This is a genomic window from Pseudomarimonas salicorniae, assembly GCF_023156535.1.
Taxonomy (GTDB): Bacteria; Pseudomonadota; Gammaproteobacteria; order Xanthomonadales; family Xanthomonadaceae; genus Pseudomarimonas; species Pseudomarimonas salicorniae.
Map to the genome: position 1 here is coordinate 1 of NZ_JALNMH010000007.1, position 56,024 is coordinate 56,024.

The window sequence follows — 56,024 nt, forward strand, 5'->3', positions numbered from 1 at the left end:
ACGGATAGAAGGTGGTCTCGACGCACACGGTCGAACGCCCGAACAGCAACCGCCACGCCAGACATCAGGAAAGCAAAGAAGCAAGCAACCAGAGGTTGACAGTGGACGGCACATAGAAGGAGCACACATGGGCGCGACCGCGGCGCGGCGTATTCACCACAGACGGCGGCCAGAGCGAATCTCCGCGGTCGCGGCCATGTCCGCTCCTACGAAGAGCCCGCCCGATCGGGGTCGGTGGCGAATGTCCGGTTTGCGCCCGAACCTGCCTCCCGCCCGGGCCCCTGCAAGCTGGGCGGAGCGCTAGCCTCGCTCCTTGCCGTCGACGATCACCACATCAGCCGCCCGGGCGGCGAAAAGGCCGACGGTGACCACGCCGACAATCTGGTTGATCGCCTTCTCCAGCGCCACCGGGTCGACGATGCGCAGGTTGTGGACATCGAGTATCGCGTTGCCGTTGTCCGTGGTGACGCCATCGCGCCAGACCGGCTGCCCGCCCAGCGCCACCAGCTGCCGGGCAACATAGGAACGGGCCATGGGAATGACCTCGACCGGCAGCGGGAATCCCCCGAGGATATCCACCTGCTTGGCGCCGTCGATCACGCAGACGAAGCGCTGGCTGCAGGCGGCAATGATCTTCTCGCGGGTCAGGGCCGCACCGCCGCCCTTGATCAGCCGGCGGTGCGGGTCGCACTCGTCGGCGCCGTCGACGTAGAGCGGCAGGGTGCCGGTGGCGTTGAGGTCGAGCACGGGGATGCCGATCTGCTTGAGCAGGGCGGTGCTCTGCTCGGAGCTGGACACGGCGCCTTCGATGCGGTCGCGAAAATCGGCCAGGCCCTCGATGAAGTACTTCACCGTCGAGCCGGTTCCGACGCCGACCACCGTGCCCTCTTCCACATAGCGCAGGGCGCGCTCGGCCGATTGCTTCTTGAGTGCTTCGCGGGCATCCATCATGCGTTCTCCATCTTGAGGATCGTCTTCCACTGCGCGGCGCTCACCGGCAGCACCGACAGCCGGTTGCCGCGATTGAGGAGGGCGAAGTCGCCCAGCCGGCCGGCAGCGGCCTTCAGCTCGTCCAGCGTGATGCAGCGCGCGAACCTGCGCTCGAAGGCGATGTCGCGCAGCAGCCATCGCGGCGCGTCGGGGCTGCTCTTGGGATCATGGTAGTCACTCTCCGGATCGAACTGGGTCGGGTCCGGATAGGCTTCGCCCTTGACCCGGGCGATGCCGACGATGCCCGGCGGCTGGGTGTTGGAGTGGTAGAAGAGCACGCCATCGCCATCGCGCATGCCATCACGCATGAAGTTGCGCGCCTGGTAATTGCGCACGCCGGTCCAGGGCTCGACGCCAACCCGGGCCAGATCGTCGATCGAGAACTCCTCGGGCTCCGACTTCATCAACCAGTAGTTCAAGCGACCTCCTTTTCAGTCCTGAGCGGGCTCGACCAGCCCTTTTTCCGTGGCAACAAGATCCAGTGGCACGTCCCAGTCGGCGGCCGGCAGCCGCTCCACCCGCTGGCAGGCGTAGCCGATGCCCACCAGGCGGGGCGCCCCGCGGTGCTGATGGCGGAATGCAAAGCTGCGATCGTAGTAGCCGCCGCCGGTACCCAGGCGATGCCCGCGGCCATCGAAGCCGAGCAGGGGCACCAGAACGTGGTCGAGCGCCTCGGGCTCGAGCAGGGACGAGGGCTGCAGGTCGGGCTCGGGAATGCCGAATCGATTCTGGACCAGCGCATCACCGGCGCGCCACGGCGCGAAACGCAGGCGCTTGCCGGGTTGCAGAACGGGCAGGCAATAAACGAAATCCTGCGGGCCGCTTAGCAGCCCAAGCAGGGGCACCTCGCCGTCCACCGCCCAGTAGCCGGCGACATAGCCGCCGAGGCTGGGGCGGAGCGCATCGGCGATCGCCTGCCCCGCGGCCATGCGGGCGCGGGCATCCAGCGCGTGACGGCGCGCGCGCAGCTCGGCGCGCAGCCCCTGTCGGGGATCGGTGGCCATGGCGTCCCGCTCGGGGAAAAAGGAAACGTCCTCCGCCGTGTCGTCGCCTGCGCTAACGACCTTGATCCCGAGGATCAGGTGGGAGAGCTCAACCGGCTTCGGGCTTCCCGCTCGTGGCGGACATGCACTCCGGCCGGGTTGTTGCGCCCCCGGGGTCGTTATTTAGGGTCAAGGCAAATGAAAGCGCAGGCTGTCGAACACGGCAGAAGACGCGCCTGAAGTGTAGCAAGGCTGGGCCCGGACTGGCTGAACTGCGAGCGGGAATCGGGGCTCGGTTCACTGCCTGCGGAGGGCCTCGTCCGGCACGCCATCCTCACCGATTCGAGAGCGCCTCGGAACGGGGAGCCCGGCAGCCTCCGGCCTTCGCAGCGCCTCGGCAGGCCCGTTCCGCCCGGGCAGCGCCGGGTTCGCCGCAGCCCCGTTCTGGTTCAGCCCGCCGCGTAGCTCTCCGTCGCCCGCACCAGCGCATCCACATTGCCAGGCTCGAAGGCCGAGTGGCCGGCGTCGGCAATGATCTCGAGCCGTGCCTCGGGCCAGGCCTGATGCAGCTCCCAGGCGCTCTGCAGCGGACAGACGACGTCGTAACGGCCGTGCACGATGGTGGCCGGGATCCTGCGGATCTTCCCGACGTCCCGCAGCAGCTGGTCCTCGACCTCGAAGAAGCCGCCGTTGACGAAGTAGTGGCATTCGATGCGGGCGAAGGCCAGGGCGAAATCGTCGGCCTCGTGCGCCGACATGAAGTTGGGATCCTGGTGCAGGAAGCTGGTCGCCGCCTCCCAGACCGACCAGGCCCGGGCGGCGCGCACGCGCACGTCGCGGTCTTCCGAGGTCAGTCGCCGGTGGAAGGCCGAGATCAGATCGCCACGCTCGACCTCCGGAATGGGCGCGAGATAGCGCTGCCAGGCGTCGGGGAACAGGCGAGATGCGCCTTCCTGGTAGAACCATTCGAGCTCCCAGCGGCGCAGCATGAAGATACCGCGAAGCACCAGCTCGGTGGCGCGGTCGGGATGGGTCTGCGCGTAGGCCAGGGCCAGCGTCGATCCCCAGGAGCCGCCGAACACCTGCCAGCGCTCGATGCCGAGGTGCTGGCGCAGCCGTTCCATGTCGGCCACGAGATCCCAAGTGGTGTTGTCGACCAGGTCCGCGTGCGGCGTGGACCGTCCCGCGCCACGCTGATCGAACAGGATGATGCGGTAGCGAGCCGGGTCGTGGAAGCGACGCATGCCCGCGCTGCAGCCGCCGCCGGGGCCACCGTGAACCATCACGACCGGCTTGCCGCGCGGGTTTCCGCACTGTTCGTAATAGAGCGAGTGGCGCTCCGAGACCTGCAGCCGTCCGTGGTCGTAGGGCTCGATCTCGGGGAACAGCGTGCGGCGGGGGGCGTCGGCCATGCGGGGGCTCCTCGGTCTGGGGCGACCACTTTAGCCGCAGCCGGCGCGTCGGTCAGCCGGAGTCGGGCGCGGCGTACGGCGGAATGCGGGCTCGGGCAACCCCGCATAAGAGAAGGGGCGCCAAAGCGCCCCTTCCGGATCACACTACGGGTTCAGCGATCAGCCGTTGCGGCGGACCACCAGAACCAGGCCGCCCAGACCCAGGAACAGGCCGATCAGGGCGAGCTGCGACCACAGCGACGAGGCCGGGATCACCGCAGGCGGAGTGAAGGTCGAGCCAGCCGGGGCCGAGGCGGTGAAGTTCAGCGTCTCGGAGCCGCCCGCGTCGGTGATGACGCAGGAGAACGCGCCCACGCTCGGCTGAGCCGCATCGGTCAGGGTGGCGAAGAAGCTCAGGTCAAGCGGGTCGGCCGAGCCGGTGACCGTCTGGTTCGCCGTGGTGCCCGGCGTGCCGCCCGTGAAGGCCAGGGTCAGGGTGCCGCTGGTCCGGGTGCAGGAGATGGTCGCCGAGCCGGAGCCCGCACCGCCGGTCGCGGTGAAGACCACCGAACCGCTGGCCGTCGAGCCGACCGAACCGCCGCCCACCGACACCGCACCGCCGGCCGGGCTGGCCGAGACGTCCGGAGTGGCCGGGGCCGGGGCGCAGGTCAGCGGCCACTGACGCTGAGTCGGTGTGCCGCCCGCATCGGTCTGGGTGCAGGTCAAGGTGCCCGACGCATCCGAAGCCGGGATGGTGCAGGTCACGTTGAGGTTCTGCGTGGTCGGGTTGGAGCCGTTGAAGGTCAGGCTGGTCGGAGTGACCGAGTAGGACGAAGCACCCGGGCCGCTGATTCCGCAGCCGGTGACGGTGGCGGTGCCCTGGTTGCCCGAGGAAGTCACGGCAATCACCTCGGTGTCGGTCGAACCCACCGCACCGGGACCGAAGGCGATCGTGGTGCCGGCAGGAGGGGCGAACGACAGGGTGCGGTTGGCGGAGACCGTCACGGTCACGGTGCCATCGTTGGCCACCGGCGTGGCCGGGCTGTCATCACGCTGGGTATCGCTGGTGCGGTTGTAGGCCACGCAGCCATTCGCAGCCGGCGTCTGGGTGCCAGTGCAGTACGCGCCGAAAGCGAAAGTCGCGGTCTGCCCGTCAGTCGCGGTCGGGCTGATGCTGTAGACCACGCGCATGTTGTTCGACAGGGACGGCACGTCCGTCGCACTGGTGCGCGAAATGGCATAGGTTGCAGACTGACCGGACTGCGAGCAGGCGATGTTGGTGCCCGCGGCAGTGCTGTAGTTGGTACCGTCGCAGTTGACGAAGGCACCGGTGCCGCCCGATGCATCGCGATCAAAGACCTGGAACTGCACCGTCGCGTCGACGATGACGTCATTGGGATCGGTGATGCTGATGCCGAAGCCGACCGCGCCGATACCGGCGCGAGTCTCGTAGGTGATCAGAGTTGACTGGTTGGTGGCACCGGGAGACGGATTGGAACTGCCGGCATTGAGGGTTGCCGACGCGGCGCCGGCGAAACCCATCAGCCCCAGGAAGCACAGGGCGAGCGCATTGTGTTTCATTCTATAGACCCCTTTTCTGATGTCAGGCTGTTAAGCGAGAGGACGCGACCGCCTCAACGCTCCTGCTGAGAGCGCCGGGCCGAGTCGGCACCCTTGGGCGCGGAGAGTACCTCGGAAGGCACCGACTTTGCCATACCATCGTAGGCCTTCAACACAAGCCCTTCCACTTCACCCGACTTGGCCACGCTCAGCGCGCCCGCGGGAAGCTGGATCCGCCCGAGCTTGGTCGAGGGCAGCGCGGCGTCCGGGTTAGTCGAGTAGACGACCGCCTTGAAGGTCAGGCCGTCGATATTGCACAGCGCTGCAAACCCGCGCGGCGCCTGGAGGCATTCCTCGGGCACCTTGGCTCCCTTGGCCGCTTCGCGGAGGGGCAGTTCGATCTGCAGGGACGACACCGCGCTGCTCGCATCGGAGACAAACTCGAAGTTCACACCGCCCTTGGCGTCGTACTCAGCGAGCAGGGAGGACTGCGCCATAGCGCCAGCGGAGAAGGCCGACAGAGCGGCAAGAGCGAGGAAACGGGACTTCTGGATACGCATGTTCGTTTCTCCTTACAGACCGACCGCAATGCGGGCAGTACAGCCAATGTCACCGGCGTCCACGCCGCCGCTTTCGTTGCAGTCGGCCGCGCCAAGGAACGACCCGGGAGACACTGCCTCGCGAGCCACCGCCGAGATGTCACCAGCGTCCACGCCGCCGGAGGTATTGGCGTCGGCGCGCAGGCGGAATCCGATGGCGCTGCTACCGCGGGAGGCTTCGAACTCGTCCACTGCGATGGTGCCGGTGGTGGGACCGACTGCACCCAGACGGGTGACGCGCACCCCGTTGCCGGTGGCATTGCCAGTACCGGTGCTGGTCGCGTTCACCAGAGGAATCGACTGACGCGCCTGGGACGGGCTGCCGCCGACACCGCCGCCGCCGCCGCCGCGCACCGCCAGAACTGCCGGCTGACCGACGATTCGCGTGACTTCAACGCCATACCAGCGATTCGCCACGATGCCGGTGATCGGGGCGATCGTCGACCCCGGAACCGTGGCCGAGATGGAGCCGGACGGATCGTAGGTCACCGTAATCACGGCCGTGCTGGCGCCGACGTCGGAATAGGACTGCATGACCGTCGCCGGGGCCGTCGACGAGGCATAGAAGTAGAAACGGGCGCGGTAGGTGGTCTCCGCCTGACCGTGGTCGACGGCGACATAGCTGTTACCACCCGCTGCTGCCTGCAGGCCGCAGAGGCCCATGTAGCGCGGCACGTTCCGTGTAGCGCTTCCCAGAGCGCCCTCAAGCGGGCCACCGGCCAGCGGCGAGCCGCTGCTGGTCGTCCAGGCGTCGATGGAGCAGGCCTGCGCGGAGCCGGCGCTCAGGCCGAGGGCCAGGGCCAGCGCGCCCAGCGACGCGATCTGTCGAAAACCGACGTTGTTCATGGTGTCACTCCCAATGAGATCCGGATGCTCGCGCCTGCCGCCCGGGGAAACCTGCCTCGCAGGCGACGGGAAACGGCGCTCACCGGTACTATACGCAGGACATGAGCAGATCGTCCCACTCGCATTCCCGTCGCCGGCTCAGGGTTCTTCCCGGCGGCCGCTCGGTTGCGCGCACCCTCTTCGTCATCCCAGCGCGCGACGAGGAAGCCTCGATCGGCGCCCTGCTCGACCAGCTGGTCCCCCGCGTGGGCCCGCATGTGCTGGTGATCTCGGATGCCAGCACCGACGATACCGCCACCGTCGCCCGCCGTCACGGCGCGCGGGTGCTGGAACTGCCGCTGCAGCTGGGCGCCTGGGGCGCGACGCAGGCCGGCCTGCGCTTTGCCCGCCGCCAGGGCTACCGGCAGGTGATCACCCTGGATGCCGACGGCCAGCACGAGCCGCTGTGCATCCCCGACCTGCAGCGGGCGCACCGCGAGCTGGGCGCCGATATCGTGATCGGCACCTTCCCGAACCGCCTGAGCCCGGCCCGCAAGCTCGCCTGGCGCTGGTTCCGCATGCTCTCAGGCCTGCGCGTGGAGGACCTGACCTCGGGCTTCCGCTGCTATGGATCGGAGGCGATCGACATCCTGTCCTCCAGCGAAGCCACCCTGCTCGACTACCAGGACGTCGGCGTCCTGCTGCTGGCCCGCCGGCACGGCCTGCGGGTGGCGGAAACACCTGTTAAGATGTATCCGCGGCGTGCTGGGCATTCCAGGGTGTTCGCATCCTGGATCACGGTCGGCTACTACATGGTCCAGACCACCCTGCTCTGCATCGCCCGGGTCGGCCGCTTCGGCGGCAGGCCCCTGCGCCATTACGAGGCCCGGATTTGACCCTGCCGCTGACCGCCGCCCTGCTGGGCACCCTGTTCGCCGGAAGCATCCTGCTGCTGGTCCGCCTCGGGCATCTGCACGGCGGCCAGGCGGCCTGGTGGCTGTTCGCGGCCTCGGTCGCCCTGCTGCTCGGCATCTTCCCGCAGTGGGTCGACCGGGTGGGCGCCGCCCTGGGCGTGTCCTACCCGCCGATCCTGCTGCTGGTGCTCGCCGTCCTGGCCACCCTGATCAAGCTGCTGGTCACCGATATCGAGCTGGCACGCAAGGAGCGCAGGCTGCGCAGGCTGACCCAGAAACTGGCGCTGATGGAGTACGAATTCGGCCATTCGCAGCAGGCCGACAGCCAGGAGCCCCCCCTCGAAGGGCGCCCGCGCCAGCCCCGGACCCCTCCGGCCCGCCGTGAGGCCGGCTGACGCCACGACGGACGCGACCCCCGCTGCGCTCCGGGTCCTCCATGTCGGCAAGTACTTCCCGCCCGAACCGGGCGGCATCGAACGCTTTCTCGACGCGCTGAGCGCGGCGCAGGTCCGGCAAGGGCTGGACCCCGCGGTCATTGCCCATGATCGCCGCGAATCGTCGCGCCGGATCCTCGACGGGCGCACGGTCTTCCTCTGCCGCAGCTACGGCCAGTGGCTGTTCACGCCGCTGGCGCCGGCCTGGCCATGGCACCTTGCCAAGGCCATCGCCGAACACCGGCCGCAGGTGCTGCATTTCCATCTGCCCAATCCGGCCGCCTTCCATGCGCTCTGGCTGCCTGCCGCGCGTCGCCTGCCCTGGGTGCTCCACTGGCACGCCGACATTCCGCTCGACACCGGCCATGGAGGCCTGCGGCTGGCCTACCCCGCCTATGCAGTGTTCGAACGCCTGCTGCTGCGCAAGGCGGGACGGGTCATCGCCACCTCCGCGACCTATCTCGAGGCAAGCGCAGCCCTGCGGGCCCACCGCGATCGCTGCCGGGTCGTGCCGCTGGCCCTTGGCGACGCAACGGCGCCGGGCACGCCGCACCCCTGGCCGGCGCCGGGCCTGCGCGTGCTCGCGGTGGGACGACTCAGCTACTACAAGGGCTTCGAGCACCTGTTGCAGGGGCTGTCGCGCGTCCACGGCGCCAGCCTGGTGATAGCCGGGCGCGGTGAGCAGGAACCCGCGCTGCGCGCGCTCGCCGATCGCCTGGGCATCGCCCCGCGGGTCAGCTTCCTGACCGACCTCGACGATGCCCAGGTCGAGGCCTGCTATCGCGACTGCGACGTGGTCTGCCTGCCCTCCACGGACCGCGCCGAAGCCTTCGGACTGGTCCTGCTCGAGGCCATGCGCGCGGCCAAGCCGGTGCTGGCCTCGCGCCTGGCCGGCAGCGGCATGCTGGAGGTGGTGATCGACGGCGAGACCGGCCTTCAGGTGGCGCCCGGCGACCCGGGCCAGATCGCCGACGCCCTGGCCCGTCTCCGCGACGATCCCATCTTGCGGGCCCGGCTGGGCACGGCCGGACGCGCCCGGTTCGACGCGCACTTCGCGATGGACGAGGTCTGCAGGGCGACTACGCGTATCTACCGCGAGGCGCTTGCGGCCGGGTAAGCGCCGCCGCCAGCAGCCAGACCCAGACCGGGGCCACGTGCAGCACCAACCGGTTGAGGCTGGTCAGGTCATCCGCCCATGCCGAGGCCGGGGTCAGGAAGAACAGGACGAAGTGGAACGCGGCAACGGCCGTCAGGAAGGCGACCGGCGCTGCGAGGCTGCCGCGACGCCAGGTACGGTGGAGGCCAAGCAAGGCCAGCGGCGCCACATACCAGAGCAGGGACCAGTTCGGCAGCAGGAACAGCGACTCCAGCACCTTGTCGGTGACCGGCCGCCACTCCAGCGTCAGCGTCCCGAGCAGGGGCATGCGGATCTCTTCGGGCGAGAGGCGCGCCCAGCCCAGCCCCGGCAGGGGAACGGACAGCCCCCAGAGCCACCAGACAGGCAGAACGACCGCGACCAGGACCACGACCGCGGCGAGCCGCCAGCCGCTGGGCAGCCACCACGCGAGAAACGCCGCGATCAGCAGCAGGGCGTAGACCGCGCCCTCGAGCTTGATCGCCGGCAGCAGCAGGACCGCCAGCAGCCAGCCAAGGGCGGGGCCGGCCCGGCGTTCCCGCAGCCAGCGATCGCCAAGCACGACGGCAAGCAGGACGGTCAGCGCCAGCCACAGGTCCATGTAACCGGCCAGCGTGCCGTGGGCGGCGACCATGGGCAGGGTGAGGAGAAGCGCGGCGGCCGCAAGCGAGGCCGGCCAGGTCGCCCCGCGGCTGCGCAGGGCGCCGGCGAGCAGGCCACCGCCGGCCAGCCAGATCAGCGGCCAGACCAGCGCGGCCCACGGGTCGGACCAGCCGCCGCGCAGCCACATGAGCGCCGCCAGCCAGCGCGGGATGGCCTCGGGATAACGCGGGGCCACATTGGCCAAGGCGCTGCCCGCAGGCGCGGCAAGCCAGTCCTCGACGCCCAGCACCGGCAGGAAGGCGCCGACCTCGGTCCAGGCCCGGGCCTTGGCCAGCCAGGCGTTCCAGGCATCCCAGGTCAGGATCGGCAGGGACCAGGCCTGCACCAGGCACAGGGTGAATCCGACCGCGAGCAGGGCCAGCGAGACCGGGCCCAGCCAGCGCGCCGGAGCGTCCCCGGCTCGCGGCGCCGGGCTTGCGGGCCCTCCCTGCCCTGCCGGCAGCCGGCGCCGCAGCAGCCAGGCGATCGGCGCCAACAGGCCGATTCCCGCCAGCGCGGTCAGCACGGCCTGTGCGATGGGGGCGGCACCCTGCGCCCAGAGCAGGCACCCCAACAGAAGAGGGCCCAGAAGGAAGCCCCCACAAGCGCAGAGCAGCAGGTCGCCGCGCTGCGCGCCGCCCTTCCTGACCGCGCTCGACCAGAGCACAGCGGCTCCGGCGAGTCCGCTCACAGTCAGCGCCAGCAGGTAGCCTGTTGCGCTCATGGCGTGGCGCTCCCCCCGAGCACGAAGGTATGCACCCAGCTGCCGCGAAACTCTGGACGGGCGGGCCGGGAGATCTTCCCGAGATGGAGGCGTCCCGAGAGCGGATCGAAGCGCCAGCCGGCCTGACCCGCAAGCAGCAGGATGGCCGGCTCGTCGGCCGGCAACCGATCGAGCTGTTCAGGGCGCTGCAGCCCGCCCACGTTGTGCGCGCGGAGCAGCCAGACCGGGTACTCGCGGAGAAAGCCGTTGCCGCCCCAGACCACCACCTTGCGCCGGTCCGAGGCATCCCAACCGGCCGAGGCCTCGGCAACCTCACGCTCCAGAGCCGGCAGGGCCGACTGCGGCAGCCCACCGGCGTGCCGGGCGGCCGAGGCCGACAGCTGCGCCACCTCCGCACGCAGCAGCTGCCCCTGCAGTTGCACTACCCCCAGCAGGAGTGCAGCGAAGAGGACGAGGGCACCGAACCGGCGCATCGGCTGCCTGGCGCGTGTCAGCCAGATGATCGCGGCCGACCACAGCAGCCACAGCGAAAGACCGACCGCCAGGCCCGGCAGCGGCTGGCCGCCGTGCTCGAATCCGGCCGTATGGTTCGAGCGGCCGATCCAGGGGCGGTAGCCGAACCAGGCCCGCAACAGCGCCTCGGCCTGCGCCGGCAGGCTGGGCGATTCCAGGCGAACGGAATGGATCCGGATGTCCACGGCGTCCGCGGCGGCGGCGGGCAGGGTGTCGGGAGGCGAGATCAGCAGCCCGACGTGATCCTGCACCTCTGCCTTGAAGCCTGCCCGGCGCAGGTTGCGCACGACCTCACCTTCGGGATGCCCGGGATAGGGCGCCACGGCAAGCGCCTCTCCCCGTCCCGCCACCAGCCTCGCGGCATGCAGGGGCGTGGTGCCGGAAAGTCGGACCCGCAGCATCGGCAGCTCGTCGAGGGAGAAAGTGGCGGTCGGGAACAGCACCAGGGCGCGGCCCTCGGCATCCATGCCGCGTACGAGCAGCCCTGCGTCCGTCGCCTCCAGGGCGGAGGTCCGTGACTGGGCGCTGGCCAGCGGAATCTCGCGCACCTGCTCCGGCTGCCAGCGCGCGCCCCCGAGGAAGGCCGCCATCGCCAGCCACACCAGCGGCAGGCCCAAGGCGCAGAGCGCCATGCACAGCCATCGACGCCGCGTCGCGTTCACCGGGCCGGCGCCCCTGCGAGGACCTCAAGCTGGTCCAGCTCGTCGTCGTCGAAGCCGGCATCGCGCCGGGCGGGACGATTGAACGGACCACGCAGCGCGCCGCGCGCGTGCTCGCGGACCAGGCCGATGAAGGTGCGCCGCGGTGGCACCCCCTGCTGCGCGCACAGCCAGCCGAACCAGCGACTGCCAACCGCGACGTGGCCGATCTCCTCGGCCAGGATCACCTCGAGGATGCTGGCGCTGGCCTCGTCGCCGAGGCCACGCAGCCGCTCGATCATGCCCGGCGTGACGTCCAGCCCCCTCGCTTCGAGGACGCGAGGCACCAGGGCCATGCGGGCCAGGCAGGAATGCGCGGTCTTGGCAGCCATGTCCCAGAGCCCGTTGTGGGCAACAAAGTCGCCGTAAGCGTAGCCCAACTCAGCCAGCCGTTTCACCAGCATCGTGAAATGCCGCGCCTCGTCGCCGGCGACGCTCAACCAATCGGTGTAGTAATCCTCGGGCATGCCGGGAAAGCGGGCCATCGCGTCGGTGGCCAGGTTGATGGCGTTGAACTCGATATGGGCAATGGCGTGGAGGAAGGCGGCGCGACCCTCGGCGCTGCCGAGCCCACGGTGCGGCACCTGGCGCACCGGCACCAGCTCGGGGCGTGCCGGCCGACCTGGCGCATCAACGGGCTCGAGCGCCCGCTGCGCATCCAGCGACAGCCGGCCGGCCTGCCAGTCGGAGACCAGGGCGCCAGCCGCGGCGGACTTTTCCAGCGGATCGCCGGCCAGCAGGACGGCGAGCGCGGCGCGGCGCAGCTCGCCTGCGCTGAAGGTGGCCTCAGGAGGCACGCCGCAGCTGCTTGGCCTTGTCCGACCGCGCCTGCTGCAGCCGCTCGAAGTAGTCGTGGTCGACCCCGGTCACGTACTCGCCGGAGAAGCACGAGGTGTCGAAGCGCATGCCGGCGCGCTTGGGGCCGGCGATCGCCGCCTCGAGGTCCTCGAGGTCCTGGTAGATCAGCCAGTCGCAGCCCAGCACCTTCTCGATCTCCTCGACGCTGCGGCCGTGCGCCACCAGCTCGTCGGCGGCCGGCATGTCGATGCCGTAGATGTTCGGATAGCGCACCGGCGGCGCGGCGGAAGCCAGGTACACCTTGCGCGCGCCTGCCTCGCGGGCCATCTGCACGATCTGCTGGCTGGTCGTGCCGCGGACAATGGAGTCGTCGACCAGCAGGACCACCCGGCCGCGGAACTCCAGCGGAATCGGATTGAGCTTGCGGCGCACGGACTTCGCCCGCTGGTGCTGCCCCGGCATGATGAAGGTGCGGCCGACGTAGCGGTTCTTGATGAAGCCCTCGCGGTACTTCACGCCGATGACGTTGGCGACCTCCAGCGCGGCATCGCGCGAGGAGTCGGGGATCGGGATCACCGTGTCGATGTCATGGTCCGGGCGCAGGCGCAGGATCTTCTCGCCGAGGGTCACGCCCATCCGCATCCGCGCCTTGTGCACGTTGACGTCGTCCATCATCGAGTCGGGGCGCGCGAAGTACACGTATTCGAATGCGCAGGGACGATGGACGACGTCGCCGGGCCAGGGGGCGCTGTGCAGCTCGCCCTTCAGGGTGACGACGATGGCCTCGCCGGGCGCCACATCGCGCAGCCGGGCAAAGCCCATCAGATCGAGGGCGACGGATTCCGAGGCCACTGCGTACTCGGTCATGCCGGCTACCTCGCGCTTGCCCAGCACCAGCGGGCGCACACCGTGAGGATCGCGGAAGGCCACCAGACCCAGCCCCAGCACCTGGGCCACCGCGGCGTAACCGCCCTTGCAGCGGCGATGCACGTTGGTCACCGCGTCCATGGCCGCCTGCGGGGTCAGTACGCGCTGCGCATCGAGCTCGTGGGCGAAGATGTTCAGCAGCACCTCGGAGTCGGACTCGGTATTGATGTTGCGCCGGTCCTGCTCCCAGACCTCGTGGCGCAGCGCGTCGGTATTGATCAGGTTGCCGTTGTGCGCCAGCGCGATGCCGTAGGGCGAGTTGACGTAGAAGGGTTGGGCCTCGTCGGAGCCCTCGGAGCCGGCGGTCGGATAGCGACAGTGGGCGATGCCCACCCGACCGCGCAGCAGGGCCATGGCCGCCTCGTCGAACACATCCTTGACCAGTCCGTTCCCCTTGTGGACGCGCAGCCGGCCACCCTCGCTGGTGGCGATGCCCGCCGCGTCCTGGCCGCGGTGCTGGAGCACGGTCAGGCCGTCGTACAACGCGCCGGCGACGTCGGTCGAAGCGACGATTCCAAGGATTCCGCACATGATCTTTGCCTTGCCTTGGCCCTGTGAACGAAAGGCCTGTTAAGTGGGGGGAAGCGCATCCGGCAGCGGCTGCGTCGGAGGGCCGAACGGGGGAAACTGGACGCGGGCGGCGACCGGCTCGGGCAGCCAGGCTCGCAGCCACTCGGCGCCGGGCTGGAGCACGGCGACCAGCGGCGAGGCGCTCCATTCCGCGCGCTGCGGCAGCGCGGTGAAGCCCATCAGCAGGACGCCGACCACGCAGACCGCGGCGCCGCGCAGGACACCGAAACCGAAGCCCAGCACACGGTCGGTGCCGGACAGGCCGGTGCCCTCGACCAGCCGGGTCAGCAGCCAGGTCATGAGGCCGCCTACGATCAGGACCAGGATGAAGGTACCGACGTAGCCCGCCGCGTTGCGAGCGGCGTCCGAATCGATCCAGCCACCGAGCCAGGCCGCGGCATGGTCGCCGAAGGCGAAGGCCGCCCAGAAGGCCAGGATCCAGGTGGTCAGCGACATCACCTCGGCGACGAAGCCACGCCACAGGCCAAGCAGGCCCGAGACCAGCAGCACGCCAAGCAGGACGATGTCGAAAGCGCTCATTGACCGGTCAGGGGTGGCGGACCACGATGCCGTCGAGCTTCAGGGCTTCCTTGATCCGGTTGCGCACCTGCTCGGCGCGATCGCGCTGCAGCTCCGGGCCGGCACGGACCCGCCACAGGCTGCCGGCGTCGGTCGAGGCGCGCTCGGTGTAGGCGGTGAAGCCGGCCTTGCGCAGGCGGTCGCGCAGCGCGCTGGCCTCGGACTCGTCCTTGAAGGCGCCGAGCTGCACGGCAAAGCCCTGGGCCACGGCCGGCTTGGCGGTCGCGGCCACCGGCTCGGCATCTTCAAGCTCGCCCACGCTGAACCGCGCGCCGGGCTCGGCCTGGCCGAGCTTCAGCGCCGCGGCCTCGGCCTCGGCACGGGTGCGGAAGGGGCCGGCGCGCAGACGCTGGGCCGGCTTGCCGTCGATCTCGATGCGCTCACTGCGGATCGGAAAGCCCCTCTGGGCCAGGCGGCGGTTAAGCGCCTTGGCGTTGGCGATATTGCCGTAGCTGCCGAGATTGACGATGAAGCGGCCGGTAGCCGGTGCGCTGGTAGACGGCGGGGGCGGCGCGGCCACCGGGGCGGCGGGCGGGGGCTCGACGGCGGCCACCGGAGACGGTGCGGCAGCGGGCTGGGTCGCGCTGGAGGTCGGCAAGGCCGGCGCAGTCGGGCTCGGCGCAGTCGGCTGCGGCGCGACCGGCTGGGCCGCTGCCGCAGCGTCGGCGCCTTCGAGCGCGTCCACCCTCGGCGCGCTGTCGACGTCCACCGTCGCCACCGCATTGGGATCGGCCGGCGTCGGCTGGGCGGCGGGCTGCGGCAGGGTCAGCGGCACATCCCGGGTCTGCAGGCTGGGCGTTGGCCGATCCGGCATGTCCAGCGGAAGCTGTCCGGCGGGAGTCGCCTCCGGTTCCGGTGCCTCGAGCAGCATCGGCACGAAGATCACGGCCAGCGCCACCAGCACGGCCGCGCCGACCAGCCGCTGTTTCAGTGCAGGGTCCATACCGCTCGCAGGGTCATCGGGGAAGCGGTGATTATAGCGAGCGTGCCGCGCTTGCCCGCGGCGATTGCATCACGCCGCGCATGCTGCGTTCACGCAGTACCGTCGCCAAGATGTCGCAATGCCTCGGCGACGGTGTGGAAGGATCCATAGACGACCACCCGATCACCCGGACCCGACTGGGCGCGGGCCGCGTCCAGCGCCTGCGCCACCGACTCGTGGCGGTCATGCAGGCTGCGCGAGAGCAGCCCGGCGACCTTGGGCCAGAGAATGGCGACCGGATGGGCCCGGGCGCCCACCTCGGGCAGCCCGGAGATATGCCAGGAATCGACCACCGACATCAGCGGCGCAACCAGGCCCGGCGCGTCCTTGTCGGCGAGCGCCGCGAACACCGCGTGGGTGGCGCCGGACGGGCGGTTCAGACCCAGCCACTGGGCCAGCGGCTGCACGGCGTGAGGATTGTGGGCAACGTCGAGCAGGAACTCGGGCGAGCCGGGGATTCGCTGCATCCGCCCCGGCAGCGCGGCGCGCCCCAGTCCGGCGACCAGCACTTCCTCGCCCAGCGGAAACAGGGCGCGCATCGCCACGATGGCGCAGGCGGCGTTGTACTGCTGGCAAGGGGCCGCCAGCGGTAGCGCAGGCACCTCGATCTCGCCCTGGGCATCGGCGTAGCGCCAGTGCCCGCCGAGCCGGGTTTCCGTGCGGAACTCGCGGCCCCGGCGCAGGACGATCGCGCCCGCCCGCTCGGCCATGCCGAGAACGCTGTCGGGCGGATCGAGCTCACCGAGCACCAGGGGTCGGCGCGGACGCAGGATGCCGGCCTTCTCCCGGCCGATCGCCTCTCGGTCCTCTCCGAGGTGCTCCATATGGTCGAGTGCGACGCTGGTGATCACCGCGCAGTCGGCGTCGACCGCGTTCACCGCATCGAGCCGTCCGCCCAGCCCGACCTCGAGGATGGCCAGGTCCAGACCTGCCCTCGCGAACATCACGAAGGCTGCCAGCGTGCCCCATTCGAAGAAGGTGAGCGGCAGCTCGCCGCGCGCTGCCTCGATCAATTCGAATACCTCGCAGAGCGCTGCGTCGCCGGCCAGCTGCCCGTCGATGCGGATGCGCTCGTTGTAGCGCAGCAGGTGGGGCGAGGTGTAACAGCCCACCTTCAGCCCGGCCTGCCTGGCGATGCCCTCGGCGAAGGCCACGGTCGAGCCCTTTCCGTTGGTGCCCCCGATGGTCAGCACCTTGCGCGCCGGTCGCCCGCAGTCCAGCCGCACCAGCATGGCGCGAACCCGGTCGAGCCCCAGAGCCATGGCGTCCGGATGGGTCTTCTGCTGGTATTGCAGCCAGTCCGCCAGACTGCGGGCGGAGGCCGGCCGGGGCGACTCGCTCATCGGGTTGGCTCGGTGGTGGACGCGGCGAGTATAGGCAAGCTTGCCGGCCGGTAACCGAACGCGTCGGACCACTCGCCAAGCCCCCGGGCACCCGATACAATTGCGAAACGTTCTCATTTAAGGACACGGAATGCGAAGCCTGCTCGTTTCCCTGCTCGGCCTGTGCCTGGCCCTGCCCGCCCAAGCCGAATCACTGGTGGTCTACAGCGCGCGCATCGAGCCGCTGATCAAGCCTGTGTTCGACCGCTACACGGAAGAGACCGGCGTCCGCATCGAGTTCCTTACCGACAAGGAGGCCCCGCTGCTCGCACGCCTGCAGGCCGAGGGGGAGCGCACGCCAGCCGACATCTTGATGACCGTGGACGCCGGCAATCTCTGGCAGGCGGCCGAGCGCGGAGTGCTGGCCCCGCTCGACTCCAAGGTTCTGGAGGCGAACATCCCCGCCCATCTGCGTGACGCTCAGGGCCGCTGGTTCGCCCTGTCTCTGCGCGCGCGGACGATCCTCTACAACACCGACCAGGTGAACCCCGACACCCTGTCGACCTACGCCGACCTTGCCGAGCCGCGCTGGAAGGGCAAGCTTTGCCTGCGCACCTCGAAAAAGGTCTACAACCAGTCCCTGGTCGCTGCCAGCATCGCCGAGCGCGGCGTCGAGGCGACCGAGAAGATGCTCCGCGGCTGGGTCGAGAACCTCGCCGCCGCGCCCTTCGCCAGCGACGACGAGGTGATCAATGCGGTGGCCAGCGGCCGCTGCGCGGTCGGCATCGTCAACAGCTACTACTTCGGCCGCCAGCAGCGCGACAACCCGGATATCCAGGCCGCGCTGTACTGGCCTGACCAGGCCGAGGGCCAGCATGGCGTGCACGTCAATGCCTCGGGCGCGGGCGTGACCCGCCACGCGAAGAACCCGGAACAGGCCAAGCGCTTCCTCGAGTGGCTGTCCAGCGGCGAGGCGCAATCCATGTTTGCTTCCCTCAACATGGAGTTTCCGGCCAACCCGGCGGTGGCTGCAGCGCCCGAGGTCAAGGCCTGGGGCGACTTCCGCGCCAGCGATTTCCCGATCGCCGACAGCGGCCGGCTGCAGGCCGAGGCCGTGGCGTTGATGGACCGTGTCGGCTACCGCTGAACCTGTTGTTTCCCTGAAACTGCCGACCCGCTGGCCGCAGGCCGGTCGGGTCGGCTGGATCGGGCTGGCCTGGCTGCTCTGCCTGCCGACCCTGATTCCACTGATGGCCACCCTGTTCGGCGCGCTCCAGGCCGAGCCCGATGTGCTGGAGCACCTGACCTCGGTCGTCTTGCCGCGGGTGGCGGTCAACAGCTTCTGGCTGGTGCTGGGCGTCGCCGCGGGCAGCGCCCTGCTCGGCACCGCGCTCGCGGCCCTGGTGGCCCTGACCGAATTCCCCGGGCGGCGCTGGTTCGCCTGGCTTCTGATGCTGCCGCTGGCGATGCCGGCCTATGTCGCCGCCGTGGCCCTGATCGGGCTCTTCGATTACGCCGGCCCCATCGCCACCGTGCTTCGCGGCTGGGGTCTCGAAACCTGGCCCGAGTTCCGCTCGCGCTGGGGCGTCACCCTCACCCTGATCCTGACCCTGTATCCCTACGTCTACCTGATTGCGCGTGGCGCCTTCGCCAGTCAGGGCGCTCGCGCGCTGGAGGCCGCGCGGGCGCTGGGCATGGGCCCGCTGCGCGCATTCCTGCGCGCGGCCCTGCCGATGGCCCGGCCGTTCATCGCCGCCGGCACCCTGCTGGTGGCCATGGAAACGCTGGCCGATTTCGGCACCGTCGCCGCCTTCAACTACGACACCTTCACCAGCGCGATCTACAAGGCCTGGTTCGCGATGTTCTCGATCGAGGCCGCGCTGGCCGTCGCCGGCTTCATGCTGCTCGGCGTGCTGGCCCTGATCGCACTCGAGACCTGGAGCCGCCGCGCCCAGCGCTTCCACCAGGTGGGCCACCGTGGCCCGGTCTCGCGCGCCGGGCTCGGCCGCTGGCGCTGGGCGGCCTCGGCCTTTTGTGCCGGCGTGCTGGGGCTGGCCTTCGTGGTGCCGATGGCGCGACTTGCCTGGCTGGCCTGGCCCAGGCTGGACACCCTGGGCAGCCGCGATCTCGGCATCGCCGGCAACTCGGTTCTGCTCGCGCTGCTGGCCGCCGCGCTCACGGTCGGCGTGGCGATGGCCCTGTCCCTGCTCTGCCGCAAGGCGCCGGGCACCGCGACACGAAGCGCGACCCGCATCGCCACGCTCGGCTACGGGCTGCCCGGCGCCCTGCTGGCGGTGGGGCTCTACGTGCCGGTGACCCTGATGCTCAATCGGCTGGCCGACTGGGCCGGCTGGCAGGGCGTCGCCCAGGGGGGCCTGGGTCTGCTGCTGGTCGCCTACGCCGTGCGTTTCACCGCTGTTGCCCACGCCCCGGTCGAATCGGCCTGGCTGCGCATCCGCCCCAGCCTGCTGGAGTCAGCCCGCGGCATGGGGGTATCCGGCTGGCGCCTGCTGCGCGGCGTGCATCTTCCGCTGCTGCGCAGCGGCCTGCTAACCGCCGCCCTGCTGGTGGTGGTCGACGTGATGAAGGAGATGCCGATCACCCTGATGACGCGGCCCTTCGGCTGGGACACGCTGGCCACCCGCGTGTTCGAATTCAGCAACGAGGGTCAATGGGCCGAAGCTGCGCTGCCTTCGATTGCCATCGTGGTGGTCGGGCTGCTGCCGGTGTTGTGGCTGGAAAGAAGGATGCAGGATGCGCCTTGAGTTGGATCAGGTGGCGGTGGGCTATGAGGGCCGCGAAGTCGCCGGCGAGGTCACCCTGGCAGTGGAGCCGGGGCAGATCGCCTGCCTACTGGGCCCATCGGGCTCGGGCAAGACCACGGTGCTGCGCGCCATCGCCGGTTTCGAACCGCTGCTGCGGGGGCGCATCCTCGGCGATGGCGAGCTGCTGAGCGGCCAGGGCCGACAGGTACCGCCGGAACGCCGTGGCATCGGCCTCGTGTTCCAGGACTTCGCCCTGCTGCCGCACCTGAGCTGTCGCGACAATGTCGGCTTCGGCCTTTTCGCGCTGCCGAGGGCGCAGCGGCGCCAGCGGGTCGATGAGCTGCTCGAGGTGGTCGGGCTGACCGCGCATGCCGGGCGCTATCCGCACGAGCTGTCCGGAGGCATGCAGCAGCGCGTGGCCCTGGCCCGCGCACTGGCCCCCCAGCCGCGCCTGCTCCTGCTGGACGAACCCTTCTCCAGCCTCGACCCCGACCTGCGCGAAAAGCTGTCCCTCGACGTGCGGCTGATCCTCAAACAGCAGGGCAGCACCGCCCTGCTGGTCACCCACTCGCAGGCCGAGGCCTTCGCCATGGCCGACCAGGTCGGCGTGCTCAGCGGCGGCCGCCTGCGCCAATGGGCCAGCGCCTACGAGCTCTACCACCGCCCCGCCTCGCGCGAGGTCGCGCAGTTCATCGGCGAGAAGATCTGGCTGCGCGGACGGGTGGCGCCGGACGGCCGCATCGCCACCACGCTGGCCCTGCTGCAGCCCCGCGCGACCGGCTTCACGCCCGGCCAGCAGGTCGACGTGTTGCTGCGTCCGGACGACATCATCCACGACGACGCCAGCCCGCTGCAGGCCCGCGTGGTCGAACGCACCTTCCGCGGCTCGGAGTTCCTGTACACGCTCGCCCTGGACGACGGCACGCGACTGCTTTCGCTGGTGCCCTCGCACCACGACCACGCCATCGACCAGAAGATCGGCATCCGGCTCGATCTGGAGCATGTGGTGGTGTTTGGGGTGGATGAGGGCTCAGGGCTCAGAGGCTAGGGTTCGCCCGCTGCGCGGGCCGCCTTCGCTTCGCTCGGTCAGGGCTCAGGGCTCAGGGCTCAGGAAGGCAGCATGCGGCGATCCGGGGGCTTCAGCGCGGTCCCGAGTCCCGAGTCCCGAGTCCCAGCTCCCCGCCCCTGCCCTTCCCCACTCCGGCAGAATAACCGCCTCGTCCCAAGGAGCCGCCCATGTCTTCCGCCATCCAGCGCTACGCCGCCGAACTCGACAGCATCCGCGAGCAGGGGCTGTTCAAGCGCGAGCGCGTCATCACCTCGCCGCAGTCGGCCGAGATCAGCCTGGCCGATGGCCGCCGGGTGCTGAACTTCTGTGCCAACAACTATCTGGGCCTTGCCGACCATCCGGCGGTGATCGAGGCGGCCAAGCAGGCGCTGGACAGCCACGGCTTCGGCATGGCCAGCGTGCGATTCATCTGCGGCACGCAGGACCTGCACAAGGAACTTGAGGCGAAGATTTCGGCCTTTTTCGGCAAGCAGGACACCATCCTCTACGCCGCCTGCTTCGACGCCAACGGCGGGCTCTACGAGCCGCTGCTGGGCGAGGAGGACGCGATCATCTCCGACGCCCTGAACCACGCCTCGATCATCGACGGCGTTCGCCTGTGCAAGGCCAAGCGCTATCGCTATGCCAACTGCGACATGGCCGACCTCGAGAAACAGCTGCAGCAGGCCCGCGCCGACGGCGTGCGCGACATCCTGATCACCACCGACGGGGTGTTCTCGATGGATGGCTTCATCGCCCCGCTGGACGAGATCACCCGCCTGGCGGGGAAGTACGACGCCCTGGTCCATATCGACGAATGCCACGCCACCGGCTTCCTGGGCGAGCACGGCCGCGGCTCGGCCGAGGTCAAGGGCGTCCTCGACCGCATCGACATCATCACCGGCACCCTCGGCAAGGCGCTGGGCGGCGCGCTGGGCGGCTTCACGACCGGCCGCGCCGAGGTCATCGAGATGCTGCGCCAGCGCTCGCGGCCCTACCTGTTCTCCAACTCCCTGCCGCCGCACGTGGTGGCCGCCGGAACCAAGGTGTTCGAGATGCTGGCCGCGGCCGGCGAGCTGCGCGGCAAGCTGCGCGACAACACCGCCTATTTCCGCCAGCGGATGAGCGAGGCCGGCTTCGACCTCAAGCCCGGCGAGCACCCGATCGTGCCGGTCATGCTGTACGACGCCCCGCTGGCGCAGCGCTTCGCCGAGCGCCTGCTCGAGGAGGGCATCTACGCGATCGGCTTCTTCTACCCGGTCGTGCCCAAGGGCCAGGCACGCATCCGCACCCAGATGAGCGCGGCGCACTCGCGCGAACAGCTGGATCGCGCCATCGACGCCTTCATCCGCGTTGGCAAGGAGCTGGGGCAGCTCGGCTAGCCGGGCACTCCCCCGCCCCGACTTGCGTCGCCCCGCCGCGAACGTGAAGATGCCTGTTGCCGCCCCGCGTGGGGCCAGCGGACTCCAGGAGTGGCGTTGATGAGCGATCGGCAGGCAGCCGGCGGATCCGGGCAGCGGGCGACCATCCTGCTGGTGGAGAACGCCAAACTGTTCCACCAGATGGTGGGCGAGGCCCTCGGTGAGCGCCTCGACATCGACCTGATCCACGCCCACAGTCTTGCCGAGGCTGCGCAGGCCATCGAGAAGCACGGCCATCTCACCCTGGTGCTGACCGGACTCGTGCTCTCCGACGGCGATCAGGAAAAGATCGTCGACTTCTTCCTTTCGCGGCAGCTGCCCACGGTCATCGTCACCGGGGTCTTCGACGAGGAGGTTCGCAAGCGCCTGCTTGAGCGGCCGATCATCGACTACGTGCTGAAGAACGCGCCGGGCGCGGTCGACTATCTGGTCTGGCTGGTGCAGCGCCTCGACCGCAATCGCCGCATTACCGCCCTGGTGGTCGACGACGCTGCCTCGGCACGCATGCACGCCAGTTCCCTGCTGCGGCTCTATGGCTTCCAGGTAGTCGAAGCCGAGGGCGGCGAGCAGGGTCTGAAGAAGCTGACCGAGGACCCGACCATCCGTCTGGTGATCACCGACCAGGAGATGCCCGGGATGGACGGCGTCGAGTTCACCCGGCGCCTGCGCGCCCAGCACCCGCGCGACACCGTCTCGGTGATCGGCGTTTCGGGCGCAGGGCGCAGCACCCTGGTGGCGCAGTTCCTCAAGAATGGCGCCAACGACTTCCTGCACAAGCCGTTCTCGCGCGAGGAATTCTTCTGCCGCGTCTCGCAGAACGTCGAGAACCTCGAGCTGATCGGTTCGCTGCAGGACCTCGCCACCAAGGACTTCCTCACCGGGCTCGCCAACCGCCGGCACTTCTTCGCCCGGGGTGCGGAGCTGATGGCCCAGGCCAAGGCGGGCAAGCGCCGGGCCTGCGTGGCCATGCTCGACATCGACCTGTTCAAGCGCATCAACGACACCTACGGCCATGATGGTGGCGACGTCGCGCTGAAGGCGGTGGCCTCCGCCCTGGCACGCTTCGCCCGCCCGCAGGACCTGGTCGCCCGGTTTGGCGGCGAGGAGTTCGCCGTGATCGCCATGGATCTCGGCGAAACCGAGTCGGAATACTTCTTCGAGGGACTGCGGGCGCGGATCGAGAATCTCGCCGTGCAGTTCGGCGAGCACCGCATCCCGGTCACCACCAGCATCGGCGTCTGCGTCGACCGCCTCGACTCGCTGGACGCCATGCTGACCGAAGCCGACCGCCTGCTCTATCTCGCCAAGGCCGGCGGCCGCAACCAGGTGCGACGGAGCAACGATCCGGCCAACGCTGCCTGAATCCATCCCCGCCGACCCCATCCCCGCCGAGGAGGCCCCCATGGCAACGCTCCGCACACTCTCCCTTTCCCTGATCGCGGCCCTCACGCTGTCTGCCTGTGGCAGTGGCCAGCCACCGACGCAGGATGCGGACGGGGCGCCCGCCGAGCGCGCCGCCGAACAGGTGGTCAATGTCTACAACTGGTCGGACTACGTCGCCGAGGACACCCTGGCCAATTTCCGCGCGGCCACCGGCATCCGCGCGGTCTACGACGTCTATGACGGCAACGAGATCCTCGAAGCCAAGCTGATGGCCCGCAACAGCGGCTATGACGTGGTCTTCCCCTCGGCCCGCCCCTTCGCCGAGCGGCATGTCGCCGCGGGCATCTACCAGCCGCTGGACCGCAGCAAGCTGCCGAACTGGCAGCACCTTGATCCCAAGGTGCTCGAGGGCCTGTCCAGCATCGACCCGGGCAACCGGCACCTGGTGCCCTACATGTGGGGCACCACCGGGCTCGGGATCAACGTCGCCAAGGTGAAGGAAGCCCTTGGCGAGGAGGTCGCCCTGGATAGCTGGGCCCTGCTCTTCGACCCCGCCCACGCCGGGAAGCTGGCCGCCTGCGGAATCGCCGTGCTGGATGACGACCAGGAAGCCTTCGGCGCCGCCCTGATCCACCTTGGCCGCGATCCCAACGCCCAGGCCGAGGACGAGCGCGAGGTGGTCGGCGATCTCTACTCGAAGATCCGCCCACACGTCCGCTACTTCCATTCCAGCAAGTACATCGACGACCTCGCCAACGGCGACCTGTGCCTGGCCATGGGCTATTCCGGCGATGTCTTCCAGGCCCGCGACCGCGCCGCCGAGGCCGGCAACGGGGTCGAGATCGAGTACATCATCCCGAAGGAAGGCGCGCTGCGCTGGGTCGATGTCATGGCGGTGCCGGTCGACGCGCCGCACCCCGAGCAGGCCCACGCCTTCATCAACTACCTGCTTGATCCCAAGGTCATCGCCTCGATCACCGACTATGTGGCCTATGCCAATCCCAACCTCGCTGCCCGGCCGCTGATGGACCCCGAGATCGCCGGCGATCCGGGCATCTATCCGCCGGACGAGGTCATGGCCAAGCTGGTGGATCCGAAAACCCTGCCCAACGAGCAGCAGCGCGAACGGGTCCGCGCCTGGACCTCGATCAAGACCGGGCGCTGAGCCTCCATGCCGTCATGAATGCGGGCAGATGCCCGGTCCCGGCGCCCGGGCCGTGTGCGCTCGGTCCAACACAACGGCGGAGGCGCGCTGCCGTGCGCCGGGCTTCGGCGACAGCGGCGAACTGACCCGGATCAGCGGGCCCGCATCGGCGTCGGCCTGATCCGCTGGCTGCCCGAGCGGGTGAACACCCAGACCGTAGCCGGTGGCATGTTCCGCCATATCACGCTGCCGCGGCGGGCGGTCAGGGCCAGGTCCTCCAGAACCTCGGTCCTGATCGGGCAGGTCGGACCATAGGTGAACTGGATCAGCCGCCCTTCGCGGGCGAGCACGCGGAAGGCGGCCTCGACGATCGACTGCTGGGTCTCGCGCCCCATCGACAGCAGACCCAGGCCCGACAGCACCGCGTCAACCGTGCCACCCTCGTCGAATCCGCAGCGGGCCACGATATCGGGAAGCTCCTTGGCGTCGCCGCAGACCACGTGCGCGTCCGCGAAGCGTTCGGCGAGGTGCTGGTGAAGATCCTCGTTAAGCTCGAGCACGAGCAGGTCGCGCGGGCGAATGCCGTGGTCGAGCAGCGCCGCGGTGAACACACCCGTGCCGCCGCCCAGCTCGATCACGCGCCGCGTGCCGGTGGGCAACTCTCCCAGCATCTCGCGCGCCAGATGCTGGCTGGACGGCGAGATAGCCGCGATCGACAAGGGGCTCTTCAGCCACTGCCGGAAGAAGGTCCAGTGCGCCGGCGCCCCTTCCTCGCCCGGCGCGCCCGGCCAGCGCCCCTTACGCGCCGCCACGACAGCATCCGTTCCGGCATGGCGTGCTACAACCACGATGCACGTGAAGCTCTCCCTTGGCGCAGAGGCGCCCTGCCCGAGAGCATTGCCGCACTCTCCGGGGAGGTCAATATGCGCATTCTCATACTCGTCCTGCTCTGCCTGCCGCTGACCGCCTGGAGCGCCGAACCGCTGCGCCCGGAAGCGCCGGGCCATCGACCGATCCGGCCGATCGGTGACTGCATCGATCCGTCACGGGTTCGCGGCTTCCATGTCCTGGACAGTCGCACCCTGCTGGTCGATGCCGGGCGGCGCCGATTCCGCGTCGTGCTGTCCTGGAGCTGCAACGAGCTGCACAGCCACCGCGGACTGGCCTTCGACACCCGTAATCCGTCGGGACGGGTCTGCGGTGACATCGGCGACGCCGTCCTGCCCCGTGAAGGCAGCGGCGGCATCCTCGGCCGCTGCGACATCGGCGAGATCAAGCCGATCAGCCCGGAAGAGTGGGAAGGCGAACTGCGCGCGCGCTGAATCCGCGCGGCGGGTTTGGGCGCAAAGCAGACATCCATAGGGTGCGGCTGGCCGCACCGGGCGTGCCGACCGAACGCCCGTATCGGTGCGCCAAGGCACACGCTATGGGGCTTTGCTGACGCCCAACGAAGTCCGACTGTGGGAGCGCCCTTGGGCGCGACCGCGGAGTTCCGCTCTGGCCGCGGTCTGAGGTGAATCCGTAGCGCCGCGGTCGCGCCCAAGGGCGCTCCCACAATTTGACTGCGGCAAGGCCTGCCTTGCGGCGCAAACCGGACCTTGCAGCACCGTTGCGTGTAGGAGCCAGCTTGCTGGCGATAGGCGCCCCGGAAGGGACGATCGCCAGCAAGCTGGCTCCATTCGGGTTTTGCGGAAGGTCTTCTTCGCGCCCGAAACGCTCGCTGGCGCTCAGCGCCGGCGCAGGGTCCAGACGCGGTGGATGCGCGGGTTGCGGGAGAAGTCCGGCGGCAGGGCGCGGGGGCCCCATTCCTCGATTGCGCAGTCCGCGAACGCCGAATCGTCAAGGCGGAAGCGGCGGAAGTTGTTGGAGAACACCAGCACGCCATCCGGCGTGAGCCGGTCGAGGCAGGCGCGTAGCAGGGCGACATGGTCGCGCTGTACGTCGAAGTCCTCGGCGCGCGCCGAGTTCGAGAAGGTCGGCGGGTCGCAGAAGATGAGCCCATAGCGTCCGCGCTCGGCGCGCAGCCAGGCCAGGCTGTCGGCCTGCACCAGCCGGTGGGCGGCGCCGGTGAACCCGTTCGCCGCGAGGTTGCGGCCGGCCCAGGCGAGGTAGGTCTGGGACAAATCCACGCTGGTCGTGGAGCGGGCGCCGCCGGCAGCCATCTGCACGCTGGCCGCGCCGGTGTAGCAGAACAGGTTGAGCACGTCGCGACCCGAGGCCATCTCGCGAAGTGCGGCGCGCACCGGGCGATGGTCGAGGAACAGGCCGGTGTCGAGGTAGTCGAACAGGTTGACCTCAAGCCGCATGCCGGCCTCGTCGACGACCAGGGACTCGCCGCGCCTGTCGAGCACGCCGTACTTGCTGCCGCCCTTGCCGCGCTGGCGCGTCTTCAGGGCGATGCGCTCGCGCGGCAGTTCGAAGACCTCGCCAGCGGCGCGCAGCAGATCTCCGAGCCGACGCCGCGCCGCGTCCTCCGGAATGCTGGGCGGGGCCGCGTATTCCTGAACATGCAGGTGCAGCGAAGCGTCCTGGGCCGAGGCATAGACATCGATCGCGGCGGCGTATTCGGGCAGGTCGGCATCGTAGACCCGGTAGCAGGACACGCCCTCGCGCTCGCGCCAGCGACGCAGGTGGCGCTCGTTCTTGCGCAGCCGGTTGGCCACCATCTGCGCGCCCTCGCCGAGAGGTCGCGACTCGCGCGCCGACCTGGGCGCGTGCAGGGGGTCGCAGACCAGGAGCAGGGTTTCCAGGCGGCCGTTGAACAGGCGATAGGTTTTTTGCGCGCGCAGGCCCGTGGCCCGGGCAAGGGCCTCGTCGCCGCAGAGGAGGGCGGCCCGCCAACCCGGCACCCTTCGAACCAGGGCTTCGCCCAGCGCGCGGTAGAGGGCGGGGTCAGCGGCCAGCCGCTCGTCGTAGGGCGGATTGCAGACCACCAGGCCGCGGGCACCCTCCGGTGTCGGCGCCTCATGCGTCGCCGCGGACTCGAAGCGGATCGCCGCGGCGACCCCGGCGGCCTCGGCATTCTCGCGGGCGATCCGGATCGCCCGCGGATCGATATCGCTGCCGAGAAAGCTCGGCCGCAGGGCCTGCCGGCCGGCTTCAGCGCGGGCCTGCGCCGCCGTGCGCAGCGCCTGCCAGTCCTGCAGCGGAAAGCCCTTCCAACGGGTCGGCGGGCGATCACCGTAGCGCCCCAGCCCCGGCGCGATGCCCGCGGCCATGCAGGCGCCCTCGATCAGCAGGGTGCCGCTGCCGCACATCGGATCGAACAGCCCATGCCCCTCGCTCGCCAGCCCCGGCCAGCCGCCGCGTAGCAGCACCGCCGCGGCCAGGGTTTCCTTCAGCGGCGCTTCGCCCTGCTGCGCACGCCAGCCACGCCGGTGCAGCGGCCCGCCGAGATCGATCGAGATCACCGCCCTGCCCTTGCGCAGCAGCAGGTCGAGGCGCAGGTCGGGGTCCTCGCGATCGACATCGGGCCGGGTGCCGTGCTCGCGGCGCAGGCGGTCGACGATGGCGTCCTTCAGACGCTGGGCGGCGAACTGGCTGTGCTGCAGGGCGCCGCTGCGGCCGTGGGCGTGGATCGCCAGGCTGCCGGTCGGCTCGAGATGGGCCGACCAGTCGACCTCCATCGCCCCGGCATACAGCTGGGCCTCGTCGGCGCAGGGGAAGTCAGCGATCGGCAGCAGCAGCCGGCTGGCAAGGCGCGATTCGAGCAGGACGGCGATGCCGGTCTCCAGCTCGGCCTCGAAGCCGACGCCCGACAGCGCCTCGCGTGGCGCGACCATGCCGAGCTGCTGCAGCTCCTCGACCAGCAGATACTCGAGGCCCTTGGCGCAGGGGGCGAAGAACCTCACTTGAGCGTCGACAGGAAGCGGCCGAACTCCTCGGCGCAAAGGTCGACGTGGCGATCCAGGCGGTGCCCGTCGTCGACCAGCAGCAGGCGATCACGGCGGCGCTGCGTCCAGCGGATCACGTCGCCGACCGGGCAGACGTCGTCGCTCCAGCCGTGGACCACCATGGTCGGCTGCACGGCCGCGCGCAGGCTGCGCGGGAAGCCGTCGATATTGACCGGAGGGGCGATCAGGAAGAGCCCGGCACAGGGCACCTCGAGGCTGGCCAGGGCGGAAATGAAGGCGCCCATGCTGGAGCCGGCGAGCACGAGCGGTCGGCGGGCTCCGGCGCAGCGCTCGAGCAGGGTGCTCAGCCGGGCCTGGATCTCGTCGACATTCATCCGCGCGTCGATTGCGCTGTAGTCGGGCCGCTCGTGGGTCCAGCCCAGGCGCTCGGCCACCGCCGCCAGGGCCGACACCTTGGCCGCCGCAGGGCTGCTGTTCAGTCCGTGGGAAAGAATCACGTGGCCGGGCATGGGCGCGGGCATCGGCGGCGAAACGGGTCGCTAGTGTACTCGCCCCGCCCGCTCCCCGAGTGGCGATTGCTCCGCGGGCAGCGATGGTCGACCATGCGCGCATGCTGCCCGACGCGCCCCCGACGACCATCGAGATCGACCCGTTGCCCTACGAGACGCGGCTCGAGGCGCGCCCGACCGCGGCGATCCGCGGCGTCGTGATCCACTGCACCGAGACCCCGGACCTCGCCCGCGCCCGGCGCATCGGCGAGGAAGTCCGCTACCCCTCGGGCACCGGCAACAGCGGTCATTACTACATCGATCTCGATGGCCGCACCCTGCGCTATGTCGCCCCCGAGCGCATCGCCCATCATGTCCGTGGGCACAACGCCGACAGCATCGGCATCGAACTGGTCAACCGCGGCCGCTATCCGCACTGGCTGCACGCCGACCACCAGGCCATGGACACGCCCTACACCCCGGCCCAGATCGCCGCCCTGCGCCGCCTGCTGGCCGAGCTCGAGAGCCGTCTCCCGACCCTGGAATGGATTGCCGGCCACGAGGACCTGGACCGCGAACAGGTCCCCGCCGCCGACGACCCCAGCCGCCAGGTCCCCCGCAAGCGCGACCCCGGCCCGATGTTCCCCTGGGATGAGGTGCTCGCCGGCAGCCGGCTGCGGCGGGTGGGGGAGTAGGGGGCGGTAGTCGGGAGCGGGGAACGCTCGGGAGCTGGGCGGGCCCCAGGGACGGTGGCAGCTACAGCCCCCCTCCCAACCCCCCCCTACGGCGCCAAGCGCCGCAAGGGGACGGGCGAAGCCCGCTCCCTGAGCCCCGACCGAGCGAAGCGAAGGCGGCCCGCGCAGCGGGGGAACCCTGAGCCCTGAGCCCTGAGCCCTGAGCCCTCCGCCACCCACCCGCTATACTTGCCGGCTGTTTCCGACCGGGGCTCCCGCCTTGCAGACCGTCGTTGCTGAACTGCTGGACCTGCTGCGCCTGGAGCGGCTGGAGGACAATCTCTTCCGCGGCCAGAGCCGGGATATCGGCACGCGCTACGTGTTCGGCGGCCAGGTGCTGGGGCAGGCGGTCTCCGCCGCCCAGCAGACCGCGCCGGAGGACCGTTTCGTTCATTCCCTGCATGCCTACTTCCTGCGCGCCGGCGACATCAGCCTGCCGATCGTCTACGACGTCGACATCACGCGCGACGGCGGCAGCTTTTCGGTGCGCCGGGTCACCGCGATCCAGAAGGGCAAGCCGATCTTCGTCCTGGCTGCCAGCTTCCACGTCGACGAAGACGGCGCCGAGCACCAGCTCTCGCCGCCCGAAGTGCCGCGACCCGAGGACCTGCCCGAGGCGCCGGATCTTGATGCCGAGACGATGGACCAGCTGCCGGCCAAGATGCAGCGCTGGCTGACCCACAAGGGGCCATTCGAGTTCCGCCCGGTCTATCCGCGCAACGAGCTCAAGCCCTCCAAGCGCCCGCCCTACCAGCAGGTCTGGTTCCGGCTGGTCGACCGCATCCCGGACGATCGCACCCTGCACGCCTCGATGCTGGCCTATGCCTCGGACTTCCACCTGATCGGCACCACCACCTTGCCGCATGGAATCTCCTACCTGCAGCCCAACGTGCAGATGGCCAGCCTCGACCACGCCATGTGGTTCCACCGTCCGCTGCGGGTCGACGACTGGCTGCTCTACGCCTGCGACAGCCCCAGCGCCCAGGGCGCCCGCGGTCTGGCTCGCGGCAGCATCTACGACACCCAGGGGCGACTGGTCGCCTCGACCGCACAGGAAGGCCTGATCCGGGTCCTGCCCGAGGGGGGGAAGGACTGACATGCGCCAGATCTATGCATCGCCGCGTCTTGAGAACGTCGAGCGGGTCGCCCAGCTGCTGGGCGAGTCCGGGGTCGAGACCTGGATCAGCAACGGGCGCTCCTACAAGGGCCGCAACCGGCGCAATTTCAGCTTCCGCGACCACGCCCAGGAGCCCTCGGCGGTGTGGCTGGTGCAGCCCAAGGACCTCAGCCGCGCCACCGCGATCCTGCGCGAGGCGGGCCTGCTGACCACCACCCGCGACCGCAACTTCGTCCCCAGTGCCGGCCGCCTGAACCACCCTGACCAGCGCAGCCGGCCGGCCTCGACCGCCGTGCGCGTGCGCCTGGTGCTGCTGGTCGTGCTCGGTCTGATGGCCGCGATGATGGCCTGGCAGCTGTTCTGATGTCACAGGCCGGATGCCGGCGCGTCCGGCATCCCAGGACCCAGGAGTTGCGCCCACGATGAAAACCGATGCCCTGCTCTCGCTGATCGAAGTGCACCTGCCCGCGGCCCAGGCCGGCGACCAGGAGGCGTTCGGACATATCGTCGCCGGCTGCCAGGGCGGCATCACGGCGATCGCGCTGGCCATCGTCCGCGACATCCAGACCAGCGAGGACATTGCCCAGGAGGCCTTCCTCAACGCCTGGACCCACCTGCGCCGGCTGCGCAACACCTCGAGCTTCCTGCCCTGGCTGCGTCAGATCACCCGCAACCTGGCCCGTGACCACCTGCGCCGGCGGGTCACCGAGCGCCGCTACGACGGCGACATGGACGACATCCTGCGCGTGGTGGCCGACCCGGCCCCCGACGTGCCCGAGCGCCTGCAGCGCATGCATGAGGAAGAGGTCGTCGCCGAGCTGATCGACGAACTGCCCGAGGACACCCGCGAGATCCTGCTGATCTACTACCGCGAGGGACAGTCCTCCAAGCAGGTGGCGCAGCTGCTGGGAATGACCGACGCCGCGGTGCGCAAGCGCCTGCAGCGCGCCCGAGACAGCCTGCGCGAGGACCTGATGACCCGGCTCGGTGACTTCGCCCGCAGCAGCGCGCCGAGCGCCGCCTTCACCGCGATGGTGCTGGCCGGCCTCAGCCTGAGCCCGACCGCGGCGGCGGCCGGTCTTGCCGCCGGCGGCGCGGCGGCCAGCAAGGGGCTGTCCAAGCTGCTGTTCGGCGCCGGCGCCGCCGGCAAGGGCGCCTCGAAGTTCATGCTCGGCGCGGCCGGCGGCATCGTGTTTGCACTGGTGGCCGGCATCGCCGGCGTGCTGTTCGGCGTGCGCCGCTACTGGGTCACCGCCATCGATGCCGAGGAGAAGCGTCGCCTGGCCTGGTTCGCCCTGTCGGGCATCGGCGTCGTCGTGGTCTTCACCGGCCTGATGGCCTGGATGGCGCACACCGAGAACATGGCCGGTGCGACCCTGGCCTTCTTCGCCCTGATCGCCGGAATCGGCGCCATGAATCTGACCTGGCTGCCGCACATCCTCGCGCGACGTCATGCGGCGGAGGCGGCGAAGAACCGCATCGCCGCCGCGATCGCCCGGCGCGAGGAGCGCAAGCAGGCCTGGGTCGGCATCGCCCTGGGCCTGCTGTTCGGCGGCATCGGCCTGGGCACGGCGGTCCTGCTCTACGGCAACCTGTAGCCGGGCATCCGGCTCAGCGGTCGGCGCCAGGCTCCGCAGGGGAATCAGCCACCAGACGGCGGATCTCGTCGTCGTCCAGCCAGCGCCAGGCGCCCTTGGCCAACTCGCCGAGAAGCAGATCACCGATGGCGACGCGGACGAGGCGCAGGACGCCAGCGCCCAGCGCCTCGAACAGCCTGCGGATCTGCCTGTTGCGGCCTTCGTCGAGCACCACCTCGACCCAGCAGCTGCGCTCGGCCTCGCGCAGCAGGCGAACCTGCCGGCAGCGCCAGGGCGGCTGGTCCGGCTCGATCGTGATGCCGGCTTCCAGGCGCGCGACCCACTGCGGATCGAAGGGCGCATCCAGGCGCACGTGATAAGTCTTGTCCGGTCCCCGCTGCGGATCGAGTACCGCCGCCGCCCAGGTCGGGTCGTTGGTGAAAAGCAGCAGCCCCTCGCTGGCCTTGTCCAGGCGCCCGACCGGCGCCAGCCAGCCCTCGTCGATGCCCGCAAGGCAGGCGTAGACGGTATCCCGGCCGCGCTCGTCGACTCGCGTGGTGACCAGTCCGCGCGGCTTGTTCAGGGCCAGGCAGCGCCGCGCAGACTGCTCCAGACGGGCACCGTCGACCTCCACGCGGTCGCGCTGCGGGTCCACCGGATGCTCGGGATCGCGCACCGTGCGGCCGTTGACCTTGACCCTTCCCTCACGCACCAGGGCCTCGCCCTGACGCCGTGAACACAGGCCTCGCTTGGACAATACACGCGCAACCCCGTAGCGGGGTCCGATACGCGGGCCGGATCGCTTATGCATCCAGCCAGCATGACGAAGGCGTAGTCGATTGGCTACGCTTGGGCGGCGACAAGGCCCCGCTGCAGTCCGCCTTGCGCCCTATCCCACTCCCACTGCCTGCGAATGAGCCCAGAAGTCCGCAAACAGCAACCCTGGTGGCACAAGCCGATAGTCGCCCTGCGACGCTGGTTCGACACCAGCACAGGGGAGACCGAGGGCCCACTCTCCGACGAGGTCGACTGGCTGCGGGTGATTCCGTTCGTGGCCATGCATCTGGCCTGCCTTGCCGTGTTCTGGGTCGGCGTGTCCTGGATCGCGGTGGCCGTCGCCGCGGCCCTGTATGCGCTGCGCATGTTCGCCATCACCGGCTTCTACCACCGTTACTTCTCGCACAAGGCGTTCAAGACCTCGCGAGTGATGCAGGGCCTGTTTGCCGTGATCGGCGCGACGAGCGTCCAGCGCGGGCCGCTCTGGTGGGCCTCGCATCACCGCAACCACCACCGGCACAGCGACAGCGAGGCCGACTTCCACTCCCCGGTGACCCGCAGCATGCTGTGGAGCCACATGGGCTGGTTCCTCACCCCGCGCGGCTTTGCCACCGACCACAGCGTGATCCGTGACCTCGCCCGCTTTCCCGAACTGCGCTGGATCGATCGCTTCGACACCCTGATCCCCATCGCGCTCGCGGCCGGGCTGTTCGGCCTTGGCAGCTGGCTGGGCTCGGCGTATCCGCAGCTGGGCACCAGCGGACCGCAGATGCTGGTCTGGGGCTTCTTCGTCTCCACCGTGGCCCTGTTCCACGCCACAGTGACCATCAATTCACTCGCGCACCGGTTCGGTAGCCGCCGCTTCGAAACCCGCGACAACAGCCGCAACAACCTCTGGCTTGCCCTGCTGACCTTCGGCGAGGGCTGGCACAACAACCACCACCACTTCCCGGGCTCGGCGCGCCAGGGGTTCCGCTGGTGGGAGGTCGACCTGACCTACTACGGCCTGCGCCTGATGAGCCTGGTCGGACTGGTCTGGGACCTGAAGCCGGTGCCCGCCCAGCTCAAGCGCCGCGGGCAGGGCTGAGGGATGCGGATCGCGGTCGTCGGCTCCGGCATCTCCGGTCTTGCTTCCGCCTGGCTGCTGTCGAAGCAACACCAGGTGACCCTGTTCGAGGCCGACTCGCGACTGGGCGGGCACACGCATACCCACGACATCAGCCTGCCGAGCGGCAACTACCGGGTCGACACCGGCTTCATCGTCTGCAATCCGCAGAACTATCCGCTCCTGTTCGCCCTTTTCGAGGAACTCGGCGTCGCCACGCGGCCGACCACGATGAGCTTCTCGCTGCGTTCGGATCGCAGCGGTCTGGAGTACATCGCGTCGGATCTGCGTGGCATGTTCCTGCAGCGGCGTCGCCTGCTGTCGCCGCGCCACTGGCGCCTGCTGCGCGACATCCTGCGCTTCTATCGCCAGGCCCCGGCGCTGCTGGATCTCTCCGGGGATGGCCCGGACCTCGGTGACTGGCTGCAGGCCAACGGCTACTCCGAGGGCTTCCGCGACGAGCACCTGGTGCCGATGGCCTCGGCGCTGTGGTCCTCACCCTCGGACCAGGTGATGAAGTTTCCTGCCAAGTACCTGGTCGCCTTCATGGCCAACCACCACATGCTGCAGGTCGATGATCGGCCGCAGTGGCGCGTGGTGAGCGGTGGATCGTCAAGCTATGTGGCGGCGATGCAGGCGCGCTGGCAGGTGGATGTGCGCTGCGCCACGCCTGTGCGAGGCGTGCACCGCGACGAGCGCGGCGTCACCCTGCGCACCGACCAGGGCAGCGAGGACTTCGATGCCCTGGTGCTGGCCTGCCACAGCGACCAGGCCCTGGCCCTGCTGGAGGACCCCAGCGAAGCGGAGCGATCCGTGCTTGGCGCCATCGGCTACCAGCCCAACGAGACCGTGCTGCATACCGATCCCTCCCAGCTGCCGCGCGACGCCCGCGCCTGGGCGGCCTGGAATGCGCTGATCCCGGCCAGCCACGAGGATGCCTGCACGGTCAGCTACTGCATGAACCACCTGCAATCGATCGATGCGCCGGAGCCCCTGGTGGTCACGCTCAACCGCAGCCATGCCATCGACCCCGACAAGGTGCTGGCGCGAATGCAATACGCCCACCCGGTCTACACCCGCGAGAGCGTCGCTGCCCAGCGCCGCCGCGACGAGATCAGCGGCCAGCGAAACACCTGGTATGCCGGCGCCTACTGGGGCTGGGGTTTCCACGAGGACGGCATGCGCAGCGCGGTCGAGGTGGCCCGCGCGCTGGGCATCCGCTGGCCGGGCACGGCGGCGGATCGAGAACGGCTGCAGGCCGAACCGGTCGCGGCATGAGCGCCGGGCTGGCCAGCGCGATCTACCGCGGCGAGGTGCAGCATCGGCGGCATTCGCCGCACCCGCACGCCTTCCGCTACCCGCTGTTCATGCTCTACCTCGATCTCGACGAGCTGCCCGGCCTGTTCGCCGGGCGCTGGCTGTGGTCGATCAACCGCCGCAATCTCGCCGAGTTCCGCCGCAGCGACTATCTCGGCGATGCCGACCGACCGCTCAAGGCCTGCGTGCTGGACACCGTGGCCGCGGCAACCGGCCAGCGCCCCGACGGCCCGGTGCGGCTGCTCACCCACCTGCGCTACTTCGGTCACTGCTTCAATCCGGTGAGCTTCTACTACTGCTTCGAAGCCTGCGGCGAGAGGCTGCACAGCATCGTCGCCGAGATCACCAACACCCCGTGGAAGGAACGCCACCGCTACGTGCTGCCGCTGCGCGGCGCCGAGTCGCTGGGCGAGGGCTGGCGCTGGGATTTCCGCAAGGCCTTCCACGTATCGCCCTTCCTGCCGCTGGACCGCGACTATCGCTGGCGCTTCGGCGCGCCGGGCGAACAGCTGCGGGTGCACATGGACTCGCGATCCCGCGAGGGCAAGGACTTCGACGCCACGCTGTCGCTGCGGCGTGAGCCGATCACCGCGGGCAACCTTGCCCGCTGCCTGCTCCGTCACCCGGCGATGACGCTGAGGGTGGTGCTGGCGATCCACTGGCAGGCGCTGTTGATCTGGTGCAAACGCAACCCGGTCTACGATCATCCCTCAATCAATGAGGCGCATCGGCGTGAATGAATCTATCGACACCACCCTGGACGCGGCCGAACCGGCCCAGGAGGATGGAAAACGGGGCTCCCCGGCCGGGAGTCTCGAGCGCTTGCTGCGGCGGCGCCTGCTGGACACGCTCGCAGCGCTGCGCGACGCCGAGATCAGACTGATCGACGCCGAGGGTGACCTGCGCCTGGGCGCGCCCGCGGCAGATCCCGCCCGGACGCTGCATTGCACCCTGCGCATCGACGACCCGGGCTTCTATCGTGCGCTCGCCACGAACGGCTCGGTGGGCGCCGCCGAGGCCTACATGGACGGGCTCTGGCACTGCGACGACCTGGTCGCCCTGGTGCGGATCCTGGTGCGCAATCGCGACCTGCTCGACGCCATGGAGTCCGGCACCGCCCGCCTCGGCGGCCTGCTTATGCGCGGATGGCATGCGCTGCGGCGAAACACCCGCGGCGGCAGCCGACGCAACATCGCGGCGCACTACGACCTCGGCAACGAACTCTTCGAACTGTTCCTCGATCCATCGATGATGTACTCCTCGGCGCTCTACGCCCGCGAGGACGAGTCGCTTGAGGACGCCCAGTTCCGCAAGCTCGACCGCATCTGCCGCAAGCTGCAGCTGGGGCCGCAATCCCGGGTGGTCGAGATCGGCACCGGCTGGGGCGGCTTCGCGCTGCACGCCGCGAAGCACTACGGAGCGCATGTCACCACCACGACGATCTCCCGCGAGCAGCATTCGTTGGCGGAACGCCGTGTTCAGGAGGCCGGGCTCGGCGATCGGATCGACCTGCTGCTGCGTGACTACCGCGAGCTGGACGGGCAGTACGACGCCCTGGTCTCGATCGAGATGATCGAGGCGATCGGCCATCAGTATCTCGACACCTATTTCGCCAAGGTCGCCAGCCTGCTCAAGCCGGAAGGCATGGCCCTGATCCAGGCCATCACCATCGAGGACCATCGCTACCAGCAGGCCCTGGAGTCGGTCGACTTCATCAAGCGGCATATCTTTCCCGGCAGCTTCATTCCCTCGGTCAGCGCCATGCTCGGCGCTGCGGGCCGCACCGACCTGCGGCTGTTCAATCTCGAGGACATCGGTCCGAGCTATGCGCTGACCCTGCGCGAATGGCGGCGGCGATTCATGGGCCAGCTCGACCGCGTGCGCGCCCTGGGCTACCCCGATCGCTTCATTCGCATGTGGGAGTTCTACCTCGCCTACTGCGAGGGGGGATTCATCGAACGCTCGATCGGCAACGTGCACCTGCTGCTCACCCGACCTGGATGCCGGCGCGAGCCCTGGCTGCCGGACCTGTCGTGAAACGCTGGTTGCCCAATCTGATCGGATTCCAGCTGGTCTGGATGGCAGCGGTCGGCGGCGCGGCCCAGGGCTGGTGGTGGGCCGGCCCCGCCGTGCTCCTGGTGTTTGCCATCGCCCAGCTGGCGGTGACCCGCAGCCGCGCCTCCGACGTGCGGCTGATGGCCTTCTGCGCGATCCTCGGCCTTGCCCTGGACAGCCTCTGGGTGCAGGCGGGCTTCATGAAGTTCGCCGCTCCCCTGCCCGACCCTCGCCTCGCGCCGATCTGGATCGTCGCCATGTGGGTCGGCTTTGGCCTGACCGTCAACCATTCGCTCAGCGGGCTCAAGCCGCTGCCCTGGCTCGGCGCCCTGCTCGGCCTGCTTGGCGGCCCGCTCGCCTACTGGGCGGCCGAACGGGCCTGGGGGGCGGTGGAGATCAGCGCCTCGGTCTGGCCGTTCCTGGCGCTGGGCGTGGCCTGGGCCCTGGTCACCCCCTTGCTGCTCTGGCTGGGCGACCGCTGGCAGCCCGACGCCGCCGCCAGGCCCGCGGCATGAGCGGTCTGCCCCTGCTTCCGCTGCTGCACGTGCTGCTGGCCACCATGGTCGTCATGGCCATTGGCTGGGAGATCCAGCGACGCACCCGCAATGCGGGCATTGTCGACGTACTCTGGGCCGCCGCCATGGGCGGTGCGGCGATCTACTACAGCACCGTCGGCGTCGGCTGCAATCTGCCGCGCCTGCTCGTCGCCATGCTCGGCGGCGTCTGGGCCGCGCGGCTAAGCCTGTTCCTGCTCTGGCGCGTGCTGCATGAGGAGGAGGATGGCCGCTACCGATACCTGCGCCGGCACTGGAACGACAGCCAGCCGAGGTTCTTCGCCTTCTTCATGGGCCAGGCCCTGTTCACCGCGCTGTTCTCGGTGCCCTTCCTCGTCGCCAGCAGCAAGCCGCACAACCCGGTCGACGTCTGGGTAGTGCTCGGCGTGCTGGTCTGGGCCGGCAGCCTCGCCGGCGAAAGCATTGCCGATCGGCAGCTGGCCCGCTTCCGGTCAAACCCCGAGAACAGGGGCAAGACCTGCCGCGCCGGGCTGTGGCGCTATTCGCGCCACCCGAACTACTTCTTCGAGTGGCTGCACTGGTTCGCCTGGGTCTTCCTCAGCATCGGCTCCGAGGTCTGGTGGCTCGCCCTGCTGGGACCCCTGCTGATGGGCGCCAGCCTGGTCTGGGTCACCGGCATTCCCTTCGCCGAGGCCCAGTCCCTGCGCTCCCGCGGCGAGGACTACCGTCGCTACCAGGAAGAGACCTCGATGTTCTTTCCATGGTTTCCCAAGGAGCGCGATTCGTGATTCGGGATTCGGTATTCGCAAGGGCGCGTCTGCCAGCCTTGCGTGAATTCCTCACCCCCGATCAGGTCGCCCAGCCCGTGGCGGAATCCTGTGGCTGACGCCGCAGGCACCGATCTTACGAACCCCGAACCCCGAATCCCCAATCCCGGAAAAACATGCTCATTGACCTTTGCGAACGCGGCCTGATTCCCGACTCCCTGACCCGCCTGGGCATTCGGCGGCTTTGCGCGCAGCGCCTGCAGGAGGAGTGCGCCGGGGACGCGGAGGCGGCCTGGGTGCGCTTCCGGCGCCTGCTCGACGAGCTGCGCAAGAGCCCGGTGGCGATCGAGACCGAGGCGGCCAACCGTCAGCATTACGAGGTCCCCGCACGCTTCTTCGAACTCTGCCTTGGCAAGCGCTACAAGTACTCCAGCTGCTACTACCCGCGCGGCAGCGAGACGCTGGACCAGGCCGAGGAGGCCATGCTCTCCCTCTACGGCGAACGCGCCGAGCTGGCCGATGGCCAGCGCATCCTCGAGCTCGGCTGCGGCTGGGGCTCGCTGACACTGTGGATGGCCGAGCGTTACCCCGGCGCACGCATTACCGGGGTCTCGAACTCGAACAGCCAGCGCGAGCACATCATGGCCAAGGCCCGGGAACGCGGGCTCGGCAACGTCGAGATCCTCACCCGGGACGTGAACCGGCTGGAGCTGGACACGCGATTCGACCGCGTCGTGTCCATCGAGATGTTCGAGCATATGCGCAACTACGCCAGCCTCCTCCAGCGGATCAGCGGATGGCTGGATCCGGGCGGCAAGCTGTTCGTGCACATCTTCTGCCACCGCGAGCTGATGTACCCCTTCGAGACCGAAGGCGAGGACAACTGGATGGGCCGCTACTTCTTCACCGGCGGCCTGATGCCCGCGGCCGACACCCTGCTGCATTTCCAGCAGCACCTGCGCCTGGAACAGCAGTGGCGGCTCTCGGGCCGGCACTACGAGCGCACCGCCAACCACTGGCTGGAGAACCAGGACCGCCACCATGACGAAGTCATGCGCGTGCTGGTCGATACCTACGGCAAGGATGAGGCGCCGCTGTGGAACCAGCGCTGGCGCATGTTCTGGATGGCCTGCGCCGAGCTGTTCGGCTATCGCGACGGCAACGAGTGGCTGGTCGGCCACTATCGCTTCGTGCGCCCCTGAGAACGCGAAAGGCCCGGCGACTGGCCGGGCCTTACTCCTGTTTGGCCTGTCGCAGCGGGACCGAGCGGCCCCGCGCGAGTCGCGCTGTTACTCCGCGACCACCGGCGCCGTCGGTGCGGCCGCGGTATCGGCCTTGGCACGGACGATGCGGATCCCGCGGCTGGCCATCCAGGCGTCGAACTCGTCGGCGCTCATCTTCTGGCCCGGCTTCATGTTGAAGCGATACGGCGTGTTGTCGAACTCGGTCTGCTTCTGGTAGCCATTCGCCGCCACCAGATTCTGCTGCTGGCAGCGGGAGAAGGCGTCGCGGGCCAGCACGGCGTCGACGCTGAGCGCCCCCCCCTCACCCGGCGACCAGGCCAGAGCCGTCGCTGCCACGTCGAGCTCGGCGCCGGCCGCGGCACCGGTCGGCGCAGCGCAGTCTTCGGCCAGAGCGAGCGACGGAGCGATGATGAGGCCGAGCAGAAGAATTGCGCGCATTTACCTGTCCCGGAAAGAAAAAGCCGGCGGACAGTGTAACGCAGCCAGCCTCGATGAAAAGGGCGCCCCGGTTCGCGTTTTCGCGTTCAGGCAGCCCGGCGGCACCTATCCGGCGACGCGCGGTCCCGACATCGGCAAAGCAGAAGCGGGCGCGAATAAGACATCCATAGGGTGCGGCTGGTCGCACCGGGCGTACCGCCCGAACGGCCGTATCGGTGCGCCGAGGCACACCCTATGGGGCTTCGCTGACGCCCGACGAAGCCCGACTGTGGGAGCGCCCTTGGGCGCGACCGCGGAAATCCGCTCTGGCCGCGGTCTGCGGTGAATCCGTAGCGCCGCGGTCGCGCCCAAGGGCGCTCCCACAATCTGACTGCGGCAAGCTCTGCTTCGCGGCGCAAACCGGACCTTGCAGCGCCGTTGCAAGGAGCCAGCTTGCTGGCGATCATCCCTTCCGGGGCGCCTATCGCCAGCAAGCAGGCTCCTACATTCGGTTTTGCGCTAGATCTGCTTTGCAGCGGACGCAGGCATCGGGTGGGACCGCGACGGACCCGAGTTAGATCAGCCCCGCCAGACGTTCGACCAGCGCCTCCACCGATTGCCCGCGGGTGCGCAGGTGGACCTCCGGCTGCTCGGGAACCTCGTAGGGCGCGCTGATGCCGGTGAAGTTGGGGATCTCGCCGGCGCGGGCCTTGGCGTAGAGACCCTTGACGTCGCGGCGCTCGCATTCCTCGAGCGGCGTGTCGACGAAGACCTCGATGAACTCGCCCTCGGACATCAGCTCACGCGCCATGCGCCGCTCGCTGCGGTAGGGAGATATGAAGCTCACCAGCACGATCAGCCCTGCATCGGCCATCAGCTTGGCCACTTCGGCCACGCGGCGGATGTTCTCGACGCGATCGGCCTCACTGAACCCGAGGTCGCGGTTGAGACCGTGGCGCACGTTGTCGCCGTCCAGCAGGTAGGTGTGGCGACCCTCGGCGAGCAGTCGCTTCTCCAACGCATTGGCCAGGGTCGATTTCCCGGAGCCCGAAAGACCGGTGAACCAGATCACCTTCGGCGACTGGCCCTTCATCCGGGCGCGTACCGTCTTGTCGACGTCGGTTGCCTGCCAGTGCAGGTTGCTGGCGCGGCGCAGGGCGAACTCGATCACGCCTGCGCCCACGGTGGCGTGGGTGATCCGGTCGATCAGCACGAAGCTGCCGAGCGCAGCCGACTCCGCGAACGGTGCGAAGGTCAGGGGCCGGTCGAGGCTGACATTGACCAATCCCAACTCGTTGAGCTCCAGCTGCTTGGCTGCCAGGTGCTCCTGCGAGTTCACGTCGATGCGGTGCTTGATTTCGGTGACCTGGGCCGCCACGGTGGCGCTGCCGAGGCGCAGCCAGTAGGCGCGGCCCGGGAGCATCGCCGCCGCATCCAGCCAGAGCAGATGCGCGGCGAACTGGTCGGTGACCTCGGGCGGGTCCTTGGCAGCGGCCAGGACATCGCCGCGGCTGGCGTCGATCTCGTCTGCCAGGACCAGGGTCAGCGCCTGACCTGCGCGCCCCAGCTCGACATCGCCGTTGCCGTCGAGAATGCGCGCCACGCTGGAGCGGCGCCCCGACGGCAGGGCCACCACGGCGTCCCCCACGCGCACCACCCCCTGGGCGAGGGTGCCGGCGAAACCGCGGAAATCCTGGTTCGGACGGTTGACCCACTGCACCGGAAGGCGGAATCCACCCGACTCGCCGCGCTCGATCGGCAGCGTCTCGAGCAGTTCGAGCAGGGCCGGGCCGGTATACCAGGGCATCGCCTGGCTGCGCTGGGTCACGTTGTCGCCGCGCAGGGCGGAGATCGGCAGCACATGCACCGAAGCAAGGCCCAGCTGACCGGCCAGAGTTCGGTACCCGGAGGCGATCTCCTCGAACACCGGCTGGCGGTACTCGACCAGGTCCATCTTGTTGACCGCCACCACCACCTGCTTCACGCCGAACAGGGCGCAGATGTAGCTGTGCCGGCGGGTCTGGGTGAGCAGGCCCTTGCGGGCGTCGACGAGCACGACGGCGAGGTCGGCGGTGGAGGCCCCAGTCGCCATGTTGCGGGTGTACTGCTCATGGCCCGGGCAGTCGGCGACGATGAAGCTGCGCCGGTCGGTGGCGAAGAACCGATACGCCACGTCGATCGTGATGCCCTGCTCTCGCTCGGCATCGAGCCCGTCGACCAGCAGGGCGAAATCCAGCTCGCCGTTCTGCGTGCCGAAGCGTCGACTGTCCCGGTCCAGCGTGCTCAGCTGGTCTTCCAGCAGCTGTTTGCTGTCGTGAAGCAGGCGGCCGATCAGGGTGCTCTTGCCGTCATCCACGCTGCCGCAGGTGATGAAGCGCAGGCGGTCTCGGGTCTCGTAGCGTTGGAGGAAGTCGGAGAGGGCAGCGGGGCGGCTATGGGCATCCATCAGAAGTAGCCCTCCTGCTTCTTCTTTTCCATGGAGGCGCTGGGATCGTGGTCGATCACCCTTCCCTGGCGCTCCGAGGTACGCGCGGCAATGATCTCCTCGACGACCTGCTCGAGCGTCTCGGCCTCGGACTCAATGCCGCCGGTCAGCGGATAGCAGCCAAGCGTGCGGAAGCGCACCTTCCTGAGCGTCGGCGTCTCGCCCTCGCGCAGTGGCATGCGCTCGTCGTCGACCATGATCAGCACGCCATCCCGCTCCACCACCGGCCGAGAGCGCGCGAAGTAAAGCGGAGGCAGCGGGATCTTCTCGCGCAGGATATAGAGCCAGATATCCAGCTCGGTCCAGTTGGAGATCGGGAAGGCACGCACCGATTCCCCGCGGTGGATCCGGGTGTTGTAGAGGCTCCACAGCTCGGGCCGCTGATTCTTGGGATCCCAGCGGTGCTGGGCGGTGCGAAAGCTGAAGATCCGCTCCTTGGCGCGGGATTTCTCCTCATCGCGGCGTGCGCCCCCGATGGCGCAGTCGTAGCCGCCCCGCTCCAGTGCCTGCCGGAGGCCCTGCGTTCGCATGACGTCGGTGTGGACCGTGGCGCCATGCAGGAAGGGATTGATTCCCTGACGCACGCCCTCATCGTTGATATGCACGCGCAGCTCGACATCGCAGCGACCCGGCACCTGGTCGCGGAACGCGTAGGTCTCACGGAACTCGAAGGTGCTGTCGATGTGCAGCAGGGGAATTGGTGCCCGGGCCGGGTGGAACGCCTTGCGCATCAGGTGCAGCAGGACAGTGCTGTCCTTGCCGATCGAATACAGCAGCACCGGGTTACGGAATTCTGCCGCGACCTCGCGGAAGATGTGGATGGACTCGGCTTCCAGCCGGTCAAGGTGTGACAGCTCGTGCGCGTGCATCGGCCAAGGGTATACGGGTAGGCGCGAAGTGTGGCCGGCTGCCCGAAGCAGGGCAAGACAGCGGCCGGAATCTGCTTATGCGGCCGCCCGGACCGTGCGCAAACCGGGCGTTTGCCACTGCGGAGATTCGCTCCGGACGCGGCCCGTGCTGGCCGAGCCGCGCCGAGATTGCGCCCATGTGCACGCCTGCCGTGGGCTTCGTTGAAGGGCGGGAATGCAGTCGATCACGCCCGCACAAGGGCGGGAAAGAGCGGCGCGAACCGGACCTCCAGGGCGCGCCTCCGACAAACCGGACCTACCGCTGCAGCGCCCGTATCGGTGCACCGGCGCACCCGAGGGGGTTCGGCGCCGCGCGGCGTACGGCAAAGTTGCGCCCGAATGGGACGCGCAGCGGGCGAATCGAGCCATCCGCTGCCTTTCGGGCGCCCAAAAAGAAAAGCCCGGCGCAAGGCCGGGCTTTTCCTGGGCTGGGCGTCCGGATCAGTTCTGGACGTTCAACTCGGTGCGGCGGTTCTTCTCGCTCTTGCAGCCCGGGAAGGACTGGGCGGTCGACTCGAGCGGACGGCTCTCGCCGTAGCCGGTCGGGCCGGACATGCGGGAAGCGGCAATGCCCTTCGAGGTCAGGTAGTCGAACACCGCCTTGGCGCGGCTCTCCGACAGCTTCTGGTTGTAGCCGTCCGAACCGCACAGGTCGGTGTGGCCGGCGACTTCAACGCGGATCTCCGGGTACTTCGACAGGATGCCGACCGCCTCGTCGAGGATCGCGATGGCGTCCGGACGCAGGGTCGCCTTGTCGAAGTCGAAGTTCACGCCACGCAGGTCGATGGTCAGCGGAACCGGGCAGCCATCCGGGCCGACGGCCTGGCCAGCCTGCGAGTTCGGGCACTTGTCCTCGCAGTTGTTGACGCCGTCACCGTCGTCATCCATGTCGGCGCAGGTCTTCACCGGCGGCGGCGGCGGCGGCGGCGGCTCAGCGGCCGGCGGCTCGGGCAGGTCGCCGAGCTTGACCACCAGCGACACCGAGGCGACCCAGTCGTTGAAGTCGTCGCTGATGCCCGAGCGGTCGTCGAAGTCCCAGCGCGAGCCGAGCTCGGCGCGGGCGCCGTAGCGACCCCAGTCGGCCTGCAGGCCCATGCCGGCGAGCAGCAGCAGGTTGTTGTCCTTGCGCTCGGTCGGGCCCTGATTGTTGAAGGCAGCGCTTTCGTCTTCGGCGCGGGCCATACCGGCACCGAACGACAGGTACGGCCACCAGGTGTCGCCTTCGTCACGCATGTGGTAACGGCCCACCAGCGAACCGGAGTACATGCTCCAGTTCAGGTCGGCGTTGTTGTCTTCCGGGTTCGCGTAGAACAGCTCAGCGTCCCAGGACCAGCGCGGGGCAATGAACTTGCCGACGCCGATCTGGCCGGTGAAATTGTCGTCCACGTTGCGGCTGCCGTCGAACATGCCGTAGCCGAAGCCGGCGGTCACGTACCAACGGTCATCGAACACTTCCTGGGCGGCAACGCCCTGCGCGGCGCCCATCAGGCCGAGCAGCGCGCAGCAGAGGATCTTCTTCTTCATCGTCAACTCCATTGAGGAATCAGCTGGATAATGTGACAGGGGGCAGTCACGGGTGACTTCCGGCACGGTTCGTGGCCGCGGCGGCAGCATACTACCGCGTTGCCACCGATTTGTTAACGCAATTCTAACCTGATGCGGAGCGCCTGAAGACCTTCACACAGGGCTGACCTACGCGCTCCGCGGTGGCCCCGGCAGCCGGACGAGAACGGCCGGTTGGCAGGACCGAGCCACCAAGTCCGCGCCCGCGCTGATCGACGGTCCCGCGCACGTTCCCCGGGGCAGGCTTGAGCGGAGGACCGATTCCGGGCACCGTAGTCAACTCCATACGCAAGCGTATCGCCCGCATGACCTCCAGCGCCTATCCGCACCTGCTCAGCCCGCTCGACCTTGGCTTCATCACCCTGCGCAACCGCGTGCTGATGGGCTCGATGCACACCGGCCTCGAGGACAAGGCCAGCGACTATCCGAAACTTGCGGCGTACTTCGCCGAGCGTGCCCGTGGCGGGGTCGGCCTGATCGTCACCGGCGGCGTCTCGCCGAACATGGTTGGCTGGCTGAAGCCCTTCTCGGGCAAGCTGTCCATGCCCTGGGAGGTGCGTCGGCACACCCACGTGACCCGCGCGGTCCACGACGAGGGCGGGGCGATCTGCCTGCAGCTGCTGCATGCCGGTCGCTACGGCTACCACCCACTGCAGGTGGCGCCCTCGGCGGTCAAGGCGCCGATCAATCCGTTCAAGCCCAAGGCACTCTCGCCGCGCGGCATCGAGCGGCAGATCCGCGCCTTCGTGAAATCGGCCGAGCTGGCCCGCGAGGCCGGCTACGACGGCATCGAGATCATGGGTTCGGAGGGTTACCTCATCAACCAGTTCCTCGCCCCGCGCACCAATCACCGCGAGGACGAGTGGGGCGGCACGCTGGAGAACCGCCAGCGCTTTCCGGTTGAGATCGTCCGTCGTACCCGGGCCGCGGTCGGCAAGGACTTCATCATTGTCTTCCGGCTGTCGATGCTGGAGCTGGTCGAGGGTGGCTCAAGCTGGGAGGACATCGTCGACACGGCGAAGAAGCTGGAAGCGGCCGGCGTGACCATCCTCAATACCGGCATCGGCTGGCATGAGGCCCGGGTGCCGACCATCGCCACCTCGGTGCCGCGGGCGGCGTTTGCCGGGGTCACCGGCAAGCTCAAGCCGCATGTGTCGATCCCGCTGGTCGCGGTCAACCGCATCAATATGCCGGACGTGGCCGAGCAGATCATCGCCGGCGGCCAGGCCGACATGGTCTCGATGGCCCGCCCCCTGCTGGCGGATCCCGAATGGGTGATCAAGGCCCAGCAGGGCCGCGAGGACGAGATCAACACCTGCATCGCCTGCAACCAGGCCTGCCTCGACCATGTCTTCGTCAACAAGAAGGCCAGCTGCCTGGTCAATCCGCGCGCCTGCGCCGAGACCGAGCTGGTCTACCGCAAGACCGAGACGCCGCGCCGCGTCGCCGTGGTCGGCGCCGGACCGGCCGGCCTTGCCGCCGCCACCGTGGCGGGCGAGCGTGGCCACCGGGTCACCCTGTTCGATGCGGCCAAGGAGATCGGCGGCCAGTTCAACCTCGCCAAGCGGATCCCGGGCAAGGAGGAGTTCCACGAGACCCTGCGGTACTTCCGCCGCAAGCTGGAGCTGACCGGCGTCGAGCAGCGCCTGGGCACCCGGGTCGCCGCCGAGGACCTGGCCGACTTCGACGAGATCCTGCTGGCCACCGGCATCCGTCCGCGGCAGCCGGCGATTCCCGGCATCGACCATCCCAAGGTCTGTTCCTATGTAGAGGTATTGACCGGACGCCGGGTGGTGGGTCCGCGGGTCGCCCTGATCGGTGCCGGCGGCATCGGCTTCGACGTCGCCGAGTTTCTCGCCCATGAGGGCGTCTCACCGACGCTGCAGACCCCGCGATGGATGGCGGAGTGGGGCGTCGACCCGAGCTTCGAGGGGCCCGGCGGCCTGCGCGAGCCGCATCCCGAGCCCCCCGCCCGGGAGATCTGGCTGCTGCAGCGCAGCCCGGGCAAGCCGGGCGCCAGGCTCGGCAAGACCACCGGCTGGATCCACCGCGCCGCATTGAAGATGAAATCGGTGCGGATGCAGGGCGGGGTCAACTATCTGAAGATCGACGATGCCGGCCTGCACGTGGCAATCGGCGAGGAGATGCGGATCATCGAGGTCGACGACATCGTGATCTGCGCCGGTCAGGAGCCCCTGCGCGAGCTGGCCGAGCCGTTGAGCGCCCTCGGCAAGTCGCCGCGGCTGATCGGCGGGGCCGACGTGGCGGCCGAGCTTGACGCCAAGCGGGCCATCGCCCAGGGCAGTCGTGTGGCGGCCGACCTCTGACATTTCAGCCACTTAGGCCACATCAGGCCAACCTCAGAGCGTTCTAGATCGACTGCTCTAGGCCCCGCGGCTAGACTTCGCCCCAGTTCGAGGAGCCGACCAGGACACGGTCGTTCACTCCCGGTTCTGGGGAAGGTCCCTACCTTCCCGCCGCCCTCGGGACCTCCGGCAGCGAATCTGCGCCGGTCGTTCCATTCGTACCGGCAGCAGGCATGGAGCCGCTGCCTTGCGGCTGGCGCCGCGTTGCCGGGAAGCCCGGCCCGCGCCAGGCGTACCCGACAACGCCATGTGGCGAGAGAGTCCTGCTGGTCGACCGGAGAGGTCGGGGATGCCGCTGTGCATCCGCCAGACGGGCCCATCGCCGCGCAACGGAGAAGGAGTCCGCAATGAAGTTGGCCTTGATGCTCTGGCTTGCCTCAGTGCTTCCCCAGCCGGTCAGCGACCCCCTGTGTCTTGCGACCACCGTCTACCTCGAAGCGCGCAACCAGTCCGAACTGGGCCAGCAGGCCGTCGCCGAGGTCGCCCTGCGCCGGCTTGAGAGCGGCCGCTGGGGCGGCAGCGTGTGCGAAGTGGTGACCTCGCCCAAGCAGTTCGCGCCGACCCTGGTTTCGCCGCAGTTCCGCTTCAAGAACCTCAAGGCCTGGAACAAGGCGGTGACGGTGGCGTTCGAGAGCATGCGTCAGATGTCCCAGCCGCAGCAGAAGCGTCGCTTCGTGGTGCCCGGCGCCGACCACTTCCACGCCAGCCATATCGCCCCGCCGCAGTGGGCGCAGGGCGTGCCGGTGGCACAGATCGGCGACCACCGGTTCTATAAGGTCACCCGGCTTTAGGGCCGGGACTCGGGACTCGGGACTCGGCGTCAGGAATCCACAGAGCGACCCGGGCATCCTCTCCAGCTGAAGCAGCGGCCCGTTCCCCGCCCAGCCGCATCCCGCGTCATCCCCGCGAAGGCGGGGGATGCCGCTTTCCTGGACGCTGCAGACACCCGGCTGCGCCTGGTCAGGCAAGCCGCTCCACTGCGGCGCGGCGCGCCTCTTGTCCGCCGCTGGCCGTGTGCCGCTAAGATCGGTGCATGGCAGTCGGAATCCTCCTCGTCACCCATCCCGGCGTCGGCGCCTCCATGCGCGCCGTGGCAACCCGCCTGCTTGGCAGGTTGCCGCTGCGGGTTGAACTGTTCGAGGTCGGCTTCGACACCGACTTCGAGCAGCTGCTGCCGGAGGCCAGCGGAGCGCTTCGGGCACTGGACGAAGGCGAGGGCGTGCTGCTGATGACCGATCTGTTCGGTGCATCGCCGAGCAACTTCGCGGCCCGCCTCGGCAGCCTCGGCATCGAGACCCGGCGGATGTCCGGGCTCAACCTGCCGATGCTGGTGCGGGCGCTCAACTATGCCGACCTGCCCCTGGAGCCGCTGGCCGATGCCGCCTCCGCCGGAGGCAAGCTCGGGGTGATGCGCGACCATGGTTGAGCGCGAGGTCACCGTCATCAACCGCTTGGGCCTGCATGCGCGGGCCGCGGCCAAGCTCGTCCAGCTGCTGGGTCAATACCGCTCGAAGGCGACCCTGATCTGCCGAGGGCGCGAGGTCAATGGCAAGTCGATCATGGGCGTGATGCTGCTGGCCGCGGGCAAGGACACCCAGCTGACGGTGCGGCTCGACGGGCAGGACGAGGCCGAGGCCCTGGAGGCGGTCTGCGCGCTGTTCGCCCGCTATTTCGACGAGGGCGGCTGAATGCGCACCGCCAGCCCCCTTCCGTTCGCTGCGGAGCGCCACTAGATGCGGCGCCAGTTCACCGGCGCCGCGGCGGCGAAGGGCCTGGCCATGGGCCGCGCGAGGGTGCGCGAACCGCATCGCCTGGATGTCGAGGAGCGTCGGGTCCGCGCGGACGAAGTCGAGCAGGAGCGCGAACTGCTGCGTGAGGCTCTGGGCGCGGCCCGCAACGAACTGAACGAATTGCGCGAACGCGTGCGCGGGGCCATCGCCCACGAGGTCGGCGAGTTCCTCGACCTGCACGCGATGCTGCTCGACGACCCCGAACTGGCCGAGGGCCTCGACGAGCTGATCCGCACCGGCCGCTACAGCGCCGGTTACGCCCTGCGCCTGCAGCGTGACCGGCTGGCCGCGGTGTTCGACGGCATCGACGACCCCTACCTGCGCTCGCGCCGGGAGGACATCGACCACGTCATCGGCCGGGTTTACGCGGCCCTCCACTCCGAGCCATCGCCACAGGTGATCGGCCTGGCCGGCGAGGTGCTGGTCTGCGAGAACATCGCACCCTCCGAGCTGGCCCAGCTGCATGAGGAGGGCGTGGTAGCGATCGTCACCGGCCAGGGCAGCCCGCTCTCGCACAGCGCGATCCTTGCCCGCTCGCTGCACATGCCGCTGCTGGTCGGCGCTCACGAGGCCCTGCTGCACATCAACGACGGCGATGCCCTGATCGTCGACGCCTACCACGGCGTGGTGATCGCCGAGCCGGATGCAGACGATCTGCGCGGCTTCCGCACCGCCGAGGCCGAGGAGAAACGCGAGCGGCGCAGTCTCGCCCGACTGAAGAAGGCGCGCACGCGTACCCGCGACGGCGTCGAAGTTCGCCTCTGGGCGAACGCCGAGTCACGCGACGACGTCGCCCAGGCGCTGAGCCTCGACGCGTCCGGCATCGGCCTCTACCGAACCGAGTTCCTGTTCCTGCAGCGCGGCGAACTGCCGAGCGAGGAGGAACAGTTCCTCGCCTATCGCGACCTGGTGCTGGGCATGGACGGACGTCCGGTCACCATCCGCACGCTCGACCTCGGCGCCGACAAGGCCGACAGCACGGGCCTGGTGCTGGACGACGAGGACAACCCCGCGCTCGGCCTGCGTGGCGTCCGCCTGTGCCTTGCACATCCCGGCGTGTTCCGCGACCAGTTGCGCGCCATTCTGCGCGCGACGGCCTACGGCGAGGTGCGGGTGCTGATCCCGATGGTCAGCCATGCCGAGGAACTGCGCACCTGCCGGCAGATCATCGACCGGTGCTGGACCGAGCTGGAGGGGGAAGGGCACGCGCTGGGCAAGCGCCCCGAGCTCGGCGCGATGATCGAGGTTCCGGCGGCAGCATTGGCGATCGACACCCTTCTGCCGCACATCACCTTCTGCTCGGTCGGCACCAATGACCTGATCCAGTACCTGCTCGCCGCCGATCGCGGAAACGATGCGTTGGGTGCGCTCTGTTCCCCCGAGCATCCCGCGGTGCGTTTCGTCCTCGGCGAGGTCTTCCGCCGCTGCCGCGAGGCCGGCAAGCAGGTGGCCGTCTGCGGCGAACTGGCCGGCGACCCGCGCTACACCGAGTACCTGCTGCGCCTCGGCCTCACCGACTTCAGCATGCACCCGGGCAGCATGCTCTCGGTGCGCAAGGCGGTGCGCGACTGCGATCTCGGCTGAACGGACAGTTTGCTCGCCCGCGCACGGCTCAGCCGGCACGCGGGCCCGGCGGCCGGTCAGGAAACGTGGTTGCTTTCCAGCAGCAGGAAAGCGCGCTCATCGCGCCGACCGTCGGAAGGATTCGATCTCCGGGTGTCACCGAGGCAGCGCATCGAGACAAGACGGAATCCGGCCCGTTCGACGATCCGTCGCAGTCCGGCCTGGGAGAAGATCCAGTAATTCGTGGCGTCGTTGTTGCACTCGTCAGGCGCAAGCAGATAGGCCAGCGGGACGTTGGAGACATCCATCTCCGGATTGCCGACGAACCTCGCGATGCGCGTGCTCAGCAGGCAGAAGCGGGTGTGCCGGGCCAGCTTTTCCAGCACGAAGTAGGGATTCTTCAGGTGGTAGAGGATGCCGAGCAGGCAGACCAGTCCGTAGCGCTCGCGCGGCAGGTCGAACTGGGCGTCAAGGTCGACCTCGTGGACGCTGGCCGGAAGCTGCAGCAGGCTGGACAGGGCGCGCATGCCACGCATGCCGTTCCAGTTGGTGCTGGGCCAGTCGATCAGGTCGACGTCCCAACCCAACGAGGCGAACAGCAGGCCGAGGTCGCCATCGGCCGCGCCGATGTCGGCGATCGGCTCGCCGCGTACGCGATCGAACAGGTTGCTCAGTTCTCCCTCCAGCAGCGGGCCGATATGGCTGACGTTGGAGAGGATGTCGTAGCCGTACCAGGTAAAGCCTTCCGGCGGATTGGCGGCCTTGAGGCGGGCAAGGTGGCTGCGCCACTCCTCGGCGCGGGCATGCAGGCTGGAATGGTCCATTCTCGACTCTTGTTTCCGTGACAGGGCGTTTGATTCAGGCGCGGGAGTATCGCAACTCGGCGTGCCGGGTGGCAGACCCTCCGTCTGCCGCCGCGGGATCCCGGGCTGCGACCGCGGCCTTCGCGCAAAGTTTCGCACCCACGGCGACCGGCTCCCGCTGTACCCTTGGCTCCCCCGCCCCTGCTCCGCCCCCATGCAGCTCTCCCCCGCCCTGATCGACTCGTCCCAGCGCCTTGGCCAGCGTTTCTCGGCGGCCCGACCGTTCCGCCACCTGGTCATCGACGACTTCTTCAGGCCCGAGTTCGCCAACGCCCTGCTCGCCGAGTTCCCCGCCTTCGAGCGCGGCAATGCGCGCACCGAAAACGGTGACCTGGGCCAGAAGTCGACGGTGGAGAAGATCCGCGAGCTGGGGCCCTCCTTCGAGGCGCTGGACGACCTCATCCAGTCGAAGCCCTTCCTCGACTGGCTGTCCGAGGCCACCGGCATTCCGGACCTGCTCTATGACCCCTGGTACTTCGGCGGCGGCACCCACGAGAGCCGGGAAGGCCAGGAGCTGGACGCGCACGTCGACTTCAATCGCCACCCTGCCAACGGCTGGCACCGGCGGCTGAACCTGATCGTGTACCTGAACCGCGAATGGGAAGACGCCTGGGGCGGCTCGCTCGAGCTGCACAGCGACCCGCGCCGCGACGACAACCGGGTCACCCTGGTCACCCCCCTGTTCAACCGCTGCGTGGTGTTCGAGACCACCGAGTGGAGCTGGCACGGGTTCAGCCGGATCACCCTGCCCCCGGCCCAGGCGCACAAGACACGCCGTTCCATCGCCCTGTACTTCTACAGCAGGAGCCGGCCCGCCGACGAGCTGGCGCCGGAGCACTCGACCATCTACGTCGAGCGCCCGCTGCCCGAGCGCTTCCGCGCCGGGATGACCCTCGGCGAGCAGGACGTGCAGGAGCTGCGCGTCCTGCTCGCACGACGCGATCAGCATATCCAGCGGCTCTACCGGGACCTGATGCAGCAATCGGCCAGCGGGTCGGGAGCCGGCGCCCAACATTCGCTCTTCTCCGCGATGTCGCTGGCCGGGCGTTCGATCGCCCGCTATCTGGCGTCCGCAGGCAAGGAGGATCGCAAACAGGCACTGAAGCAGGGACTGCTGCCTCTGGCCCGCCGATTGCCTGCCTCGGTCCGTGAACCGGGCCGCCGCCTGTGGAGACGCTGGGTCTGACGCGGCCAGCGGATGGCGCTTCGGGAGAGGCCCCCGACCGCCTTCCCGGGTTCAGCAGTCCACCGGCCGCAGCGGCCTGAGCTCTCGTCCTTCCGCATCGACCAGGAACAGCCTGACCCCACTGCACGGCTGCCAGCTGCCGCGCAGATAGAGGTCGAACTGCAGCCAGTCGGACCGGTCCTGAAAGCCGAAGCGCTGCAGCGGGCCAGGGCCCAATTCGCCCACGCCGATCACGGCACCCTGCGCGTCCACCGCCCAGACGCCGTCGTCCGCCCCGATCCGCGTTTCCAGCACGCCCTGCAGATGCCAGGCCGGACCGACCGGCGAGTCAACGGGGTTCGCGGCAAGCAGACGAACCCCCTGCGCCGGCAGTCGGTCGGCCTCGCCCAGCTGCGCCGCGGCCAGTTGCCGGCCCATCGCCCGACTGCGCGGCGTCCGGAACATGCCGAGCTCCGCCTGACGGTAGTAGTCGAGGCTGGCCTCGACTGCGTCGAGGTCGGGCATGTCGGCGAATCCGGCCCAGCCGTCCAGCAGCACCCCGCTCTGCGCCTGGGCGGCGCGGGCTTCCATGACCCGGGCCGAGTGCGAGGCCCAGCCGCGGCCGAGCTCCTGGGTCGGAAGGATCCAGACCGCGGCACCCAGGGCGACCGCCACACCCAGCCAGGGCCAACGGCCTTCGCCCCATCGGGCGACAGCGCAGAGCAGCAGGGCGAACCAGAACAGGGCCGAGTAGAGCGCGAAGCGATCTGCCAGCATCTGCTCGGGGTGGACCTTGAAGTATTCCAGTCGCCCGACCGCCACCAGGGCCGACAGGGCAGCGGCAAACAGGGCGATGCCCAGGGCGCAGCGCTCCAGCTGCCCGGCCCGCTCGGGCGCGCGCCAGCAGCGCGCACAGAACCCGGCGAGCAGCGCGAAGCCGAGCACACCCGCCACGGGCGCGGCGGCGAGCTGTGACTGCCAGCCGAACAGCCCGCGCAGCGCCTGCGCGCTCAGCTGCAGCACGAAGCCAACAAGGCCGGTCGCGGCCACGCGCTCGGGTCCGGCACCGAAAGCACCCTCCACCGGCAGCGCCAGCCAGCTGGTCGTGGGAAAGGCGCCGATCCAGGTAGCCGCCACCTCGGCCAGCGCCAGCGGCTGCAGGCTGATCGTGTTGCGGACCCCGTCGCCTCCCGGCAGGACAAAGGTGTATGTGAGCAGGCAGGCAGCGGAAATCGCGCCGGCCACCAGCACCTCCTTCCACGGCCTGCGCAGCACCACGGCCAGCCCCAGCAGGCCTGCAAATACCGCGACCCCGGTCGCGAAGGACAGCATGGCCAGCACGGCGCAGCCCAGCCCGACGGCCCAGCCTCGCCATGGCGTATCCCCCAGAGCCGAGATCGAACGGGTCGCCCACAGCATGAGCAGGATGACGAGGTGGACCTGCACCGCCTCGTTGCCGTGGTACTGGACGCGGGCCGAACCGGCCCAGAACAGCCCCACGGTGGCGATCAGCGCCACCGCACCGGCCAAGGCCGGGGAGTTCCGGCGCTCGCGCCAGGCCAGGCTCAGAAGCAGGCCCCAGACCGCGATGATCATGAGCAGCCCCACCGACAGCGGAATCCGCTGGTCGGCCTGCCCGAACTCCACGTCCATCCAGCGAACGAGGTTGGGCAGCACCTGCCGGTGCCCGTTGTCGGGCTGGAACAGGGCGGCCGGCATCCCGGCCTGCTGGATGTTCCGGTACTGGCGGAACTGGTCCGAGTAGATCTCGGCGAACCCGTAGGAAGCGATATGGGCCAACGTGGACAGGCCCAAGGCCAGTGCCACCAGCATCGCCAGCACGCCCGCGCCGAGCGAGGCCCCTCGCCTCGGCCTCGCCCGCCCACCCTCAGTCACTTCGTGCATTCCGGAATACGAACAGCTTGCTAAGCAGGAAGAAGGCGCAAGTATAGAAGGCACCAGCGACCAGCTGGGCCCACACCGCCGGCACGGCCAGCCAGTGCATCGATGCCAGCAGGACCCCCAGGTTGAGGAGCCAGGCGACAGCAAAGACGAAGAGGAACCGCATGGCCTCCGGCAGCATTCGCGCGCGGCTGGCGAAGGTGAAGCGCCGATTGAGCAGGAAGGAGCAGCACAGCCCCACCGCGTATCCGGCCACATTGCTGGCGACGGCGCTCCAGCCAAGGCCCAGCATCGCGGCATAGATCACCGCATAGCCAACGACGGTATTGATCACGCCCACCAGGCCGAAACGCAGGCCATGGTGGATCCAGTGCAGCAGCCCGGTGGGGCTGGATGAAAGCATGCTCGGAAGGTCCGATCGCGCTGGCGGCGCCGCCGCGGGAGCCGGATTCTTTCATGGCGCGAGTCGGTTTTCACGGCGGACCACCTGGCGAGCCCGGGCCCGCCGGGGATCTATCGAGGATCCGCCACGGGGCGACCGTCGCGACGCGCGCCGACCGCGTGCTCCGGGGCGCCCTCGCCAGCGGTCTGCGTCGTCGCCCCGCAAACCCGGATAATGGCCCGGCCCCCGACCGGACTCCGCCATGGCCGACACCGCCCGCCACGACCACACCTCGCGCCAGCTGCGGATGCTCTCGCAGGCCCTGGACTCCGGGCGGCTGGGTCCGGTGCGGCGGCTGGTCAACACGCTGTCGCCGGCCGAGATCGGCCATCTGCTGGAATCGCTGCCGCCGGGGAAGCGCGAGGTGGTCTGGGGCCTGGTCGACGCCGAGGACGATGGCGAGGTGCTGCTGCACGTCGGCGACGAGGTGCGCGAGGCGCTGATCGCCGACATGGACCCCGACGAGCTGGTCGCGGCAGTCGGTGACCTCGACATCGATGACCTCGCCGACCTGGTCGAGGACCTGCCGGACCAGGTCATCGACGAGGTCCTGAAGTCGATGGACCGGGAGAACCGCGAGCGCCTCGAGCAGGTGCTCTCGTATCCCGAGGACTCCGCCGGCCGCCTGATGAACCCGGACGTGGTGACGGTGCGCGCCGACGT

At 69.3% G+C, this 56,024-nt stretch carries 52 protein-coding genes, 1 other RNA gene and 1 pseudogene (1 of these 54 running past the window's edge); 28 read left to right on the forward strand and 26 right to left on the reverse strand.

Annotated elements, in window-relative coordinates:
- Window positions 1-300: 300 nt before the first annotated feature.
- The 8 genes from rpiA to M0G41_RS09095 all read right to left on the reverse strand — a co-directional run bounded on the left by rpiA (window position 301) and on the right by M0G41_RS09095 (window position 6,369).
- Complete coding sequence (gene rpiA, locus M0G41_RS09060; protein ID WP_248208285.1) at window positions 301-951, reverse strand: ribose-5-phosphate isomerase RpiA; 651 nt, start codon at window positions 949-951, stop codon at window positions 301-303.
- On the reverse strand, window positions 948-1,394 hold the full coding sequence (locus M0G41_RS09065; RefSeq protein ID WP_248208920.1) for an EVE domain-containing protein: 447 nt from the start codon (window positions 1,392-1,394) through the stop codon (window positions 948-950). Before M0G41_RS09065 ends, rpiA begins: the two co-directional genes overlap by 4 nt.
- 27 nt (window positions 1,395-1,421) lie before the next feature.
- Window positions 1,422-1,994 carry a 5-formyltetrahydrofolate cyclo-ligase gene (locus tag M0G41_RS09070; protein ID WP_248208287.1) on the reverse strand — a complete coding sequence of 191 codons (573 nt, stop codon included), beginning with the start codon at window positions 1,992-1,994 and terminating at the stop codon, window positions 1,422-1,424.
- A gap of 25 nt (window positions 1,995-2,019) precedes the next feature.
- Window positions 2,020-2,206, reverse strand: a non-coding RNA gene (gene ssrS / locus M0G41_RS09075) — 6S RNA.
- Between the two features lie 216 nt (window positions 2,207-2,422).
- The gene (gene pip, locus M0G41_RS09080; RefSeq protein ID WP_248208290.1) at window positions 2,423-3,385 is read right to left on the reverse strand and encodes a prolyl aminopeptidase; all 963 of its coding nucleotides are present in this window, start codon (window positions 3,383-3,385) and stop codon (window positions 2,423-2,425) included.
- A gap of 159 nt (window positions 3,386-3,544) precedes the next feature.
- Window positions 3,545-4,945, reverse strand: a complete 1,401-nt coding sequence (locus tag M0G41_RS09085) for a hypothetical protein (RefSeq protein WP_248208297.1) — start codon at window positions 4,943-4,945, stop codon at window positions 3,545-3,547.
- A 53-nt stretch (window positions 4,946-4,998) separates the two neighbouring features.
- Entirely contained in the window at window positions 4,999-5,484 is a 486-nt protein-coding gene (locus M0G41_RS09090; protein WP_248208299.1) for a hypothetical protein, read from the reverse strand.
- Between the two features lie 12 nt (window positions 5,485-5,496).
- Window positions 5,497-6,369 (reverse strand): hypothetical protein, encoded by an 873-nt coding sequence (locus M0G41_RS09095; protein ID WP_248208301.1) that lies wholly within the window; start codon window positions 6,367-6,369, stop codon window positions 5,497-5,499.
- A 101-nt stretch (window positions 6,370-6,470) separates the two neighbouring features.
- On the opposite strand from M0G41_RS09095, the gene M0G41_RS09100 reads away from it, so the two are divergent.
- The 3 genes from M0G41_RS09100 to M0G41_RS18815 are packed head-to-tail and all read left to right on the forward strand — an operon-like array spanning window position 6,471 to window position 8,813.
- A complete protein-coding gene (locus M0G41_RS09100) occupies window positions 6,471-7,244 on the forward strand; it encodes a glycosyltransferase family 2 protein (RefSeq protein WP_248208304.1) in 774 nt (257 codons plus the stop codon).
- Window positions 7,241-7,657, forward strand: a complete 417-nt coding sequence (locus tag M0G41_RS09105) for a DUF2304 domain-containing protein (RefSeq protein WP_248208311.1) — start codon at window positions 7,241-7,243, stop codon at window positions 7,655-7,657. The genes M0G41_RS09100 and M0G41_RS09105 overlap by 4 nt, the downstream gene beginning before the upstream one ends.
- Entirely contained in the window at window positions 7,644-8,813 is a 1,170-nt protein-coding gene (locus M0G41_RS18815; protein WP_248208313.1) for a glycosyltransferase, read from the forward strand. Before M0G41_RS09105 ends, M0G41_RS18815 begins: the two co-directional genes overlap by 14 nt.
- On the opposite strand, the gene M0G41_RS09115 is transcribed toward M0G41_RS18815, so the two are convergent.
- From M0G41_RS09115 to folC, 7 genes are all read right to left on the reverse strand, one after another.
- Complete coding sequence (locus M0G41_RS09115) at window positions 8,776-10,197, reverse strand: hypothetical protein (RefSeq protein WP_248208315.1); 1,422 nt, start codon at window positions 10,195-10,197, stop codon at window positions 8,776-8,778. The two genes, M0G41_RS18815 and M0G41_RS09115, sit on opposite strands and share 38 nt — an antisense overlap.
- Window positions 10,194-11,342, reverse strand: a complete 1,149-nt coding sequence (locus M0G41_RS09120; protein WP_248208316.1) for a hypothetical protein — start codon at window positions 11,340-11,342, stop codon at window positions 10,194-10,196. Before M0G41_RS09120 ends, M0G41_RS09115 begins: the two co-directional genes overlap by 4 nt.
- Window positions 11,343-11,368: 26 nt before the next feature.
- Window positions 11,369-12,205 (reverse strand): ferritin-like domain-containing protein, encoded by an 837-nt coding sequence (locus M0G41_RS09125; RefSeq protein WP_248208319.1) that lies wholly within the window; start codon window positions 12,203-12,205, stop codon window positions 11,369-11,371.
- Window positions 12,195-13,664 (reverse strand): amidophosphoribosyltransferase, encoded by a 1,470-nt coding sequence (gene purF, locus M0G41_RS09130; RefSeq protein WP_248208327.1) that lies wholly within the window; start codon window positions 13,662-13,664, stop codon window positions 12,195-12,197. Before purF ends, M0G41_RS09125 begins: the two co-directional genes overlap by 11 nt.
- Before the next feature lie 39 nt (window positions 13,665-13,703).
- Window positions 13,704-14,243 carry a CvpA family protein gene (locus M0G41_RS09135; protein WP_248208329.1) on the reverse strand — a complete coding sequence of 180 codons (540 nt, stop codon included), beginning with the start codon at window positions 14,241-14,243 and terminating at the stop codon, window positions 13,704-13,706.
- A gap of 7 nt (window positions 14,244-14,250) precedes the next feature.
- Complete coding sequence (locus tag M0G41_RS09140) at window positions 14,251-15,225, reverse strand: SPOR domain-containing protein (RefSeq protein WP_248208331.1); 975 nt, start codon at window positions 15,223-15,225, stop codon at window positions 14,251-14,253.
- Between the two features lie 89 nt (window positions 15,226-15,314).
- Window positions 15,315-16,607, reverse strand: a complete 1,293-nt coding sequence (gene folC / locus M0G41_RS09145) for a bifunctional tetrahydrofolate synthase/dihydrofolate synthase (protein ID WP_248208335.1) — start codon at window positions 16,605-16,607, stop codon at window positions 15,315-15,317.
- Window positions 16,608-16,737: 130 nt separating this feature from the next.
- On the opposite strand from folC, the gene M0G41_RS09150 reads away from it, so the two are divergent.
- The 6 genes from M0G41_RS09150 (at window position 16,738) to M0G41_RS09175 (ending at window position 24,368) form a co-directional block, all read left to right on the forward strand.
- Window positions 16,738-17,733, forward strand: a complete 996-nt coding sequence (locus tag M0G41_RS09150) for an extracellular solute-binding protein (protein WP_248208343.1) — start codon at window positions 16,738-16,740, stop codon at window positions 17,731-17,733.
- Window positions 17,717-19,351 carry an ABC transporter permease gene (locus M0G41_RS09155; protein WP_248208344.1) on the forward strand — a complete coding sequence of 545 codons (1,635 nt, stop codon included), beginning with the start codon at window positions 17,717-17,719 and terminating at the stop codon, window positions 19,349-19,351. Before M0G41_RS09150 ends, M0G41_RS09155 begins: the two co-directional genes overlap by 17 nt.
- Complete coding sequence (locus tag M0G41_RS09160) at window positions 19,341-20,399, forward strand: ABC transporter ATP-binding protein (RefSeq protein ID WP_248208345.1); 1,059 nt, start codon at window positions 19,341-19,343, stop codon at window positions 20,397-20,399. Before M0G41_RS09155 ends, M0G41_RS09160 begins: the two co-directional genes overlap by 11 nt.
- 188 nt (window positions 20,400-20,587) lie before the next feature.
- A complete protein-coding gene (gene kbl, locus M0G41_RS09165) occupies window positions 20,588-21,781 on the forward strand; it encodes a glycine C-acetyltransferase (protein WP_248208348.1) in 1,194 nt (397 codons plus the stop codon).
- Window positions 21,782-21,880: 99 nt separating this feature from the next.
- Window positions 21,881-23,182, forward strand: coding sequence for a diguanylate cyclase (locus M0G41_RS09170; RefSeq protein ID WP_248208352.1), 1,302 nt, complete (start codon window positions 21,881-21,883; stop codon window positions 23,180-23,182).
- A gap of 40 nt (window positions 23,183-23,222) precedes the next feature.
- Window positions 23,223-24,368 (forward strand): polyamine ABC transporter substrate-binding protein, encoded by a 1,146-nt coding sequence (locus M0G41_RS09175; RefSeq protein WP_248208355.1) that lies wholly within the window; start codon window positions 23,223-23,225, stop codon window positions 24,366-24,368.
- A 131-nt stretch (window positions 24,369-24,499) separates the two neighbouring features.
- Here the strand turns inward: M0G41_RS09175 and M0G41_RS09180 are convergent, their stop codons facing one another.
- Window positions 24,500-25,159 carry a class I SAM-dependent methyltransferase gene (locus M0G41_RS09180; protein ID WP_248208358.1) on the reverse strand — a complete coding sequence of 220 codons (660 nt, stop codon included), beginning with the start codon at window positions 25,157-25,159 and terminating at the stop codon, window positions 24,500-24,502.
- Between the two features lie 111 nt (window positions 25,160-25,270).
- On the opposite strand from M0G41_RS09180, the gene M0G41_RS09185 reads away from it, so the two are divergent.
- Window positions 25,271-25,669, forward strand: coding sequence for a DUF6491 family protein (locus M0G41_RS09185; RefSeq protein WP_248208360.1), 399 nt, complete (start codon window positions 25,271-25,273; stop codon window positions 25,667-25,669).
- Between the two features lie 405 nt (window positions 25,670-26,074).
- On the opposite strand, the gene rlmKL is transcribed toward M0G41_RS09185, so the two are convergent.
- Window positions 26,075-28,198 carry a bifunctional 23S rRNA (guanine(2069)-N(7))-methyltransferase RlmK/23S rRNA (guanine(2445)-N(2))-methyltransferase RlmL gene (rlmKL, locus tag M0G41_RS09190; protein ID WP_248208363.1) on the reverse strand — a complete coding sequence of 708 codons (2,124 nt, stop codon included), beginning with the start codon at window positions 28,196-28,198 and terminating at the stop codon, window positions 26,075-26,077.
- Window positions 28,195-28,710 (reverse strand): lysophospholipase, encoded by a 516-nt coding sequence (locus tag M0G41_RS09195; protein ID WP_248208365.1) that lies wholly within the window; start codon window positions 28,708-28,710, stop codon window positions 28,195-28,197. Before M0G41_RS09195 ends, rlmKL begins: the two co-directional genes overlap by 4 nt.
- A gap of 104 nt (window positions 28,711-28,814) precedes the next feature.
- Here M0G41_RS09195 and M0G41_RS09200 point away from each other — a divergent pair, with 104 nt between their 5' ends.
- The 4 genes from M0G41_RS09200 (at window position 28,815) to M0G41_RS09215 (ending at window position 32,138) form a co-directional block, all read left to right on the forward strand.
- A complete protein-coding gene (locus tag M0G41_RS09200) occupies window positions 28,815-29,384 on the forward strand; it encodes an N-acetylmuramoyl-L-alanine amidase (protein WP_425511244.1) in 570 nt (189 codons plus the stop codon).
- Window positions 29,385-29,643: 259 nt separating this feature from the next.
- Entirely contained in the window at window positions 29,644-30,519 is an 876-nt protein-coding gene (gene tesB / locus M0G41_RS09205) for an acyl-CoA thioesterase II (protein WP_248208367.1), read from the forward strand.
- 1 nt (window position 30,520) lies between these two features.
- Window positions 30,521-30,904, forward strand: coding sequence for a hypothetical protein (locus tag M0G41_RS09210; RefSeq protein ID WP_248208369.1), 384 nt, complete (start codon window positions 30,521-30,523; stop codon window positions 30,902-30,904).
- Window positions 30,905-30,962: 58 nt separating this feature from the next.
- Window positions 30,963-32,138 carry an RNA polymerase sigma factor gene (locus tag M0G41_RS09215; RefSeq protein WP_248208371.1) on the forward strand — a complete coding sequence of 392 codons (1,176 nt, stop codon included), beginning with the start codon at window positions 30,963-30,965 and terminating at the stop codon, window positions 32,136-32,138.
- Between the two features lie 13 nt (window positions 32,139-32,151).
- Here the strand turns inward: M0G41_RS09215 and M0G41_RS09220 are convergent, their stop codons facing one another.
- Window positions 32,152-32,928, reverse strand: coding sequence for a pseudouridine synthase (locus M0G41_RS09220; protein WP_282452835.1), 777 nt, complete (start codon window positions 32,926-32,928; stop codon window positions 32,152-32,154).
- A 102-nt stretch (window positions 32,929-33,030) separates the two neighbouring features.
- Here M0G41_RS09220 and M0G41_RS09225 point away from each other — a divergent pair, with 102 nt between their 5' ends.
- The 7 genes from M0G41_RS09225 to M0G41_RS09255 all read left to right on the forward strand — a co-directional run bounded on the left by M0G41_RS09225 (window position 33,031) and on the right by M0G41_RS09255 (window position 39,855).
- A complete protein-coding gene (locus M0G41_RS09225) occupies window positions 33,031-33,981 on the forward strand; it encodes an acyl-CoA desaturase (protein ID WP_248208379.1) in 951 nt (316 codons plus the stop codon).
- A 3-nt stretch (window positions 33,982-33,984) separates the two neighbouring features.
- A complete protein-coding gene (locus M0G41_RS09230; RefSeq protein ID WP_248208382.1) occupies window positions 33,985-35,277 on the forward strand; it encodes an NAD(P)/FAD-dependent oxidoreductase in 1,293 nt (430 codons plus the stop codon).
- The gene (locus M0G41_RS09235) at window positions 35,274-36,056 is read left to right on the forward strand and encodes a DUF1365 domain-containing protein (protein WP_248208385.1); all 783 of its coding nucleotides are present in this window, start codon (window positions 35,274-35,276) and stop codon (window positions 36,054-36,056) included. Before M0G41_RS09230 ends, M0G41_RS09235 begins: the two co-directional genes overlap by 4 nt.
- A gap of 16 nt (window positions 36,057-36,072) precedes the next feature.
- On the forward strand, window positions 36,073-37,353 hold the full coding sequence (locus tag M0G41_RS09240) for an SAM-dependent methyltransferase (protein ID WP_248208923.1): 1,281 nt from the start codon (window positions 36,073-36,075) through the stop codon (window positions 37,351-37,353).
- Window positions 37,350-37,886, forward strand: a complete 537-nt coding sequence (locus tag M0G41_RS09245) for a DUF2878 domain-containing protein (RefSeq protein WP_248208388.1) — start codon at window positions 37,350-37,352, stop codon at window positions 37,884-37,886. Before M0G41_RS09240 ends, M0G41_RS09245 begins: the two co-directional genes overlap by 4 nt.
- The gene (locus M0G41_RS09250) at window positions 37,883-38,674 is read left to right on the forward strand and encodes a DUF1295 domain-containing protein (protein ID WP_248208390.1); all 792 of its coding nucleotides are present in this window, start codon (window positions 37,883-37,885) and stop codon (window positions 38,672-38,674) included. Before M0G41_RS09245 ends, M0G41_RS09250 begins: the two co-directional genes overlap by 4 nt.
- 155 nt (window positions 38,675-38,829) lie before the next feature.
- A complete protein-coding gene (locus M0G41_RS09255; RefSeq protein ID WP_248208405.1) occupies window positions 38,830-39,855 on the forward strand; it encodes an SAM-dependent methyltransferase in 1,026 nt (341 codons plus the stop codon).
- Between the two features lie 87 nt (window positions 39,856-39,942).
- On the opposite strand, the gene M0G41_RS09260 is transcribed toward M0G41_RS09255, so the two are convergent.
- The 4 genes from M0G41_RS09260 to M0G41_RS09275 all read right to left on the reverse strand — a co-directional run bounded on the left by M0G41_RS09260 (window position 39,943) and on the right by M0G41_RS09275 (window position 45,231).
- A complete protein-coding gene (locus M0G41_RS09260) occupies window positions 39,943-40,335 on the reverse strand; it encodes a hypothetical protein (protein WP_248208408.1) in 393 nt (130 codons plus the stop codon).
- Window positions 40,336-40,888: 553 nt separating this feature from the next.
- Window positions 40,889-42,760: a sulfate adenylyltransferase subunit CysN gene (cysN, locus tag M0G41_RS09265; RefSeq protein WP_248208410.1), complete on the reverse strand. Its 1,872-nt coding sequence runs from the start codon at window positions 42,758-42,760 to the stop codon at window positions 40,889-40,891.
- On the reverse strand, window positions 42,760-43,668 hold the full coding sequence (gene cysD, locus M0G41_RS09270; RefSeq protein WP_248208412.1) for a sulfate adenylyltransferase subunit CysD: 909 nt from the start codon (window positions 43,666-43,668) through the stop codon (window positions 42,760-42,762). Before cysD ends, cysN begins: the two co-directional genes overlap by 1 nt.
- 480 nt (window positions 43,669-44,148) lie before the next feature.
- Window positions 44,149-45,231 carry an OmpA family protein gene (locus M0G41_RS09275; protein ID WP_248208420.1) on the reverse strand — a complete coding sequence of 361 codons (1,083 nt, stop codon included), beginning with the start codon at window positions 45,229-45,231 and terminating at the stop codon, window positions 44,149-44,151.
- Window positions 45,232-45,575: 344 nt separating this feature from the next.
- On the opposite strand from M0G41_RS09275, the gene M0G41_RS09280 reads away from it, so the two are divergent.
- From M0G41_RS09280 to ptsP, 5 genes and pseudogenes are all read left to right on the forward strand, one after another.
- Entirely contained in the window at window positions 45,576-47,597 is a 2,022-nt protein-coding gene (locus tag M0G41_RS09280; protein ID WP_248208422.1) for an NADPH-dependent 2,4-dienoyl-CoA reductase, read from the forward strand.
- A 386-nt stretch (window positions 47,598-47,983) separates the two neighbouring features.
- The gene (locus M0G41_RS09285; RefSeq protein ID WP_248208437.1) at window positions 47,984-48,427 is read left to right on the forward strand and encodes a cell wall hydrolase; all 444 of its coding nucleotides are present in this window, start codon (window positions 47,984-47,986) and stop codon (window positions 48,425-48,427) included.
- A 242-nt stretch (window positions 48,428-48,669) separates the two neighbouring features.
- Window positions 48,670-49,062, forward strand: a complete 393-nt coding sequence (locus M0G41_RS09290; protein WP_248208440.1) for a PTS sugar transporter subunit IIA — start codon at window positions 48,670-48,672, stop codon at window positions 49,060-49,062.
- A complete protein-coding gene (locus M0G41_RS09295; protein ID WP_248208441.1) occupies window positions 49,055-49,324 on the forward strand; it encodes an HPr family phosphocarrier protein in 270 nt (89 codons plus the stop codon). The genes M0G41_RS09290 and M0G41_RS09295 overlap by 8 nt, the downstream gene beginning before the upstream one ends.
- 45 nt (window positions 49,325-49,369) lie before the next feature.
- A pseudogene (gene ptsP / locus M0G41_RS09300) lies at window positions 49,370-51,007 on the forward strand (phosphoenolpyruvate--protein phosphotransferase); the annotation flags it as partial.
- A 59-nt stretch (window positions 51,008-51,066) separates the two neighbouring features.
- Here the strand turns inward: ptsP and M0G41_RS09305 are convergent.
- On the reverse strand, window positions 51,067-51,813 hold the full coding sequence (locus tag M0G41_RS09305; RefSeq protein ID WP_248208442.1) for a class I SAM-dependent methyltransferase: 747 nt from the start codon (window positions 51,811-51,813) through the stop codon (window positions 51,067-51,069).
- 193 nt (window positions 51,814-52,006) lie between these two features.
- Between M0G41_RS09305 and M0G41_RS09310 the strand changes: the two genes are divergently transcribed.
- Window positions 52,007-53,038 carry a 2OG-Fe(II) oxygenase gene (locus tag M0G41_RS09310; protein ID WP_248208447.1) on the forward strand — a complete coding sequence of 344 codons (1,032 nt, stop codon included), beginning with the start codon at window positions 52,007-52,009 and terminating at the stop codon, window positions 53,036-53,038.
- Window positions 53,039-53,089: 51 nt separating this feature from the next.
- Here M0G41_RS09310 and M0G41_RS09315 read toward each other — a convergent pair whose 3' ends face one another.
- Both M0G41_RS09315 and M0G41_RS09320 read right to left on the reverse strand, forming a co-directional pair.
- Complete coding sequence (locus M0G41_RS09315) at window positions 53,090-54,922, reverse strand: hypothetical protein (protein WP_248208450.1); 1,833 nt, start codon at window positions 54,920-54,922, stop codon at window positions 53,090-53,092.
- The gene (locus tag M0G41_RS09320) at window positions 54,906-55,322 is read right to left on the reverse strand and encodes a GtrA family protein (RefSeq protein WP_248208453.1); all 417 of its coding nucleotides are present in this window, start codon (window positions 55,320-55,322) and stop codon (window positions 54,906-54,908) included. The genes M0G41_RS09315 and M0G41_RS09320 overlap by 17 nt, the downstream gene beginning before the upstream one ends.
- Before the next feature lie 241 nt (window positions 55,323-55,563).
- Between M0G41_RS09320 and mgtE the strand changes: the two genes are divergently transcribed.
- Window positions 55,564-56,024, forward strand: partial view of a magnesium transporter gene (gene mgtE / locus M0G41_RS09325; RefSeq protein ID WP_248208464.1) — the 5' portion only. It continues 901 nt past the right edge of the window; only the first 461 of its 1,362 coding nucleotides appear in the window; it begins with the start codon at window positions 55,564-55,566; its stop codon lies off the right edge, out of view.

Bases quoted from the DNA above. Each gene is read 5' to 3' on its own strand.
- M0G41_RS09220 (WP_282452835.1), bottom strand. From the start codon at position 32,928: ATGCATAAGCGATCCGGCCCGCGTATCGGACCCCGCTACGGGGTTGCG.
- M0G41_RS09250 (WP_248208390.1), top strand. From the start codon at position 37,883: ATGAGCGGTCTGCCCCTGCTTCCGCTGCTGCACGTGCTGCTGGCCACC.
- M0G41_RS09120 (WP_248208316.1), bottom strand. From the start codon at position 11,342: ATGGCGCTCTGCGCCTTGGGCCTGCCGCTGGTGTGGCTGGCGATGGCG.
- M0G41_RS09185 (WP_248208360.1), top strand. From the start codon at position 25,271: ATGCGCATTCTCATACTCGTCCTGCTCTGCCTGCCGCTGACCGCCTGG.
- M0G41_RS09065 (WP_248208920.1), bottom strand. From the start codon at position 1,394: ATGAAGTCGGAGCCCGAGGAGTTCTCGATCGACGATCTGGCCCGGGTT.
- purF (WP_248208327.1), bottom strand. From the start codon at position 13,664: ATGTGCGGAATCCTTGGAATCGTCGCTTCGACCGACGTCGCCGGCGCG.
- M0G41_RS09175 (WP_248208355.1), top strand. From the start codon at position 23,223: ATGGCAACGCTCCGCACACTCTCCCTTTCCCTGATCGCGGCCCTCACG.
- M0G41_RS09310 (WP_248208447.1), top strand. From the start codon at position 52,007: ATGCAGCTCTCCCCCGCCCTGATCGACTCGTCCCAGCGCCTTGGCCAG.
- M0G41_RS09100 (WP_248208304.1), top strand. From the start codon at position 6,471: ATGAGCAGATCGTCCCACTCGCATTCCCGTCGCCGGCTCAGGGTTCTT.
- M0G41_RS09150 (WP_248208343.1), top strand. From the start codon at position 16,738: ATGCGAAGCCTGCTCGTTTCCCTGCTCGGCCTGTGCCTGGCCCTGCCC.
- M0G41_RS09275 (WP_248208420.1), bottom strand. From the start codon at position 45,231: ATGAAGAAGAAGATCCTCTGCTGCGCGCTGCTCGGCCTGATGGGCGCC.
- M0G41_RS09255 (WP_248208405.1), top strand. From the start codon at position 38,830: ATGCTCATTGACCTTTGCGAACGCGGCCTGATTCCCGACTCCCTGACC.
- M0G41_RS09235 (WP_248208385.1), top strand. From the start codon at position 35,274: ATGAGCGCCGGGCTGGCCAGCGCGATCTACCGCGGCGAGGTGCAGCAT.
- M0G41_RS09115 (WP_248208315.1), bottom strand. From the start codon at position 10,197: ATGAGCGCAACAGGCTACCTGCTGGCGCTGACTGTGAGCGGACTCGCC.
- M0G41_RS09225 (WP_248208379.1), top strand. From the start codon at position 33,031: ATGAGCCCAGAAGTCCGCAAACAGCAACCCTGGTGGCACAAGCCGATA.
- cysD (WP_248208412.1), bottom strand. From the start codon at position 43,668: ATGCACGCGCACGAGCTGTCACACCTTGACCGGCTGGAAGCCGAGTCC.
- M0G41_RS09170 (WP_248208352.1), top strand. From the start codon at position 21,881: ATGAGCGATCGGCAGGCAGCCGGCGGATCCGGGCAGCGGGCGACCATC.
- M0G41_RS09160 (WP_248208345.1), top strand. From the start codon at position 19,341: ATGCGCCTTGAGTTGGATCAGGTGGCGGTGGGCTATGAGGGCCGCGAA.
- cysN (WP_248208410.1), bottom strand. From the start codon at position 42,760: ATGGATGCCCATAGCCGCCCCGCTGCCCTCTCCGACTTCCTCCAACGC.
- M0G41_RS09285 (WP_248208437.1), top strand. From the start codon at position 47,984: ATGAAGTTGGCCTTGATGCTCTGGCTTGCCTCAGTGCTTCCCCAGCCG.
- M0G41_RS09095 (WP_248208301.1), bottom strand. From the start codon at position 6,369: ATGAACAACGTCGGTTTTCGACAGATCGCGTCGCTGGGCGCGCTGGCC.
- M0G41_RS09140 (WP_248208331.1), bottom strand. From the start codon at position 15,225: ATGGACCCTGCACTGAAACAGCGGCTGGTCGGCGCGGCCGTGCTGGTG.
- M0G41_RS09215 (WP_248208371.1), top strand. From the start codon at position 30,963: ATGAAAACCGATGCCCTGCTCTCGCTGATCGAAGTGCACCTGCCCGCG.
- M0G41_RS09135 (WP_248208329.1), bottom strand. From the start codon at position 14,243: ATGAGCGCTTTCGACATCGTCCTGCTTGGCGTGCTGCTGGTCTCGGGC.
- pip (WP_248208290.1), bottom strand. From the start codon at position 3,385: ATGGCCGACGCCCCCCGCCGCACGCTGTTCCCCGAGATCGAGCCCTAC.
- M0G41_RS09085 (WP_248208297.1), bottom strand. From the start codon at position 4,945: ATGAAACACAATGCGCTCGCCCTGTGCTTCCTGGGGCTGATGGGTTTC.
- M0G41_RS09305 (WP_248208442.1), bottom strand. From the start codon at position 51,813: ATGGACCATTCCAGCCTGCATGCCCGCGCCGAGGAGTGGCGCAGCCAC.
- rpiA (WP_248208285.1), bottom strand. From the start codon at position 951: ATGATGGATGCCCGCGAAGCACTCAAGAAGCAATCGGCCGAGCGCGCC.
- M0G41_RS09280 (WP_248208422.1), top strand. From the start codon at position 45,576: ATGACCTCCAGCGCCTATCCGCACCTGCTCAGCCCGCTCGACCTTGGC.
- M0G41_RS09090 (WP_248208299.1), bottom strand. From the start codon at position 5,484: ATGCGTATCCAGAAGTCCCGTTTCCTCGCTCTTGCCGCTCTGTCGGCC.
- folC (WP_248208335.1), bottom strand. From the start codon at position 16,607: ATGAGCGAGTCGCCCCGGCCGGCCTCCGCCCGCAGTCTGGCGGACTGG.
- M0G41_RS09315 (WP_248208450.1), bottom strand. From the start codon at position 54,922: ATGCACGAAGTGACTGAGGGTGGGCGGGCGAGGCCGAGGCGAGGGGCC.
- M0G41_RS09230 (WP_248208382.1), top strand. From the start codon at position 33,985: ATGCGGATCGCGGTCGTCGGCTCCGGCATCTCCGGTCTTGCTTCCGCC.
- kbl (WP_248208348.1), top strand. From the start codon at position 20,588: ATGTCTTCCGCCATCCAGCGCTACGCCGCCGAACTCGACAGCATCCGC.
- M0G41_RS09260 (WP_248208408.1), bottom strand. From the start codon at position 40,335: ATGCGCGCAATTCTTCTGCTCGGCCTCATCATCGCTCCGTCGCTCGCT.
- M0G41_RS09290 (WP_248208440.1), top strand. From the start codon at position 48,670: ATGGCAGTCGGAATCCTCCTCGTCACCCATCCCGGCGTCGGCGCCTCC.
- M0G41_RS09210 (WP_248208369.1), top strand. From the start codon at position 30,521: ATGCGCCAGATCTATGCATCGCCGCGTCTTGAGAACGTCGAGCGGGTC.
- M0G41_RS09295 (WP_248208441.1), top strand. From the start codon at position 49,055: ATGGTTGAGCGCGAGGTCACCGTCATCAACCGCTTGGGCCTGCATGCG.
- M0G41_RS09195 (WP_248208365.1), bottom strand. From the start codon at position 28,710: ATGCCCGGCCACGTGATTCTTTCCCACGGACTGAACAGCAGCCCTGCG.
- M0G41_RS09320 (WP_248208453.1), bottom strand. From the start codon at position 55,322: ATGCTTTCATCCAGCCCCACCGGGCTGCTGCACTGGATCCACCATGGC.
- M0G41_RS09070 (WP_248208287.1), bottom strand. From the start codon at position 1,994: ATGGCCACCGATCCCCGACAGGGGCTGCGCGCCGAGCTGCGCGCGCGC.